Origin of the sequence: Streptomyces sp. NPDC005438 (genome assembly GCF_040606315.1) — a bacterium.
In the GTDB taxonomy this organism is placed as follows: Bacteria; Actinomycetota; Actinomycetes; order Streptomycetales; family Streptomycetaceae; genus Streptomyces.
Genome location: NZ_JBEXEP010000010.1, coordinates 115,344 through 173,014, shown reverse-complemented (window position 1 = coordinate 173,014; position 57,671 = coordinate 115,344). Strand labels below are relative to the sequence as shown.

At 69.8% G+C, this 57,671-nt stretch carries 51 protein-coding genes and 1 CRISPR repeat array (2 of these 52 cut by a window edge); of the genes, 26 read left to right on the top strand and 25 right to left on the bottom strand.

Translation table 11 applies throughout. The features are described 5' to 3' along the window. Both ABZT14_RS21105 and ABZT14_RS21100 read right to left on the bottom strand, forming a co-directional pair. Positions 1-298: the beginning of a hypothetical protein gene (locus ABZT14_RS21105; RefSeq protein ID WP_356305016.1), read on the bottom strand. The gene continues 683 nt to the left of window position 1, outside the view; 298 of the gene's 981 nt are visible here — the first part of the coding sequence; it begins with the start codon at positions 296-298; its stop codon lies beyond the left edge, outside the window. A 245-nt stretch (positions 299-543) separates the two neighbouring features. Continuing rightward, on the bottom strand, positions 544-1,251 hold the full coding sequence (locus tag ABZT14_RS21100) for an SDR family NAD(P)-dependent oxidoreductase (protein WP_356305014.1): 708 nt from the start codon (positions 1,249-1,251) through the stop codon (positions 544-546). A gap of 313 nt (positions 1,252-1,564) precedes the next feature. Here ABZT14_RS21100 and ABZT14_RS21095 point away from each other — a divergent pair, with 313 nt between their 5' ends. Next, a complete protein-coding gene (locus ABZT14_RS21095) occupies positions 1,565-3,313 on the top strand; it encodes an ABC transporter ATP-binding protein (protein ID WP_356305012.1) in 1,749 nt (582 codons plus the stop codon). After that, the gene (locus ABZT14_RS21090) at positions 3,310-5,148 is read left to right on the top strand and encodes an ABC transporter ATP-binding protein/permease (RefSeq protein WP_356305010.1); all 1,839 of its coding nucleotides are present in this window, start codon (positions 3,310-3,312) and stop codon (positions 5,146-5,148) included. The genes ABZT14_RS21095 and ABZT14_RS21090 overlap by 4 nt, the downstream gene beginning before the upstream one ends. A gap of 6 nt (positions 5,149-5,154) precedes the next feature. Here the strand turns inward: ABZT14_RS21090 and ABZT14_RS21085 are convergent, their stop codons facing one another. After that, entirely contained in the window at positions 5,155-5,601 is a 447-nt protein-coding gene (locus ABZT14_RS21085) for a VOC family protein (protein WP_356305008.1), read from the bottom strand. Positions 5,602-5,893: 292 nt separating this feature from the next. Here ABZT14_RS21085 and ABZT14_RS21080 point away from each other — a divergent pair, with 292 nt between their 5' ends. From ABZT14_RS21080 to ABZT14_RS21060, 5 genes are all read left to right on the top strand, one after another. Then, the gene (locus ABZT14_RS21080; protein ID WP_356305006.1) at positions 5,894-7,252 is read left to right on the top strand and encodes a condensation domain-containing protein; all 1,359 of its coding nucleotides are present in this window, start codon (positions 5,894-5,896) and stop codon (positions 7,250-7,252) included. A gap of 499 nt (positions 7,253-7,751) precedes the next feature. Next, positions 7,752-17,768 (top strand): amino acid adenylation domain-containing protein, encoded by a 10,017-nt coding sequence (locus ABZT14_RS21075; RefSeq protein ID WP_356305004.1) that lies wholly within the window; start codon positions 7,752-7,754, stop codon positions 17,766-17,768. A gap of 79 nt (positions 17,769-17,847) precedes the next feature. Then, on the top strand, positions 17,848-18,882 hold the full coding sequence (locus ABZT14_RS21070) for a 3-oxoacyl-[acyl-carrier-protein] synthase III C-terminal domain-containing protein (RefSeq protein ID WP_356305003.1): 1,035 nt from the start codon (positions 17,848-17,850) through the stop codon (positions 18,880-18,882). A 22-nt stretch (positions 18,883-18,904) separates the two neighbouring features. After that, positions 18,905-20,797 carry an HAD-IIIC family phosphatase gene (locus ABZT14_RS21065; RefSeq protein WP_356305001.1) on the top strand — a complete coding sequence of 631 codons (1,893 nt, stop codon included), beginning with the start codon at positions 18,905-18,907 and terminating at the stop codon, positions 20,795-20,797. Beyond that, complete coding sequence (locus ABZT14_RS21060; protein ID WP_356304999.1) at positions 20,797-21,063, top strand: phosphopantetheine-binding protein; 267 nt, start codon at positions 20,797-20,799, stop codon at positions 21,061-21,063. Before ABZT14_RS21065 ends, ABZT14_RS21060 begins: the two co-directional genes overlap by 1 nt. 81 nt (positions 21,064-21,144) lie before the next feature. Here ABZT14_RS21060 and ABZT14_RS21055 read toward each other — a convergent pair whose 3' ends face one another. The 6 genes from ABZT14_RS21055 to ABZT14_RS21030 form a co-directional block, all read right to left on the bottom strand. Continuing rightward, positions 21,145-21,570 (bottom strand): ribonuclease, encoded by a 426-nt coding sequence (locus tag ABZT14_RS21055; protein WP_356304997.1) that lies wholly within the window; start codon positions 21,568-21,570, stop codon positions 21,145-21,147. Between the two features lie 86 nt (positions 21,571-21,656). Further along, entirely contained in the window at positions 21,657-22,832 is a 1,176-nt protein-coding gene (gene alc, locus ABZT14_RS21050; protein WP_356304995.1) for an allantoicase, read from the bottom strand. Beyond that, entirely contained in the window at positions 22,832-24,184 is a 1,353-nt protein-coding gene (allB, locus tag ABZT14_RS21045) for an allantoinase AllB (protein WP_356304993.1), read from the bottom strand. Before allB ends, alc begins: the two co-directional genes overlap by 1 nt. Before the next feature lie 89 nt (positions 24,185-24,273). Then, positions 24,274-24,609, bottom strand: coding sequence for a DUF5955 family protein (locus tag ABZT14_RS21040; protein ID WP_356304991.1), 336 nt, complete (start codon positions 24,607-24,609; stop codon positions 24,274-24,276). 225 nt (positions 24,610-24,834) lie between these two features. Beyond that, positions 24,835-25,431 (bottom strand): hypothetical protein, encoded by a 597-nt coding sequence (locus tag ABZT14_RS21035; RefSeq protein ID WP_356304989.1) that lies wholly within the window; start codon positions 25,429-25,431, stop codon positions 24,835-24,837. A gap of 248 nt (positions 25,432-25,679) precedes the next feature. Next, positions 25,680-26,768, bottom strand: coding sequence for a serine/threonine-protein kinase (locus ABZT14_RS21030; protein WP_356304987.1), 1,089 nt, complete (start codon positions 26,766-26,768; stop codon positions 25,680-25,682). Between the two features lie 331 nt (positions 26,769-27,099). Continuing rightward, positions 27,100-27,588: a CRISPR direct-repeat array (repeat unit 29 nt; unit sequence GTCGTCATCAACCCTGGTGGGTTCGCAAC). A gap of 191 nt (positions 27,589-27,779) precedes the next feature. Between ABZT14_RS21030 and ABZT14_RS21025 the strand changes: the two genes are divergently transcribed. Then, positions 27,780-28,379, top strand: a complete 600-nt coding sequence (locus tag ABZT14_RS21025; protein ID WP_356304985.1) for a nucleotidyltransferase family protein — start codon at positions 27,780-27,782, stop codon at positions 28,377-28,379. 388 nt (positions 28,380-28,767) lie between these two features. Next, positions 28,768-30,393, top strand: coding sequence for a malate synthase A (gene aceB, locus ABZT14_RS21020; RefSeq protein ID WP_356304983.1), 1,626 nt, complete (start codon positions 28,768-28,770; stop codon positions 30,391-30,393). Positions 30,394-31,061: 668 nt separating this feature from the next. Here the strand turns inward: aceB and ABZT14_RS21015 are convergent. From ABZT14_RS21015 to ABZT14_RS20985, 7 genes are all read right to left on the bottom strand, one after another. Next, positions 31,062-31,766 (bottom strand): hypothetical protein, encoded by a 705-nt coding sequence (locus tag ABZT14_RS21015; RefSeq protein ID WP_356304981.1) that lies wholly within the window; start codon positions 31,764-31,766, stop codon positions 31,062-31,064. A gap of 646 nt (positions 31,767-32,412) precedes the next feature. After that, positions 32,413-33,783 (bottom strand): 8-oxoguanine deaminase, encoded by a 1,371-nt coding sequence (locus ABZT14_RS21010; protein ID WP_356304979.1) that lies wholly within the window; start codon positions 33,781-33,783, stop codon positions 32,413-32,415. A gap of 46 nt (positions 33,784-33,829) precedes the next feature. After that, positions 33,830-34,771: a factor-independent urate hydroxylase gene (pucL, locus tag ABZT14_RS21005; protein ID WP_356304977.1), complete on the bottom strand. Its 942-nt coding sequence runs from the start codon at positions 34,769-34,771 to the stop codon at positions 33,830-33,832. 2 nt (positions 34,772-34,773) lie between these two features. Further along, entirely contained in the window at positions 34,774-35,133 is a 360-nt protein-coding gene (uraH, locus tag ABZT14_RS21000) for a hydroxyisourate hydrolase (protein ID WP_356304975.1), read from the bottom strand. Beyond that, positions 35,130-35,636 (bottom strand): 2-oxo-4-hydroxy-4-carboxy-5-ureidoimidazoline decarboxylase, encoded by a 507-nt coding sequence (gene uraD / locus ABZT14_RS20995; RefSeq protein ID WP_356304973.1) that lies wholly within the window; start codon positions 35,634-35,636, stop codon positions 35,130-35,132. Before uraD ends, uraH begins: the two co-directional genes overlap by 4 nt. Before the next feature lie 85 nt (positions 35,637-35,721). Beyond that, positions 35,722-36,042 (bottom strand): helix-turn-helix domain-containing protein, encoded by a 321-nt coding sequence (locus tag ABZT14_RS20990; RefSeq protein WP_356305176.1) that lies wholly within the window; start codon positions 36,040-36,042, stop codon positions 35,722-35,724. 50 nt (positions 36,043-36,092) lie between these two features. Then, the gene (locus ABZT14_RS20985) at positions 36,093-36,353 is read right to left on the bottom strand and encodes a hypothetical protein (protein WP_356304971.1); all 261 of its coding nucleotides are present in this window, start codon (positions 36,351-36,353) and stop codon (positions 36,093-36,095) included. A gap of 251 nt (positions 36,354-36,604) precedes the next feature. Here ABZT14_RS20985 and ABZT14_RS20980 point away from each other — a divergent pair, with 251 nt between their 5' ends. Next, positions 36,605-37,318, top strand: coding sequence for a hypothetical protein (locus ABZT14_RS20980; protein ID WP_356304969.1), 714 nt, complete (start codon positions 36,605-36,607; stop codon positions 37,316-37,318). A 56-nt stretch (positions 37,319-37,374) separates the two neighbouring features. Here the strand turns inward: ABZT14_RS20980 and ABZT14_RS20975 are convergent, their stop codons facing one another. Further along, on the bottom strand, positions 37,375-37,896 hold the full coding sequence (locus tag ABZT14_RS20975; protein ID WP_356304967.1) for an NUDIX hydrolase: 522 nt from the start codon (positions 37,894-37,896) through the stop codon (positions 37,375-37,377). Between the two features lie 10 nt (positions 37,897-37,906). Continuing rightward, a complete protein-coding gene (locus ABZT14_RS20970; RefSeq protein WP_356304964.1) occupies positions 37,907-39,130 on the bottom strand; it encodes a helix-turn-helix transcriptional regulator in 1,224 nt (407 codons plus the stop codon). 593 nt (positions 39,131-39,723) lie between these two features. On the opposite strand from ABZT14_RS20970, the gene ABZT14_RS20965 reads away from it, so the two are divergent. From ABZT14_RS20965 to ABZT14_RS20955, 3 genes are all read left to right on the top strand, one after another. Then, positions 39,724-39,891: a hypothetical protein gene (locus ABZT14_RS20965; RefSeq protein WP_356304962.1), complete on the top strand. Its 168-nt coding sequence runs from the start codon at positions 39,724-39,726 to the stop codon at positions 39,889-39,891. An 89-nt stretch (positions 39,892-39,980) separates the two neighbouring features. After that, on the top strand, positions 39,981-41,177 hold the full coding sequence (locus ABZT14_RS20960) for a cupin domain-containing protein (RefSeq protein WP_356304960.1): 1,197 nt from the start codon (positions 39,981-39,983) through the stop codon (positions 41,175-41,177). Continuing rightward, positions 41,111-41,959: an aldo/keto reductase gene (locus ABZT14_RS20955; protein ID WP_356304957.1), complete on the top strand. Its 849-nt coding sequence runs from the start codon at positions 41,111-41,113 to the stop codon at positions 41,957-41,959. Before ABZT14_RS20960 ends, ABZT14_RS20955 begins: the two co-directional genes overlap by 67 nt. On the opposite strand, the gene ABZT14_RS20950 is transcribed toward ABZT14_RS20955, so the two are convergent. Continuing rightward, a complete protein-coding gene (locus ABZT14_RS20950; RefSeq protein WP_356304955.1) occupies positions 41,947-42,804 on the bottom strand; it encodes a hypothetical protein in 858 nt (285 codons plus the stop codon). The two genes, ABZT14_RS20955 and ABZT14_RS20950, sit on opposite strands and share 13 nt — an antisense overlap. 348 nt (positions 42,805-43,152) lie before the next feature. Next, complete coding sequence (locus ABZT14_RS20945) at positions 43,153-43,926, bottom strand: glycosyltransferase family 2 protein (RefSeq protein ID WP_356305174.1); 774 nt, start codon at positions 43,924-43,926, stop codon at positions 43,153-43,155. A 566-nt stretch (positions 43,927-44,492) separates the two neighbouring features. Between ABZT14_RS20945 and ABZT14_RS20940 the strand changes: the two genes are divergently transcribed. The 3 genes from ABZT14_RS20940 (at position 44,493) to ABZT14_RS20930 (ending at position 47,119) form a co-directional block, all read left to right on the top strand. After that, positions 44,493-44,999: a hypothetical protein gene (locus ABZT14_RS20940; protein ID WP_356304953.1), complete on the top strand. Its 507-nt coding sequence runs from the start codon at positions 44,493-44,495 to the stop codon at positions 44,997-44,999. Positions 45,000-45,257: 258 nt separating this feature from the next. Next, a complete protein-coding gene (locus ABZT14_RS20935; protein ID WP_356304951.1) occupies positions 45,258-45,677 on the top strand; it encodes a hypothetical protein in 420 nt (139 codons plus the stop codon). Positions 45,678-46,315: 638 nt separating this feature from the next. Continuing rightward, positions 46,316-47,119 (top strand): hypothetical protein, encoded by an 804-nt coding sequence (locus tag ABZT14_RS20930; RefSeq protein ID WP_356304949.1) that lies wholly within the window; start codon positions 46,316-46,318, stop codon positions 47,117-47,119. A 154-nt stretch (positions 47,120-47,273) separates the two neighbouring features. Here the strand turns inward: ABZT14_RS20930 and ABZT14_RS20925 are convergent, their stop codons facing one another. Both ABZT14_RS20925 and ABZT14_RS20920 read right to left on the bottom strand, forming a co-directional pair. After that, a complete protein-coding gene (locus ABZT14_RS20925) occupies positions 47,274-47,900 on the bottom strand; it encodes a hypothetical protein (RefSeq protein WP_356304947.1) in 627 nt (208 codons plus the stop codon). 818 nt (positions 47,901-48,718) lie between these two features. Beyond that, positions 48,719-49,393, bottom strand: coding sequence for a hypothetical protein (locus tag ABZT14_RS20920; protein WP_356304945.1), 675 nt, complete (start codon positions 49,391-49,393; stop codon positions 48,719-48,721). 839 nt (positions 49,394-50,232) lie between these two features. On the opposite strand from ABZT14_RS20920, the gene ABZT14_RS20915 reads away from it, so the two are divergent. The 8 genes from ABZT14_RS20915 (at position 50,233) to ABZT14_RS20880 (ending at position 53,298) form a co-directional block, all read left to right on the top strand. Next, positions 50,233-51,072: a helix-turn-helix transcriptional regulator gene (locus ABZT14_RS20915; RefSeq protein WP_356304943.1), complete on the top strand. Its 840-nt coding sequence runs from the start codon at positions 50,233-50,235 to the stop codon at positions 51,070-51,072. Next, positions 51,069-51,281, top strand: a complete 213-nt coding sequence (locus ABZT14_RS20910) for a DUF397 domain-containing protein (protein ID WP_356304942.1) — start codon at positions 51,069-51,071, stop codon at positions 51,279-51,281. Before ABZT14_RS20915 ends, ABZT14_RS20910 begins: the two co-directional genes overlap by 4 nt. A 157-nt stretch (positions 51,282-51,438) precedes the next feature. After that, positions 51,439-51,651 (top strand): DUF397 domain-containing protein, encoded by a 213-nt coding sequence (locus ABZT14_RS20905; protein WP_356304940.1) that lies wholly within the window; start codon positions 51,439-51,441, stop codon positions 51,649-51,651. Between the two features lie 32 nt (positions 51,652-51,683). Continuing rightward, positions 51,684-51,896 (top strand): DUF397 domain-containing protein, encoded by a 213-nt coding sequence (locus ABZT14_RS20900; protein ID WP_356304938.1) that lies wholly within the window; start codon positions 51,684-51,686, stop codon positions 51,894-51,896. 37 nt (positions 51,897-51,933) lie between these two features. Further along, entirely contained in the window at positions 51,934-52,146 is a 213-nt protein-coding gene (locus tag ABZT14_RS20895; protein ID WP_356304936.1) for a DUF397 domain-containing protein, read from the top strand. Positions 52,147-52,181: 35 nt separating this feature from the next. Beyond that, positions 52,182-52,394 carry a DUF397 domain-containing protein gene (locus ABZT14_RS20890; RefSeq protein WP_356304934.1) on the top strand — a complete coding sequence of 71 codons (213 nt, stop codon included), beginning with the start codon at positions 52,182-52,184 and terminating at the stop codon, positions 52,392-52,394. A 37-nt stretch (positions 52,395-52,431) separates the two neighbouring features. Then, positions 52,432-52,644, top strand: coding sequence for a DUF397 domain-containing protein (locus ABZT14_RS20885; RefSeq protein ID WP_356304932.1), 213 nt, complete (start codon positions 52,432-52,434; stop codon positions 52,642-52,644). A gap of 141 nt (positions 52,645-52,785) precedes the next feature. Continuing rightward, the gene (locus ABZT14_RS20880) at positions 52,786-53,298 is read left to right on the top strand and encodes a cupin domain-containing protein (protein WP_356304930.1); all 513 of its coding nucleotides are present in this window, start codon (positions 52,786-52,788) and stop codon (positions 53,296-53,298) included. A 226-nt stretch (positions 53,299-53,524) separates the two neighbouring features. Here the strand turns inward: ABZT14_RS20880 and ABZT14_RS20875 are convergent, their stop codons facing one another. Together ABZT14_RS20875 and ABZT14_RS20870 are read right to left on the bottom strand one after the other, a co-directional pair. Continuing rightward, complete coding sequence (locus tag ABZT14_RS20875) at positions 53,525-54,142, bottom strand: hypothetical protein (protein ID WP_356304929.1); 618 nt, start codon at positions 54,140-54,142, stop codon at positions 53,525-53,527. A 168-nt stretch (positions 54,143-54,310) separates the two neighbouring features. Continuing rightward, positions 54,311-55,198: a hypothetical protein gene (locus ABZT14_RS20870; protein ID WP_356304927.1), complete on the bottom strand. Its 888-nt coding sequence runs from the start codon at positions 55,196-55,198 to the stop codon at positions 54,311-54,313. A 128-nt stretch (positions 55,199-55,326) separates the two neighbouring features. Between ABZT14_RS20870 and ABZT14_RS20865 the strand changes: the two genes are divergently transcribed. Both ABZT14_RS20865 and ABZT14_RS20860 read left to right on the top strand, forming a co-directional pair. Further along, positions 55,327-55,830, top strand: coding sequence for a hypothetical protein (locus ABZT14_RS20865; protein ID WP_356304925.1), 504 nt, complete (start codon positions 55,327-55,329; stop codon positions 55,828-55,830). Positions 55,831-56,111: 281 nt separating this feature from the next. Continuing rightward, positions 56,112-56,786, top strand: a complete 675-nt coding sequence (locus ABZT14_RS20860) for a hypothetical protein (RefSeq protein WP_356304923.1) — start codon at positions 56,112-56,114, stop codon at positions 56,784-56,786. A gap of 468 nt (positions 56,787-57,254) precedes the next feature. On the opposite strand, the gene ABZT14_RS20855 is transcribed toward ABZT14_RS20860, so the two are convergent. Beyond that, positions 57,255-57,671, bottom strand: partial view of a BtrH N-terminal domain-containing protein gene (locus tag ABZT14_RS20855; RefSeq protein ID WP_356304921.1) — the 3' end only. It continues 621 nt past the right edge of the window; only the last 417 of its 1,038 coding nucleotides appear in the window; its start codon lies beyond the right edge, outside the window; the stop codon is at positions 57,255-57,257.

Below are 57,671 nucleotides of genomic sequence, written 5' to 3'. Positions count from 1 at the left end.
CGCGCCGGCTCGCGGTGGAGCGGTGGATCGCCCTTGTCGCTCGCAGAAGGGACTGGGTCACCCATGCCTCACCTCGCGGAGCGAGGTGGTAGAGCCTCCGGTCAGCGTGGTCGACGGCGTAGTCCACGGACACCTCGCCCTGTGCGGTGACCGACTCCCGCACCGCGTCGTCAGGAGGCGTGCCGTGAGTGCGGTCCGTTACCTCCCATTCGGCCGTGTCGACGGCCCCCTCCTGGAGGGTGAAGTACGGGGCGACGAGTTGCTCGACCCGTTTGGCCACCGACTCGTCGCACGTCAAGCCGGTACGGGTCGACTCCGAACGAACGGTGTACCTCCGTTCGGAGCCACTCACACCTACCGGTACCGCCATGTCGTGTCCCCGCTCCCGTGCGCACTCGTCACCGTCGCTGCCTGCGTCCAGCCCGACGGCGCCACTACCGGCTCCAACGTACCCACGAGCAAGGCGCGTTGACGCGGGTGGGGCCGGCCCGTTCCCACCACGACCGCTGGCTCCCTGCTGGTGAGGCGCCCTCAACTTTGCAGTCACCCACTGAAGTCCGGGTCGACCAACGGACCAGTGGTGTCCCATCCGAGCTCGCCGAGGCCACGGAAGAACCGGCCGTTGGTCCGGCCCGCGGGGAACGACAGCAGGCGCACCAGGTCGGCCGCGGCGGGTGCGGGATCGTTCGGCGCGTGGTCGGTCCCCATGCCGGTGCGGATCCAACCGGGGCAGAAGGCGAAGCTGGCCAGGTCGCCACCGCTGTCCGCGAAGTGCCGTGCCACGGTCAGGCTCAGGGAGTTGAGTGCCAACTTCGACGAACGGTAGGCGAAGGAGGCCCCGTCAGCGTCCTGGAGACGCCCCATCCCCGAGGAGACGCAAACGACGCGGCCGTGGGCTCGCGCGATCATGTCGGGGGCGTAGCTCAGGGTGAGGTGCGTGGCACCGAAGACGTTGGCCTCGAAGGTGTCCCTCAGGTCGTCGACGGAGAGGGAGAAGAGGTCCCCGTATCCGCGCCTGGGATCGTCGAGGTAGACACCCGCGTTGTTGACGAGCACCTCAACGTCCTCGAAGGGGAACAGGTCCCCGGCGATGGGCTTGGTCAGGTCGACGACCTGGTAGTCGTCGAGAGCGTCGTTGTCGGGTGACGGGGAGAGCCCCACCCCGAGTACGCGGTATCCGACCGTCCTGAGTCGCTGACAGATGTGCCACCCGAGGCCACGGGAAACTCCGGTCACCAGTGCACTGGGCATGTACGTGAGGCTACTCGGTCTCCTGCCACGGTTCTCCGTTCCCCAGCCCCCACCGAATCCCCAACTCGTCGTCTAACGCCGGGTGTTCAGCGTGAGGCCGGGTCCGGTGGACGAGTGCCGGGTCAGGGACGCCACCGCCGGAGGCCTCTCGGACACCGCCCTCACGAGCCCTGATCAGGTTCAGTAGCATGAGCCCACGATGAGCACCCGGGCCGACGATTCCACACGTTCCACCACCCGCCCTACGATCCTCGCGGACCGTCTCCTCCTCCTGAGGGAGTTGCGACAGGCTGGTCGGTTGGCGGTGGGGGCCTTGGCCCTCGCTCAACTGATCACCAGCTTCGTACCGGCACTGACCGCCCTGGCGATCGAGAACCTGGTGAGCAGGTTGCTCGACCACCAGCCAACAACCCTGGCCCTGGGCCTCCTTGGAGGAGTTCTCCTGGTCGGCCGGTTGGCGCAGGTCGCCGCGACGCCTCTGACCTATCTGGTCGCACAGCGCGTCGACGCGGCCCGACGGGCCGCGCTGACCTCACTCGCATCCGGCGTGCCAGTCGAAGTACTGGAACGCCCCCGGACACGTGAACTGTTCCGATATGCGCGGGCGGATCCCGAGTTCTGGGCCGAGCGCCCACCAGGAACAGGCGCGACGGCACAACTCGACCTCCTGATCCGCTGGGTCGGTGTCCTCGCTTCCACCGCGGTCCTGGCGTCCTTCGCCTGGTGGCTTCCTCCACTGGTGATCATTCCGGCCATGATCAGCCGCTCACTGTGGCGCCGGCAGTTCATGGAGCACATCGAAATCGAACGCGCCGGAGTCCTCGCGGGAGTCGAGGCCGACCACTGGCGGCGGCTGGCGATCGACTGGACGGACGGCAAGGAGAGCCGCACCTTCGGCCTCCAGGAGTGGTCAGTGGACCGCTGGCGGGACAAGCTGTCGGCAATGCTGTCCCCCAAGTGGCGTGCCGGCCAGGGCAGCGTGCTGGACCAGTGGCAGATCGGCGCGGTTCTCGGCCCGCCGCTCATCCTGGGGTTCGGGTTGATCGTCTGGCAGGCGGGCGAGCCCGGTGGAAGCGTGGCCGCTGCCGCCGCCGTACTGGGAGCGAGCTGGTCGATCCTCAACCTGCTGGGTTTCGCCGACGCTCTGGACATCGAGGGCGCGATCCCCGGTTGCCGGGCGTTCGAGGAGTTGCGCGCCGAGATGGTCTCCCCGAACCAGGACGACCTGCGTCCGCCACTCGATCAACAGCAGGGCTCTGGGGCACCGTTGGTGCGGTTCGAGGAGGTCTCGTTCGCCTACGGCGACTCCCCCTCCATGGTGTTGGACGGGCTGGACCTCGAGATCCGGCCTGGAGAGTTGCTGGCGATCGTGGGGCTCAACGGTGCCGGCAAGTCGACACTGATCAAGCTGCTGGGCGGTCTGTACTCCCCCACCAAGGGCCGGGTAACAGTCGACGGCGTCGACATGGATCAGGTGGACCCGCGGAGTTGGCGTGAACGGATCGCCATCGTTTTCCAGGACTTCGTCCGCTATCACCTCTCGGTCCTGGACAACGTGACGATGGGGTACGCCTCCGTGCCGGTGGACCGGGAGCGGGTCGAGCGGGCGGCGGCCGAGTCTGGACTGGACCGCCTGGTGGCCGACCTGCCGAGAAAGTGGGAGACGCCGCTCGCTCGCGCCCGTGAGGGAGGGGTCGACTTGTCCGGTGGCCAGTGGCAGAAGGTGGTGCTCACCCGGGCGATGTACGCCCTGCAGAGCGGTGCCCGGCTGCTGGTTCTCGACGAGCCGACCGCCCACCTGGACATCAAGTCGGAGTTCGAGGTGTTCCAGCAGCTCGCCAAGCACAAGCAGCACGCGGGCGTCGTGCTCATCTCGCACCGGCTTTCCACCGTCCGCCTGGCCGACAGGATCGTTCTCCTCGACGGGGGGCGGATCGTGGAGTCCGGTACCCATGACGAGTTGATGTCCTTCGACAGCACGTACGCCAAGCTTTTCATCACGCAGGCTGAACGCTTCAACCAGGGCTTCGACGACCGATTTGACGAGGAGAACGTACTGTGACCGGGTACCTGCGGCTCTGGGGTGAGGTGCTCGGCCTGTCCTGGCGTCATGCCCGTGGGCTCACCGCCACGGTGTTCGGAATCGAGTCCGGGCTCGTCATCGCCAACATCGGTATCGCCCTGGCGATGCGCGCCACCGTGGACGAGTTGGTGGCCGACCACGTGCCGAACGCGATCGTGGCAGCGGTACTCGCGGCCCTGGCCTGCACCACGGTGCTGGTCCTCAACCGGTTGCACGGTCTGGTCGGGCTCTTCCTCATCGTGGAGAAGGTCGGCGTGGTCATCGAGGACCAGATGATGCGCGACATCGCCACCCTGGAGAAGATCGAGCACCTCGAACGGAGCGACTACCTCGACCGGATCACCGTGCTCAGGGGCGCGCCCAAACGGATCGTCGGCGGCATGTGGAACGCCGTACGCGCCTGCTTCACCGTCCTCCAACTCACCTTGACCCTGGTGATCCTGGGAACCGTCAGCCTCTGGTTGCTGGCCCTGCTCGCTCTCGCCGTGGCGCCACTGTGGTGCGACCGCCGGGGGCGGACCGTGGAAAACCGTGCCGAGGTCAGGACCGCCGGATCGTTCCGGCTCCAGCGGCACCTGTTCGACGTGGCGACCGACGCGGCGGCGGGCAAGGAGATCCGCACCGGCCAGGCTGGCGGACAGATCGCCCGACTTCAGGCCGAGGCCATGGCGGAGGTCACCGCCGGTCGTTACGCGGCTCGGCTGCGCGCGGCGTGGCTGCGGGCACTGGGCTGGACCGTGTTCGTGGTGGGGTTCGTCGGACTGCTCGGAGTCGTGGCACGGCAGGCGGAGACCGGCGCGGCCACCACCGGCGACGTCGTCCTGGTGGTCACGCTCACCCTGACCCTCCAGCAGACGGTGCAGGCGGCCGTGGGGCAACTCACGAGCACGATGAACGCCGGCATGTACCTGGACCCCTACCTGTGGCTCAGGTCGTACCTGGCCAAGACACGTGCCACCCAGACCGGCGACAAGGCTCCTCCCGAGCGGCTGGCCACTGGTATCCACGTCGACCATGTGAGCTTCACCTACCCCGGCACCGAGAAGCGGGTACTCGACGACGTCAGCATGGTGCTGCCCGCTGGCAGCGTGGTCGCCCTCGTGGGCGAGTTCGGGTCGGGCAAGTCAACCTTGGTGAAGCTGTTGAGCGGCTTCTACCACCCCGACGCGGGCAGGATCACCGTGGACGGTGATGACCTGCGCGGGTTGGACATCGAGGAGTGGCGACGGCGTTCCAGTGCCGCGTACCAGGACTTCGGCCGCTACCCACAGATGACGCTCGCCGAGGCCGTCGGGCTGGGAGACCTCGACCGTATCGATGACGAGGAGACGGTCTCCGAGGCGATCGACGCGGCCGACGCCACCGGGTTCGTGGAGCGCCTCCCCGACGGGAAGGACACCCGTCTGTCTCCCGTCTACGGTGGCGTGGACCTCTCGGAGGGACAGTGGCAGAAGACAGCTCTGGCCCGTGCCAGTGTGCGGGGGAACCCTCTGCTGTTCATGCTCGACGAACCGACCGCGTCTCTGGACGCCCCCAGCGAGCACGCCATCTTCCAGCGCTACATGGAACGGGCACGGCGACTGGGCTCCCACAGCGGTGCGATCACCCTGGTGGTGTCCCACCGACTGTCGACCGTGGCCGGTGCCGACCTGGTGCTGGTTCTGGACCATGGGCAGTTGGTGGAGCGCGGCACCCACGAGGAACTCCTCGCCGCGGGGGGCCGTTACAGCGACCTCTACCGTCTGCAGGCCGACGCGTACCGGCTGCGCCCTGGATCGGACCTGATTCCAGAGGTCTCCGAAATCTCCAGGTGACCCGGGTCAGACGCACTGAGGTGGAAGGGGTTCGGTGGAGTCGGGGGATGTGTACTCCACCAACTCCACCAGGAAGCCCGCCTCATGACCTGGATAGAGGAAGGCCACCCGCATACCGGGCTTCGCGCCCGCTCGCGGTTCGGGATCCAACGGCACCATCCCGACCTCCCGCAGGCGTGACAACTCCTCATTCAGGTCGTCAACTTCGAAAGCGATGTGGTAGATCCCCGGCCCCTGTCGGTCCAGGTGTTTCTGGATGACGGAGTCCTGGTGCCGCGGCTCCACCAGTTCCACCACCCCAGAGGAGGACGGCGCGTTCCAGAATCGGCAGTGCACTCCGTAATCCTGGGCCTCACCGACGTGTCCCAGGGTGAGCCCCAGTGCGGCCAGCACCTCGCCCACCACTGCGGGGCTCTCCACCGCGACGCCGACGTGGTCTATTCCTCGAATCATGTTCCCGTGTTTCCTGTTGGACCGGCGAAGTCCCGAGCCTACACGGAGTGTGTCCGGGACAGGTTTGCCGCTTTTACCTGCATGACGTCGCGGTGCCATCCGTTCCTTCCTGCCGGATCCCACGTCCCGCATACGGCCAAGGAAATACGCAGGACCTTCGAGAATTTTGACAGGAAAGAGGAGCAGGTGATAGCGTCCCGGCGCTACCCCGACATTCCGCATTCCGCTGGCATCCCACCGATGGCAGAGTAGACCTTCACCGTCTTGTTCGGATGATTTCATAAGGTTCCCCGTGCTGAGGTATAGCGAATTCTCCGGCTCCCGATCCGCCTGCCACCAAGCCACTCGGGCACAGGAACGCATGTGGCAGATCATCAGGTCAGCGCGCCAGAACGAGCACACCCTTCACCTCAAGTGGCACAGGGATGTTCCCGAAGGATATTCCCTTGATGACGTGCTGCTGGCTCTGGGAGGGGTCCTCTCACGCCATGAGGCCCTTCGCACCTTTTACCGTGAAGAGCAGGGGACTCTCATCCAGGAGGTACTGGCCGAGGGGCGGCTTCCGGTTTTCGTGTACGAGGATCCGAGCACGGAGAAGATGCCGTCCGCGTTGCCTGGAATAATCACCATGGCACCCTTCAACCACGATCAGGAACTACCGATCAGGGTGCTCGTCCTCACCTCCGGTGGAATTCCCGTATCGATCTCCTTCACCCTCTCCCACCTATCTTGTGACGGCGAGTCGATGAGGATCATCGATGACGAATTCATCGACCAGCTCACTTCACGAGATTCCGAAACGAACGATCACGGGAAGTTGCGCCAGCCGCTCGATGTCGCGATCCACGAGCGTTCCGAACAGGGGCGCAGGAGGCTGTCGGCCACCCTGGACTACTGCCGCGGGCTGCTTGAGGAAGCCGCGCCCACCTTCTTCCCGGACGGAGACGCGACGACTCCCGCCCGTTACTGGATCGGCGAGGTCGAGTCGGAGAGGCTGGCCTATGCCCTGCGTGAACTGACCACTCGTGATCGAGTCAACCGTGCGGCGGTGCTCGCCTCGGCGGTCGCGACCGCGCTCTCCTGGCGCGCCGGAGACCAGGCCGCCCTCATGCAGGTCGCGTTTAGCAACCGGAGCGCGGCGCGTGGAAAACCAGTGGGCAACTACGCCCACACCGGGCTGGCACTGATACGGCCGGCGGATTCGTTGCGGAATACGCTCTCATCAGGTGCTCCCTCGCTGCTGCGGGCCTACCGTCACGCCGACTGGAATCTCGACGGGCTGCTTGGGGTCAAGCAGGAAGTGGAGCGGGCACGCCAGGCCGACATCGACATGTCCTGCTACTTCAACTACATGCAACGCGGGCCCTCCTCCCGGACAAACCCGTGGACCGCCGCCGAAAAGGAGAGCCCACCGTCCGCCACCACGAGGACGTTCCGTTGGCTGGTTGAGAACCAGGAACAGCGGGAGGGGCGCGGCTCCCCCTACACGGGCCTGTGCCGATACTCCTTCTCGTTCTCCGCCAGGGACACCGGGAGGACGGTGATGCTCAGGGCGGGCGGGGACACGAGGAAAATGTCACCGGAGCAGTTGAGTACGGTCCTTCACCACATCGAGGAGATCGTGGTCGAGGGGCACCAGAACTGGCGTTGAACTGTGGTCCGACGGCAGGTCAGTGAATCACGGCACGGCTGCCCGAATCCATCATTCCGCATTCCCCATTGACCGGCGGCTCCCTGCCGTAGGAGAGCGAACTCCACGGCGCCGCAGGTTAGTTGTGCCCTTCCGAACGACTCTGTTAGCGTCCATTCGCCGATCTTGAGGGGAAGGGACGCACATGTCGCCTGGCTCAGTAGCCGTCGTCCACCACCACTCCACGGTGGCCCGGCGAAGAGCCCGAGGTTCCGAGGAGCGGGGCCCCTCTCACGCGGTCACGTCAGGCGCGGCCCCCCGAACACATCGAGGCGGGTACGGCGACTCATCCCCCCGGCGGGACACGACACCCCGTCGTCGGACGAGAACGTGGAACACCGGTGTGCGATCAGGGGGCGGCGTCCTCGGAAAAGCCTCCTCCCCACTCGGCGGTCGCCCAGTCAACCCGGTGACTGACCACTGGTCGGTCACGTCGTGCCGTATGTGGGGGTAGCCGTCCATGGAACTGACCGGTGCTCAACTCGGCGTCTGGAACGCCCAGTTGCTGGACCCCAGCTCCCGTGCCTTCCTGGTGGGGGACGTGCTGGAGATCTCCGGTGCAGTGAACGTCGCAGCGCTGACGGACGCCTTCCGGGCCACGGTCGAGGAGGCGGAGACCCTACGACTGCGGTTCACCGACAGCCCGGACGGGCCCCGACAGTGGGTGGACGAGGCACCGGCCATCGCACCGGAGGTCATCGACCTGCGCGCCGAAGCCGACCCGGTGTACGCCGCCCACGCCCTGGTCCGCTCCATACGAGCCGGGGAGTCCGAGCGGTGTCGGGGGATGGTCGACCGGTCGCTGTACTCCCACCAGTTGCTACGCCTCGCCGACGACCAGGTGTGGTGTGTGCAGCTCTATCACCACCTGATCGTGGACGCCTACAGCACGGTGATGCTCTCCCAACGTGTCGCGGCGCACTACACCGCACTGTGCCGTGGGGTCCGGCCTCCCGAGCACGGCTTCGGCACCATCGCCGACCTGGTGGCCGACGACTTGGAGTACCGAACCGGTGAACGGTTCGTGCGGGACCGGGACTACTGGCGTGGCCAGCTCACTCCGCTGCCCGAGCCCGTGGAGACCACCGCGGGATCGGGCAGCATCGAGAACACCGTGCTGGTGCGCGATGTCCTCACCTCTCAAGTGACAGACCGGCTCCGCGCGGTGGCGGAAGAGTCCCGCACCACTTGGGCCGAGGTGCTGATGGGCTGTTACGCGGTTTTCCTCCACCGCCTGTTGGGACGCTCCGACCTGGTCATTGCCATGCCTCTCATGGCCCGCGTCGGGCGGGTGGCATTGCGCACCCCCTCCATGGCCGTCAACATCCTTCCGCTACGCCTGTCCATCTCCAGCGGTGACCGACTCCCCGACGTCGCCCGGCGGGTCGCCCTAGCGATGCGTGCCATGCGCTCCCACCAGCGCTACCGGGGCGAGAACCTGCCACGGGACCTCGGCACGACGGAGGCCGGCGCGTTGCTGCACGGGGCAGGAGTCAACCTCAAGGCGTTCGACTACACGTTTGACTTCGACGGCGCGCCCGGCACGCTTCGTAACGTCGCCGGAGGCCCCACGGAAGAACTCGGCCTGAGCGTCACGCCAGGTCGGGCCGAAGAGCTGGTGCTGTCGTTCGAGGTGGATCGCTCAGTACACGACGAGGCGACGGCACGTCGTCGGATGGCGGCCCTGGTACGGGTGATCACCGAGCTGACTTCCACCAGTGCGCCGCAGGTGGGTGCCGTACGGCTGATGGAGGAATCCGAGGCCCTCGCCCTACGCCAGGCCCAGAGCGTCCCCGCCCCGCCCGGAACCCCAGAGCCCCTACCCACGGTGCTTGCCCGCCTGGCGGAAGAACAGCCGGACGATGTCGCCCTGGTTTACGGCGACAACCGGCTGACCTTCGCCGAACTGGCGTCGAGGGTGCGACGGCTGGCTCACGGACTCCGGGCTCGTGGCGTCGGCCGTGACGACGTGGTGGCTCTGGCACTGCCCCGGTCGCCGGAGTTGGTCATCGCCCTGTTGGCGGTGCTGGAGTCGGGGGGCGCCTATCTGGCGCTGGAACCGGAGCATCCGGCCGCCCGTCTCCGGGCGGTGCTGGCCGACGCCCGGCCGGCGTTGGTGCTGGGCACCGAGCAGCAGACGAAGGCAGTTCCGGGTGCCGTTTCCGTGGAATCCGTCTTGGCCCGGTCCGACGAGCCGCCGCTCGGGGTGGTGGACCACCACCCCGAGCAACTCGCCTACCTGCTCTACACCTCCGGTTCCAGCGGTACCCCCAAGGGGGTGCAGGTGCGTGCGAGTGCCCTTGCCGCCCTGCTGCACCATCACCGCGGCACCCTCTTCCGGCGAGTGAGTGCCACTCACGCCCGGGTCGCCCACACCTACTCCTTCGCGTCGGACTCCTCGGTCGACTCCCTGCTGTGGCTTCTGGGCGGTCACCAACTGCACCTCTACTCGACCGATCTGACCAGGGACGCCGAAGCGTTGGTTCACCGGATACGGCGGGACCGTGTCGATGTGCTCGACGTGACGCCCTCGCTGGCCGCCCAGTTGATCGACCACGGTCTGCTGGACGGGCCGCATCGACCGGCCCTCTGCCTCCTCGGTGGTGAGGCGGTCCCGCCCACACTGTGGCGTCGCTTCGCCGACTCCCGGACACCGGCGTTCAACATGTACGGCCCGACCGAGAGCACCGTGGACGCGGTCTGGGGGTCAGTGGAGGGCGACACTCCCCGGATCGGTCATCCCCTGGCGGGCACCCGCGCCTACCTGCTCGACGCAGCGCTCCACCCGGTTCCCGAGGGGGTGGTCGGGGAGCTCTACCTCGCCGGCCCGCACCTGGCACGCGGATACCACGGGCAGCCTGGTGCCACCGCGTCCGGTTTCGTCGCCGACCCGTACGGTCCGCCCGGTACGCGCATGTACCGCACCGGTGACCGCGCCCGTTGGGTGGCCGGGCAGGGGTTCGAGTACCTGGGAAGAACAGACGACCAGGTGAAGATCCGGGGCCACCGCGTGGAGTTGGGCGAGGTAGAGCGCGCCCTGTCCGACGTCGAAGGGGTCACGGACTCCGCGGCCGTCATTCGTACCGACACCGGGGTCTCCCGGCTCGTCGGCTACGTGACCGGGACGGCGACGCCTCAGTCGATCCGCGAAATAGTGGCGGCACGCGTACCCCAGCACATGGTGCCGGCTGTGGTGGTCGTCATGCCACGGCTTCCGATCACCGCCAGCGGGAAGCTTGACCGGGGCGCTTTGCCCGCCCCGTCCACCGACCTGTCGGGACGGTCCGCTGGCACGCCGGCAGAACGGGCGCTGGGCGAGAGCGTGGCGGAGGTGCTCGGTCTCGAACGCGTGGGTATGGACCACGACTTCTTCGGCCTGGGCGGGGACAGCATCGCCGCGATCAGCATCAGCGGGCGCCTGCGCAGACGAGGCTACGAGGCGCGGCCCCGCGAACTGTTCGTACGACAGAGCCTGGGGGCCCTGGCGGCGACCCTTCGGCCGGCGCCCACCGAACCGGCCCCGGTCCCGGACGAGCCCACGGGCCCGGTTCCGGCCCCGCCGATCGTGCGCTCCCTATTCGAGCTGAACGGCTCCCCTGACTGTCTGGTCGGCTACGCGCAGTGGACCCGGATTCGGCTGGACAAACCCCTGGACCGCTCCGCTCTGGTCACCGGGCTTCAACGGATCCTGGACCAACACGACACGCTACGCCTTCGGCTGACCCCGGAGGGAGAGTTGGCCGTCCGAGGCCCGGGGAGCGTACGCGCGGTGGACCACGTGGTGGTGGCCGACACTGACGAACGGATGGACGAGCGGCTGGCCGCCCAACTCGACCCCCGGCGCGGCGATCTGGTACGCGTGGCACTCGCCGAGGAGCGATTGGTGATCGCCGTGCACCACCTGGCCATGGACGGGGTGTCCTGGCGGGTGCTGCTGTCCGATCTGCACACCGCCTGTCACGACGGAGAGTTGCGACCAGCCGGCCACTCCTGGCGGCGGCACGCGCTCACACTCGTAGAGGAAGGCACCACCGGCGCGCGACGCGGCGAACTCCCCCACTGGCGGGGGCTCGTCGGGAGGCCTACCGCACCGCTCGGCTCACGCCCCCTGGACCCACGCGTCGACACCACGGCGACCGCCATCCGCCGGCGTACCCTGGTATCCGCCCAGGTCACCCGGTTGCTGCTGGAGACCCTACCGGCCGCCTACCACACCGGGCCCGACACGGTCCTGCTCACCGCACTCGCCCTCACCCTCGCCTCCTGGCGCCCCTCCACCCCGGACGCGCCCACGGTCACCGTCGAGGGTCACGGCCGCGACCACTCCGCTCTGGACCTGTCACGCACCGTCGGCTGGTTCACCAGCGAGCACCCGGTACGCCTCCCGGTGTCCACGCTCAGCTCGGTTTCGGATCTCGCCCAGGCCCTGGCCGGAGGCGCCACCCTCGGCAGGCTCCTGCGAGCGGTGAAGGAAACCCTGCGCGCAACCCCGGACCAGGGGATCGGCTTCGGTGTGCTCCGCCATCTGGACCCCGAGACGACGGACGAACTCGCCTACTGGCCTGAGGTCGTTCTCAACTACCTCGGACGCTTCCAGACCGAACCGGGCCCCGGCTGGCACATGCCCGGCCAGGACGCCTTCCACGTGGTGGAGCCGTCCCGGATGGCTCTCGCCCAGGTGCTCGCGGTCAACGCGTTCGTCCACGAGGAGGGCGCGCCCCAGCTGGCCGTGGAGTGGACGGCCGCTGGTCTGGTCCTCGACGAGGTCCGACTGGGCGAGCTGTGCGACCACTGGTCGCTCGCCTGCGAGGCACTGGCCGCTCACGCCAGCCGAGGTGGCGGCGGGTTGACCCCCTCCGACTGCCCGGACGCGGGGGTGGACCAGCACGCCATCGACGCGCTGGAGCGCCGTCACGGCCCCCTGGCGGAGATCCTTCCTCTGTCCCCCCTCCAAGAGGGACTGCTGATCCACGCGGTACGGGACTCGGTTGAGGATGTCTACACCCTCCAAGCCCGTTGCGAACTGGAAGGGACGGTCGAGCCCGCGAGGCTGGAGGACGCTCTCGCCGGACTGGTACGACGCCACCCCAACCTGCGGGCGGCCTTCCACTACTCCGAACTCCCCCAGCCGGTACAGGCCGTTCCAGCACTGGCGACGGTGCCACTGCGGACCGTAGACCTGCGCGCACTGCCGGAACGCACGGCGCTGCGGGCGGCCGACGACCTGGAGGACGAGGCCGCCCGACACCGCTTCGACCTGACCCACCCACCGCTCCTGCGCGCGCTGTTGGTGCTGCTGCCCACCGGTCGGCACCGCCTGGTCCTCAACACCCACCACATCCTGGTGGACGGCTGGTCCACCCCCGTAGTGCTCCGTGAACTGATGCGGCTCTACCACGGGGACGGCGACAGCCTGCCCACACCCACGCCCTACCACCGCTACCTTCGGCTGCTGTCCCAACAGGACGTCACGCTCCAGCACGCGGCCTGGCGCGAACGGCTCGCCGGACTGTCCGGGCCCAGCCTGCTGGTGCCGTCATCAACACCGGGTCAGGGACCGCGCGAGGAGGCCCCCAGGATCACCGTTGCGCTGACGGCGGGAGACACCGGTGCGCTGACGGAAGTGGGCCGCCGGCGGGGGGTGACCCTCAACACGATGGTCCAGACCGCCTGGGGCTCGGTGATCGCCGGGGAGGTCGGCTCACCGGATGTGGTGTTTGGTACCCCGGTGTCCGCACGCCCGTCCACTCTCGACGGTGTCGAGCAGATGGTGGGTCTGTTCAGCAACACCGTGCCGGTACGAGTGACGTCACGTCCCGGCGAACCCCTGCTGGAGGCGGCGGCCCGGCTCCAGCAGGAGCAGACCGCCGTCAGCGACCACGAGCACACCGGGCTCGCCGACATCGAGCGACTGGTTGGTCTCGGGCCGCTGTTCGACACCCTGCTGGTGTTCCAGAACTTCCCCGACGACGGCAGTCGACAGCCCGTCACCGATACGGTGCGCCTGATCGGTGTTACCAACAGGGACGTCACCCACTATCCACTGACCGTCTTCGTCCAGCCCGGCGACCAGCTGTCGCTGGTATGCGACCACGACCCGCGTCTGATCCCCCAGGAGCGCGCGGAGGAACTGGTCCGCCGACTCGCCTCCCTGCTGGTCAGCCTGGCGTCCGACGAGCTGTGGCCAGTGCCCTCGCCGTCGACCTCAGTGTCCGCAACCGCCAGCGAGGGATTCGTATCCGCGGGCGAACAGGCCGTTCCGCCGGTCGCCGGGGACGTGCCGGAGCAGTTGCTAGCCACGATCTGCGCCTCGGCCGCCGAGGTACTGGAACGCCCGAGGGTCGCCCCGGACGAACGGTTCTTCGCGCTGGGCGGCCACTCGTTGACCGCGATCCGACTGGTCGGCAGACTCCAACGGGACGGCGTACCGGTTCAGGTTCCCGAGATCTTCGAGGGCGGTACGCTCCGCCAACTCGCCGCCCGTATCGCGTCACGACTCGACGGGCCCCGTACTCCGGCATCCGGGGAGCCCCGGCGGACACCCGCAGCGCCAGAAGCGGCGGCGAATCCCCGGTCGGCCGACTCCCGCCCCGACGAGATCGCGATGGCTCTCACCACCGACCAGCGCCGCCGTCTGGACAGGCTGTGCCCGACCTGGACCTCGGTACTGCCGCTGGGACCGCTCCAGGAGGGTGTCTACTACCAGTCCCTGGTGAGTTCGGATCAGATCGACGCCTACATGGTGCAGCAACGGTTCGAGTTCGGTCGGCCAGAGGACGTGGATGTCGCCGCGCTCCGTACGGCCGCGGACACCATGCTGCGCCGCTACCCGAACCTGCGCGTCGGCTTCACCCACGAGGGATTCGACCAACCCGTGCAGTTCGTGCCCGAGACAGCGACGATGCCGTTCCGGGAGGTGAACCTGCGCGGGACGTCGGAGCGGGACGTGTCCGCTGTGGTGACCGAACTGAGTGAGCGGGAGTTCGGTGCCGGGTTCGATCTCAGCGCGGCTCCGTTGGCGCGGATGGTGCTCGCCTGGTTGCCCGAGGGCCGGGCGACCCTCGTGGTCACTCAGCACCATCTCCTCGTCGACGGCTGGTCGTTGACGGTGTTCTTCGCCGAACTCTTCGATCTCTACGCGCGGGCCCGCGACGGCGATCTCGAACCGGAGGCCGTACTGCCGCCGCCGGCGGACTTCGGCGCATACCTGCGCTGGATCGACGGCCTGGACCGCCAAGCGGCCGAGGCCGCCTGGCGCGGCTACCTGGCCGAGCTCACGGCCCCCACCCTGGTCTCCGAGCTGTCCACCGGAACAGCCAGCGGTGGCGGGCGGGTGCTGCCCACCTACCAGCGGCACCGGCTGGACCCGGACACCAGTGCCGCGCTGGCACGACTGGCCGCCGACCTGGAGGTCACCCTCTCCACCGTGGTCGCCACGGCCTGGGGCCTGACCCTGCGGGCGATGACCGGTGCGGACGACGTGGTGTTCGGCTCCGCGGTGTCTGGACGTCCAGGCGAACTGCCAGGAGCGGACCGCATGGTGGGCCTGCTGCTCAACACCGTACCCACCCGGATTCACGCCCGGGCGAACCGGTCTCTGACCGAACTGGTCCGTTCAGTCTTCGTCGACCAGGGCACACTGAGCGCCCACCACCACCTTGGGCTGGGGCGAGTGCAGCGGGCCGCCGGGCACCCCACCCCGTTCGACTCCGTGTACGTGTTCAACCGGACCCTGTGGAGCAGTCAGGAGCGCAAGGACGCCCTGGCCCGTGCCGGGGTCAGCGCCCGGCACGTCACTGACAGCACCCACTACGCGCTGACTCTGGACATCCACGCCGGTGACGCGGACGCGCCCTTGAAGATCACCCTGGAGAACCGGCCGGACCTGGTGGACGACCAATCGGCCGCGAGGTACCTGGAGCGGTTCGTCGGGATCCTCACCCACCTCGCGACGAAGCCTGAGGGCACCGTGGCCACCACCTCGGGCTTCGATCAGCCTGCCTGGCTCGCCCCGGCGAGGGTCGGGGTACCGGCGCCAGGCCGTCCCGGAGGCAGCGTCGACGCGCTGTTGCGGGAGCGGGTCGCGGCTGCTCCCCGTCAGGTGGCGCTGGTGAGTGGGGAAACCCGGCTGACTTTCGCGCAGTTGGGACAACGTGTGGACGCGCTGTCCCGGGTGCTCGCCCATCACGGTGCGGCGCCCGGCAGGGTAGTGGCGTTGGCCCTCCCTCGTACGGTGGACCACGTGGTGAGCATCTTCGCGGTGTTGCGTACTGGCGCGGCCTATCTCCCGCTGGATCTCGCCAACCCGCCGTCGCGTTCCGCCGAGTTGCTGGACGACAGTGCCGCCAGTCTGTTGGTCACCCACGGGTCTCTCCCGTCGACGGGGAACGTACCGACTGTGCGGCTCGACGACCGGAGGGTGGCTGAGGTGCTGGAGGGGCGGAGCGCGCCCCCACCGGTCCCTGAGGATGCCGTGGCCGGTCCCCTGTCGGCCGACGTACCCGCCTACGTGATCTACACCTCCGGTTCCACCGGTCGGCCCAAGGGTGTGGTGGTGGGGCACCGGGGGCTGACCGCGATGTACCACAACCACCTTCGGGAGATCTTCGAGCCGACGGTTCGGCGGTCCGGCCTCGACCGTCTCCGGGTCGCTCACACCGTCTCGTTCTCCTTCGACATGTCCTGGGAGGAACTGCTGTGGATGCTGGCCGGCCACGAGGTCCACGTCATTGACGAGGAAGCCCGCCGCGACCCAGTCGGCTTGGTGGACCACTACCGGCGCACCGGCGTGGACGTGGTGAACGTGACGCCCTCCTACCTCCAAGAGTTGCTGGCCGCCGGCCTGTTGGACGGGGAGGTTCACCCCCTGCTGGTGATGCTTGGCGGCGAGGCCGTGCCCCCGGCCTTGTGGACCCTGCTGCGCGAACAGAAGGGAGTGGAGGGTTACGACCTCTACGGGCCGACCGAGTTCACCATCAACGCCCTGGGTTCGGCCACCGCACGCGCCCAGCTGCCCTGTCTGGGCCGCCCGGTGCGCAACGCCCGGCTGCGGATCCTGGACTCGGGACTGCGGCCGGTTCCCCCGGGTGCCGTCGGCGAGTTGTACCTGTCGGGTGACGGGATCGCCCACGGATACCTGGGCCGCCCGGGACTGACGGCCGCCCACTTCCTCGCGGATCCCTTCGACGGTTCCGGTGGCCGGATGTACCGCACGGGCGATCTGGTGCGGCTGCGCCACGACGGTGAACTGGAGTACCGGGGACGGGCCGACGGTCAGGTCAAAGTGCGGGGAGTCCGGGTGGAGTTGGGCGAGGTGGAGTCCGCGCTGACCCGCTGCGCGGCGGGGCGCCAGACCGCTGCGGACGTACGCGGCGGCCGGTTGGTCGGATACGTGGTGGGCCGGGAGATCGACTCCGACGGGTTGCGATCCCGGCTGCGCGAACACCTTCCATCCCACCTGGTGCCTGCCGCCGTGGTCTCCCTGGCCAGGATGCCCCTCACCGCGAACGGCAAGCTGGACCGGGGCGCGTTGCCCGACCCGCCGCACCAGTCCCGGGGTGGGAAACCACGCTCCGAGCAGGAGGCAGCGGTGTGCCATACCTTCGCCGGGGTGCTCGGCCTGTCCGAGGCCGGGCCGGACGACGGATTCCTCGACCTGGGCGGTGACTCGCTCACCGCCATGCGGCTGGCGACGGCGCTGGTACGGGACCTCGGCCTCGCCGTACCGGTGCGGGCTCTGATGGCCAACTCGACGCCGCGCGAGGTAGAGCGGGGAGCCCACGGCCTCGAGGGGACCGAGCGGCTGCTGTGGCTACGGCGCGAGGGTGAGGGGGAACCGTTGTTCTGCCTCCTTCCGGTGGATGACGTTTCCCCAACGGATGACCTGGCCTCCCGGTTGTCGGCCCTCACTGACGCCCTGCGTTCCCCCCGACCGGTGGTCGTGCTGCGTCCTCCGTCACGAGGTGGGGAACCATCAGCCGTGGCCTGCGGGGACAACGTGACCGAGTGGTGTCTCGGAGCCATCCGGGAGGTCCAACCGGATGGCCCCTACTACCTGTTGGGCTACGCCTCCGGCGGAAACCTCGCCCATGCTCTAGCCGCCCGGCTTGAGGACAAGGTCGCCTTCCTGGGAGTGGTCGACGCGCCGCCGCTTCCGGGACCTCACGACACCTCGGGCCCCGGACAGCCCGCCGACCGGACTTCACACCTGGCGGTGGAACACCGTTGTGCCCTGTGTACACCTGCGGGGAAGCCCTCCCGTGGTCCTGTTCCCGCTCGACGAGTGGTGGTGTTCGTGGCCTCCGCCGAGCCCGGCGCGGCACGGCTGGCTGACGCCTGGCGGTCCACCCACGAGGACGTGGCGGTCCACCGGGTCGCCCTGGACCACGACGGCATGGTCTCCCCGGAGGGATTCGCGGCCGTCGCACCCCTCGTTGACGTCGAACTCGGCACGGGGCCACCGGAGTCGATTCGATGAGCGAAACGGCACGGTCGGTGCGGGTCGGTGGCGCGGCGTGACCCATCCCATGCGCGCACCGAGGAGAGGAACGCTCTGAATGACCGCCGAGCACGGCACGGTGCCCATGGGCATCGTCGAACTCGCCCACACCCTGGGGCGCCCACTGGACGCGGTGGCCCACGCCCCGGACCACCTGGTGGACGCGGAGCGGATACGCGCCGCCGGCTACCGCACCTTCCACCGTGCCGACGCGCGGGTGGGGGCCACCGATCTGGCGGCGGAGGCCGGCAGGTCGGTGCTGGACAAGGCGGGAGTGGCTCCGGGGGACGTGGACCTGTTGGTACTGGCGCTCTCCGACGTGCCGGAGTACCTCTACTGGGAGGCGGCCGCCGCGACCCAGGCCAAGGTCGGCGCCGAGCGGGCGGAGGCGTCACTGGTCTCGCCGACCTGTGGCGGTGGGGTAACGGCGTTCGACCTCGTCGCCGGCAAGTTCGCCACCCATCCCGGCTACCAGAACGCGCTGGTCATCGGGGCGAACCGAGTCTGTGAGCCCTACTGGAACCGGATGGACACCACCTCCAGCGTGTACTCCGACGGTGCGGCGGCAGCCCTGGTACGTCGCGGGCACCCCGCGCGGCGGTGGCTGGCCACCGAGGTCATCAGCGACGGACGATACGCGGACTTCACCAGAATGGACATCGGCGGCACCGCGCACCCGTTCGCCCCGGGTGTCGACGCCCCCTCGGTCCAGAGCGCCTCAGCCCGTCTCCAGGAGTTCTTCGACGGGGATGTCACCAGCATCCTCGACTTCCTGGACACCGTGCGGGACCGCAACCGCGAGGTGGTGCGACGTGCGTGTGACCGGACGGGGCTGAAGGTGGGTGACCTGGCGAGGATCATCCACTTCAACGACAGTGCCCAGGTCCTCACCCAGTTGGCTGGCGATCTGGAAGTGCCTGCGGAGCGCTTCAACCTGGACATGCTCGGCGACTACGCGCACTCCGGTTGCGCCGACCAACTCATCTCTCTGGAGCGGTACTTGGCGCTCGGAGCGGTGCGCTCGGGTGATGTGGTCGCGCTCACGGCCACGGGGATCGGTATGCACTGGATGTGCACCCTGCTGAGGATCTGACCCTGTGGAGAGGGGCCGGGAAGTGACTGGAGGACCTCCGTTGGAGACCAGGGAACTGTTGGAGCGGACGCGCACCGTCGCCGACGACGCCACGGCTGTGGACCCGACGTTGTTGCGTGATCTGGTGGGCGGTGACATCCCGGTGACGACCCTGGTCGAGGTCGGACGTCGGTTGGAGGGCGTGTCCCCCGAGCGGCTGGGGTTCGCCCAGGAGCCCCGCCCGGTACGAGTGGCCATCACCGCCTCGTTCACCACGTCCGGCCTGGTGCCCTTGCTGAGGGTTCTGGCCCTGCACCAAGGAATCGAGCCGCAGTTCCACCTCTCCGGTTTCGGACAGTTCGAGGCCGACCTCCAGGTCCCCGGTTCCGCGCTGAGGGAGTTCGGCCCCGACCTGACCCTGTGTCTGCTGCATGACGGCTGGTTCGTGCCCCGAGGCTGGAGTACCACTCAACTGGCCGCCCTGGCTTCCGCGTTGGAGGAAAGGCGGCAACGGCTGGAGGAGTTGGTGGAGAGCCATGTCAACAGCTCTCGGGGGTGGACCGTGCTGCATACCGTCCCCCTCTCACCGAACGAGTATCGGGCGGTGATCTCGTTCGAGGGGCGGGCCAGGCTGGCCCGGACATGGCGCCAGCTCAACATCGACCTGATCGACCTCGCCGAACGGCTGGAGCGCACCTGCCTTCTGGACGTGGAGTCGGTCTTCGCCACGGGTACGAACAGCCAACGTGACGAGCGGCTCTACCGTTTCGGCGGTATCGCCTGGACGCTCTCCCAGGAACTCGCGTACGCCCGTGAGGCCGTCAACGTACTCCGCGCCCAACTGGGACTGTCCAGGAAGGCTCTGGTGGTCGACCTGGACAACACCGTGTGGGGTGGGGTCCTGGGCGACGACGGGCCTGCTGGCATCCAGATCGGCGGGCTCTACCCGGGCAACTGTTACGAGGACCTGCAGCATCGGATCGCGGGGCTGGCCGACCAGGGTGTGGTGGTGGCGCTCTGTAGCAAGAACGAGGAGACCGCTGTTCACGAGGTCCTCTCCGACCACCCCGACATGGTCCTCGGCACACGGCACGTGGCCGCGCAGGCGGTCAACTGGTGCCCCAAGGACCAGAACATCCGTGAGCTGGCGGACGAACTCAACCTGGGGCGTGACAGTCTGGTCTTCCTCGACGACAGCCCCTTCGAGGTGGGGTTGGTGCGCAGGACGCTACCGGAGGTGGAGGTCGTCGACCTGGTGACCGACCCGGCGGACCGGCCTTCCGCACTGCTGTCGGGTGGCCTGTTCGACGTGTTGGGTACGACGGCTGACGATCAGCACCGAACCGAGAGGTACCAGGCCGCTACCCGGAGGAACCGGTCCAGCCGGGAGTTCGACTCCTACGATGAGTACCTACGTCACCTCGAAGTGACGGTCACCGTCCGCGAGGCAGACGCCTTCAGCCTGCCGCGGCTAGAGCAACTGGAGCGACGCACCAACCAGTTCACCATGACCGGTCGCTCGCGAGGTCCGTCACGCCCCGACGTACACGGGGAGGCGTGGGGCCCCCTCGTCCTGGGCTTCTCGGTCGCGGACCGTTACGCGGACGAGGGGATCGTGGGAGGCGTGTGGGTGGCCAGGTTTCCCGACCACTGGCTGCTGGAGAACTTCGTCATGAGCTGTCGGGTGTTCTCCCGCGGTGTCGAGACCACGGTGCTCCAGCACGTGGTCGACAGCGCGCTCGATGCGGGGGTGCGCCGGCTTGACGCGGTGTTCCGAGACACCGGGAGAAACGGTCCGGCCGCTGCCCTGTACCCCTCGGCCGGCTTCGCGCGGAAGTCGGCCGGCGACGAGGGCGAGGTGCTCTACTCCCTGCCGCTGACCTCGCGCCCCGCCTTCGCCCCGTACTGGACACGACTGAGGATCGAGGACTCGTAATGGTTGACGCGGCTCACACGGAGGAAGTGGACGCCGTTCTGGCGACGTTGGGAGGACTGATAGAGCAGATCACCGATGTCGCGGCGACCCAGATCACCTCTGAGACGCGGTTCGACTCCTTCTCCGACTGGACGAGTCACAGCGCTCTGCGGCTGATGGTGGCCATCGAGGGGGAGTTCACGGTCCGCCTGGACCTGCGGGAGTACCTGGAGGTCCAACAGCTGGGTCAACTGGCCGAGTTGGTGTCCTCGGCCCGCGAGGGATAGGAGGCCACCGCTGCCCGGGGGGTGAGCCCACACGGCGAAGGCGCCGGCGAGGGGGTGCCGGCGCCTTCGGACGGTGGGGGGTCAGCAGTCGTGGTCGACCAGGTCGAACGACTCGTAGTGGTCGTCGGTGTAGTAGTCCTCCGGGTCGCCCTCTCCGGTGACGATCCGTCGGGCACCACGGTCGTCGGACCCGGGGGTCTCGACGGTGTACTCGTGGTAGTAGCCCTCGTCCTGGTCGGGCAGGAGACCCTCACGGTTCTGGAAGACCGTGCCGTCCTGGGGGTACGGGTAGGGCCCGCCCTTCTCGATCAGCTCAAGCGTGTCGTTGGCCTCGGGCGGCAGGTCCGAGAGGCAGATGTCGCCGACCTCGGCCGGCTTCACCTGGGTCACGGCGGGTGCGTCGGTGTGGGGGGTGGCGGCCTGCGCGAGCCCCGGGGCGCCGACGAGCAGGGCGGCGGCCAGGGCACCGGCGGCGCCGATGCTGGAGATTCGTGGGGGAATACGCATGTACTCCATTGACCCGCGTAGACCGATCCGTGTCAACGACAACCACCGGACCTTTCCCGGGTGTTCAAGCTCTCCGACCGGCTTTGTCACCGTTCCCCCGATGACAGCAGCCGGCTTCGCTGGTACAGGCGCTCCAGCCCGTCCTCGGTGAACGTGCCGTGCGCCCGCACCCGGGCCAGCCCCCCGTCGGGGAAGATGTGGACGCGCAGATGGGTGGCCGTGACCTCCTCGGGCAGCAGCAGCCGGTGGTTGCTGTCGGGCAGCAGAGCGGTACGGTCCCACACCCGTCGCCAGGCGTCGTCCTGGTGGTCGGCGGGGTCGGCCTCGGGGTGGGCGGAGGTGTCCAGGGCGTACACCTCGGCCCAGCCGGCCGCGTTGCCCTTGAGGTAGGCGGTGTCCAGTTCCATGGCCCGCACCCGGGCGCGCTCCCCCAGCGCGTAACGGATCCAGTCGTGGCCGTCGTCCCGTCGGCGCCGGGTCTCCCAGCCCTCGTTCATCCGGCGTGACCGGCCGGGGGCGAGGGTGTGCCAGGCCGGGGAGTAGAAGCGGTCCGAGGCGTCCTCCACCCGACCCCCGGCCTCCAGGGCCAGCACGTCACAACTCCCCAGCGCGGCCAGCCAGTCGGGGTCGGGCACCGGTTCGCCGTGCACCCGGACACGGGCGATGCCGCCGTCCGGGAACTGGCGCAGCCTCAGATGGGTGAAGCGCTGGGCCACCCGTACCGCGAAGGCGTTGGCGGCATGCCCGCCGACCTCGGTGCGCGGCACCAGTGCGGTCCAGCGCACCTCGGGGTCGGTGAGCCGCTCGGGGCCCGGGGTGCCGGGCAGGGCGGTCGCCTCCAGGGCCACCGACCGGGGGGCGTTGCCCCGGAAGTGGGCGGTGTCGACGACCACTCCGTGGATCACCCCGGGCAGGCCCAGCCGGATCAGGGCCCAGTCGTGGTCGTCCGGTTCGGGGTGTGGGTGGTCGGCGTCCCGACCGCGCCGGCGCCGGGTCTCCCAACCGTCCATCACCTTGCCCTTGTGGCCGAAGGTGCCCGGGTCGAACCGGGGCTGTTCGGGCAGCAGGAGGTTCTCCCGTTCGGCGAAGAACTCGTCGTTGGCGGCCAGCACGGAGCCGCCCAGCCGGCGGTCGGCCAGATCGACCAGCGAGGCGAAGGGCAGCGGGGCGCTGCGGTAGTCGGCGAAGGGGTCGCCGCCCGTGTAGGGCGCGGCGTCCCCGGTGAACCGGGGCAGGGCGTCGCCGGTGTGCTGCGTCGTCATCAGGGTCTCCGTTCCACGAAGCGTCCACGGGGTGGCGCCCACCGGCCGTCCTGGTAGACCGGGTGGCCACGGAGCCAGGTGGTGCGCACCGTGCCGTGCAGTCGGCGGCCCGCGTAGGCGCTGACCGGGTTGAGGTGGGCGAGTTCCTCGGGTCGTACGGTGAACGCCGCCTCGGGGTCCCACGCCACGAGGTCGGCGTCCCGGCCCTCCTCGATGGCGCCCTTGTGGTCCAGGCCCAGCAGGGCGGCCGGGCCGGTGGCCATCCAGTGGGCCAGCCGTTCCAGGGGGTGGCCGCGCTCGCGGGCCTCGGTCCACATCGCCGACAGCCCCAGCTGGAGGGAGGACACCCCGCCCCAGGCCCGCTGGAAGTCCTCGACCTTGAGGTCGGGCGTACAGGGTGAGTGGTCGGAGACCACGGCGTCGATCAGTCCGTCGGCCAGGCCCCGCCACAGTCGTTCGCGGTTGTCCGCGTCCCTGATGGGTGGACAGCTCTTGAAGGAGGTGGCGCCGTCGGGGACCTCCTCGGCGGTGAGGGTGAGGAAGTGCGGGCAGCTCTCCACGGTCACGGCCACCCCCCGGGCTCGGGCCCGGGCGATCAGGGGCAGGACCTCGGCGGAGGAGAGGTGGAGTACGTGGACCCGGGCCGCGTGTCGTTCGGCCAGTTCCAACAGCCGGGCCACCGCGCGGAGTTCGGCCTCCGGGGGGCGGGAGTCGAGGAAGGAACGGTACCGCTCGCCGTGGGCGGGCGGGGCGGCACTGAGGGTGTCGGGGTCCTCGGCGTGGACGATCAGCAGGGCGCCCAGTTCGGCGGTCTGGCGGACCGCCCGCTCCAGGGCCGCCAGGTCCAGCTCGGGGAACTCCTCGACCCCGGAGGGGGACAGGAAGGCCTTGAACCCCCACACTCCGGCCCGGTGCAGGGCGGGACGGTCCGCCTCGTTGTCGGGTACGGCGCCGCCCCAGAACCCCACGTCCACCGCGATACGGTCACGGGCGGTGCGCCGTTTGACGTCCAGGTGCTCGACGGTGGTGGTCGGCGGCAGGCTGTTGAGCGGCATGTCCACCAGGGTGGTCACGCCTCCGGCCGCGGCGGCCCGGGTGGCGTGGGCGAAGGTCTCCCAGTGGGAGCGGCCCGGGTCGTTCACGTGGACATGGGTGTCCACCAGTCCGGGCGTCAGCGCCAGGGCGCCCAGGTCCTCCAGGGGCACGCCCTCGGGGGGCGTGGCGTCGGGCGGGAGGAGGGCCGTGATCCGACCCTCCTCCACCGCGACGGTGGCGGGGCGGGTCCCCTCGGGGGTGACCACCCGTTCTGAGCGCAGCCACCGTCGCGGCTGGTCCGCTGGTCCACTGGGCACCGGTGACTCCCGTACGGCAGATCGACTTCAACATCCTGTTGAAGTCTCACCGGCCACCCACGGCGCGTCAACAAGGGGTCAGTGGTGCCTCAACCCCTTCCCGAGCCGACCTTGGAGTCCTCCGGCTCGCCGAACAGCTCCACCGCCACCCGCACCTCCGTGAGAGCGGGCGCCAGGGCGCTGACCGACCCCAGGGCCGCCGCCAGGACCAGCAGCGAGCGGCGCAGCTGGTCGGGCGGGGGCACCCCCTGGAGGGCGGTACGCTCCAGTACGGCCAGTTCCTCGTCGGCCAGTTCGCGGTCCCTCAACCGGGCCGGGTACTGGGCCAGTTGGGCCCGCAGTCCGACCACGGACCGCAGCAGTGTCGCGTTCCGGGGGTCCTCCCCGCCGTCGGATGTCTTCGGCTCACTCAACCTCTTACGCACGCAGTTCTCCCCAGGGGTTCCTGCTCGTCGTCCCGACCGTTTGGCCACGCCCCACGCATGGCCCAAGCTCCCCCGCTCGCGCCGGCCGCCGCGCGAGTGCAGGACAGTAAACGCCACTCTCCGCTTATCGCGCCACACGGAGCGCGAAATTTCGGCCGTGGAACGGGGGTTGGCTACGGAGGGTTGACTCGTTCCGGCCCCTGTCCCCCGATCCCTGACGGAACGTCACCAGCCGTCGTCGTCGGACTCCTGCGCCTCCAGGGCGTTGCGCCAGACCCGTACGTCGAGGCTGACGTAGTCGCTGGGGTCGGACCTGGGGGCGAAGCCCTTCACCGTCACCAGGGCCAGGTGGCCGGAGTAGGTACGGACGCAGATCTGGGAGCCCTTGGAGATCCGCTCGAAGTCGATGGCGGTGGTGAAGCGGGTCTCCGAGCGGCAGGTGTCCAACGAACCCTTCTGCGCGTTGTTCAGCAGCACCATCTTGCCCTCGCTGGTGGTGAGGGACTTGTCCCCGAAGCTGTTGCTGTAGCCCAGGTCGGGGTTGGAGCTGTCCCGGTCGTCCTCGGCCGGCTCCACCGGGTCGGAGGCGAAGTTGAGGTGGTAGTCGTCGGCCAGGTTGATGCCCTTGTAGTCGACCGGGGTCGGGTTGGGCACCGGCTGCCCCTCCTCACTCTCCTCGACGCTGTCGGGGCTCGCGGGGCTGGAGTCGTCCACGCCGGCCCTGTCCTCGGCGCTGTTCCCGGCCCGGGAGGAGTCGTCGTCCCTCATCACGTAGGCCGCCGCCGTCACGCCGGCGGCGAACACCACCAGTGCCGCCGCCACCGCGAGGGCGACCTTCCCACCCCGACTGGGCCGTGCCGCCGGACCGTGACGGGGGAAGGTGCCGCCCGGGCCGGCGGGAGGGCGACCGCCTCCGGCGGGGCGCCCGACCGTGGAGGCGCCATCGGCGCTCTCGGCGTTCTCACTGCCATCAGCGCTCTCGGTGCTGCCCGCGCTGTCAGCCCTGTCGGTGGCCGGCGTTCCGGCGGTGGGTTCCGCCTGGGCTGCCGGGGCGGCCGAGCTGGGACCGGCTACGGGTGGGGGCGGCGGCGGGCCGAACCCGGGCGACGGGGTGGCGGGGCGTACCGGTTCTCGGTGGCGGGGTGGGTGAGCGCCTGCGGGGAGGCGGCCGGGGGCGGAGGAGTGGGAGCGGTGACCGGAGGTGGAGGGGCCGGGGCCGCGCTCGGGGGCGGGGGCGCGGCGGGAGCGGGCGGGGCCGCGGCGGCGACGCGTCCGGTGATGTCGGAGGCGACGGCGGCCGGCACCCAGTCCTCGGGGCGGCGGAGTTCGGTCTCGTCACCCTGCTGGCACAGCCGGATGATCTCGTCCAGGGATGGCCGTTCGGCGGGCTCCTTGACCAGGCACCGGGTCACCAGCTCGTCCAACTCTTCGGGCAGTCCGTCGAGTTGGGGTTGTTCGTGCACGATCCGGTACAGCACCCCGTGCGCGGTGCCCTCCCCGAAGGCCGGTACGCCCCTGGCGGCGAAGGCGGCCACCTGCCCCAGGGCGAAGACATCGGTGGCGTGAGTGATCTCGGTACCCGCCGCCTGCTCCGGCGCCATGAAACTGGGGGTACCCACGGTGATGCCGCTCGCGGTCAACGACGTGGCGTCGGCCGCCCGGGCGATACCGAAGTCGATCACCCTCGGCCCGTCGGAGGCCAGCAGGACGTTGGACGGCTTCAGGTCGCGGTGCACGATGCCCGCCCGGAGGATCACCTGGAGCGCCTCGGCGATGCCGGCCACCAGCAACAGCACGGTGTTGACCGGGAGTTTGCCGTAGGCGTTCACGGCGGCGGCGAGGGAGGGACCGGGTACGTAGGCGGTCGCCAGCCAGGGCCGCTCGCCCTCGGTGTCGGCGTCGATCACCGGCGCGGTGTAGAGGCCCTGCACCCGCTGGGCGGACACCACCTCCTGCTGGAAGCGGCGACGGAACTCCGGGTCGGTACCGAACTCGGAGCGGATGAGCTTGATCGCCACCGGGCGTCCGCCGGGGGTGTAGGAGAGGTAGACACGGCCCATACCGCCGACGCCCAGTTTGGCCCGCAGCCGGTAGCCCGCCACGTGGCGTGGGTCGTCTCCCTCCAACGGCTTGAACATCTCCGTGCCGCTCTGCCCCATGGAATACCGCCCCCGGCTGTTGAGTTGGGCCAGCCGTCCGCGCGCTGGCAGGGCAAGAGACTAGCCGAGACCGAACGTTCGGGAAGCCCTCCCGACGGTACGGCGGAACGACGCCTGATGGCCTGTCAGGTACGCCGTCGCCGGACCGTGCGCCGTGTGGTGAGACGACGTCAGATCCGGTGACGCGTGGGAACGTCAACTAGCCTGGAACCCCTCACCCGCCCCACCCGGCAACGCTGTGACCTGCGCACCTGCACTACCGGCGGTCCGCTGCAAAATTGCCACCCCAGAGGCCGCCTACACAGCCTCCCAACAGCGGCTTTACCCTGGCGTCGTCATCAACCCTGGTGGGTTCGCAACGCGCCGCTGGTCGTGGATCTCCTCAACGCCGCTGGCGACGGGTCGTCATCAACCCTGGTGGGTTCGCAACGGCCGGCGATCTCCACGTTCGTTGCGGTGGCGGCGGGTCGTCATCAACCCTGGTGGGTTCGCAACAAGTCCTCGTCGGGGCCCACCCCGGTACACCCCCCCCGTCGCCATCAACCCTGGTGGGTTCGCAACGGACCATGGCCGACCTTCCGCCCGACGCACCCCGCGTCGTCATCAACCCTGGTGGGTTCGCAACACGGCTAGGACGCGCCATGGGGCGTTCTCGTAGACGTCGTCATGAACCCTGGTGGGTTCGCAACCCCACACCCCCGCACAGGCGCAGCGCGCGGCGCGGAGGCATCATCAACCCTGGTGGGTTCGCCACATGACGATCAAGTCGTAACGGTGCGCGATGGGGGCGAGTCCTCATCAACCCTGGTGGGTTCGCAAGCGTCAGCTCCAGGAGAGCCGCTTGCCTGGGCCCCTGCCTAGGTCAACGTGACGCGCGCCCGTTCTCGACCGCCGTACCGCACACCCCGGCCGGGGGCGGCAGGATGGGGGGATGCGTAGCTGTTCCCGTTGTCCGAACCGGTTCTCCCCTTCCACGCGGCGTGGCTCGCGCGGTGCCGTCGGGGGTGGGTGGTGAGCGGGGCGCCGGTGGCCGGGCTGGTCCTGGCGGCGGGGGCTGGCCGGCGTCTGGGTGGGCGTCCCAAGGCTCTGTTGTCCAGCGGTGGCCGCCCGCTGGTGGAGCGGGCGGTGGACGCGCTGTCCGAGGGGGGCTGTTCCCCGGTGTACGTGGTGCTGGGGGCGGAGGCCGCCATGGTGCGCGCCCGGGTCGCGTGGGGTGCGGCCCGGGTGGTGGTGAACCCGCGTTGGGCGGAGGGGATGGGTGGCTCGCTGGCCAGGGGGTTGACGGCGGTGGCGGACGGTTCCCCCGGGGCCCGGGCGGTCGTCGTCCTGTTGGTAGACCAGCCTCGGGTGGGCGCGCGGGCGGTGTCCCGGGTGGTGGACGCCCTGGAGGGGCCGGAGTCGCTGGTGACGGCGGCCTACGGGGGGCGTGGTGGTCATCCGGTACTGCTGGGGGCCGGGCACTGGGGGCCGCTGCGGGAGGAGTTGGGTGGTGACGTGGGTGCCCGGCACTACCTGGCGCGGCACGGGGAGTCGGTGCGCCGGGTGGAGTGCGGGGACGTGGGTGGGCCGGAGGACGTGGACACCGTCGGGGACCTGTGGCTGCTGGACTGACGGGCGCGGGTGCCGGGCGGTACGGGCCGGCTGTGGCAGGCTGCCGGGGCGGGTGGCGGTTCGGACCGGTGAGGCAACAGAATGTTGATGTTCCCTGATCGGGGAACCGGGGATGCCGTCGGACCATGGTGGACCGGCGGGCGCCCCGGGCCGTACGCCGGGACACGGGAGGGAGTCGAGACGGCACCCCGGTGACCGCGACGAGGCGGCCGTACGTGGGCCCCGCCCACGGGCCGGGGACCGCACCGGCGCCGGTCCGTCACCGTGACCCCGCCCGCCTGCCGCCCACGGTGGGGCGGTTCCCGTACGGCCCACGAGCAGAGCCTGGCCGCCGACCCACCGGTGGGTGGCCCGTCAGCGCACCGTCCCGCCCAAGGAGTGAACGTTCATGTCCACACCAGCGCCCTCGCCTCTGGCCGTCGTCGACGTCTCCCCCGAGACGGCGCCCGAGCGGCAGGAGGAGGTGCTCACCCCGGAGGCGTTGGAGTTCCTGGCCGCGCTGCACCAGCGCTTCACGCCGCGACGTGACGAATTGCTGGCGCTGCGCGCCGAGCGTCGGGAGGGCATCGCCCGTACCGGCACCCTCACCTTCCTGACCGACACCCGCCACGTCCGCGAGGACCCGGACTGGCGGGTGGCCCCGACGCCCGAGGCTCTCCAGGACCGCAGGGTGGAGATCACCGGGCCCACGGACCGCAAGATGACCATCAACGCGCTGAACTCCGGCGCCCGGGTGTGGCTGGCGGACTTCGAGGACGCCTCCTCCCCCACCTGGGAGAACGTGGTGGGCGGTCAGCGCAACCTGATCGACGCGGCGGCCCGGCGACTGGACTTCACCGACGAGCGCGGCCGGCGTTACGCGCTGCGTCCGCCCGAGGAGTTGGCCACCGTGGTGGTGCGGCCCCGGGGCTGGCACCTGGACGAGAAGCACCTGCGGGACCGGGAGCGGCCGGTGCCCGGGGCCCTGGTGGACTTCGGCCTGTACTTCTTCCACAACGCCCGCCGACTGGCCGCTGACGGCACGGGCCCCTTCTTCTACCTGCCGAAGCTGGAGTCCCACCTGGAGGCCCGGCTGTGGAACGAGGTCTTCGTCTTCGCGCAGGACTACCTGGGTGTGCCGCAGGGGACGGTGCGGGCCACGGTGCTGATCGAGACCATCACCGCCGCGTTCGAGATGGAGGAGATCCTCTACGAACTGCGGGAGCACGCCGCGGGGTTGAACGCCGGACGCTGGGACTACCTGTTCTCCCTGATCAAGAACTTCCGGGACGGGGGCCAGCGCTACGTCCTCCCGGACCGTAACGCGGTCACCATGACCGCGCCCTTCATGCGCGCCTACACCGAACTGCTGGTGCGCACCTGCCACAAGCGGGGCGCCCACGCCATCGGCGGTATGGCGGCGTTCATCCCCAACCGCCGTGACCCGGAGGTCAACGCCCGGGCCCTGGAGAAGGTGCGGGCCGACAAGGACCGGGAGGCCACGGACGGCTTCGACGGTTCCTGGGTGGCCCACCCAGACCTGGTGCCGGTGGCGCGGGAGTCCTTCGACGCGGTACTGGGTGACCGGCCGCACCAGAAGGAGCGGCTGCGCGAGGACGTGGCCGTCGAGGCGGGGGACCTGCTGGGGGTGGACACCCTGGAGGCCAAGCCCACCCTGGAGGGGCTGCGCAACGCCGTACAGGTCGGCACCCGTTACATCGAGTCCTGGCTGCGGGGCGTGGGCGCGGTGGCCATCTTCGGGCTGATGGAGGACGCGGCCACGGCCGAGATCTCCCGTTCCCAGATCTGGCAGTGGGTGCACACCGGGGTGGTCCTGGACGACGGCCAGCGGGTGACCCCGCAGCTGGTACGGCGGATCGCGGAGGAGGACCTCGCCGACATCCGGGCGGAGTTGGGGCCGGAGGCGTTCGCGGCGGGCCGTTGGAACAGCGCGCACGAACTGCTGCTGCGGGTGGCGTTGGACGAGGACTACACCGAGTTCCTCACCCTGCCCGCCTACGTGTTGCTCCCCTGAGCCTCCGGTGGGTCCGCCGGGCGTACCGGACCGGCGGACCCACCGCACCGCGCGGACCCCAGCCCTCGCGAGCACCGGTACGAGGCCGCCACCCCCAAGTCGTTGCGTGCTGTCCTCGCGGCGTCGGGGTCGGCCTCGTCGAGTCTGGCCAGCCAGATCCAGAACGCGGTGAGAATCCGCGCGGCCTGTGCGTCCGATGTCCCCGCGTCGATCGCGACGCAGGTTGCTGTGCAGCCAGCCTCGGCCTGGGTGTGGGGCGAGGTCGTGCGCGGCTCGCAGAGCGCCATGCGCACCGGCGGAGACCTCCCATGGAGATCGTTCTCGTTGCCTCCGCTTCCTGAACACTTCCCCTGTCCACAGCGCCGCGGCCCCGATCAGCAGCACGATCCCGCCGGCCCACCGCACCGATTCCTTGGTCGCACCCGGCCCCGACAACGGAAGAACGCCGAGGAGGAGACCGCCGACGAGGATCGCGCCCCCTGCGGCGAACCCGATCGCGAACATCGGCGGCAGCGACCGTTGGTCCTCGGTCCAGTCCGCGATCGACTCGATGGAGGCCGAGTCGATCGCGGGAGGATCACTCAGTCGCGCGGTGCGGTCCGGTGACCGCACGGCCTCCGCCCATGCAGATCGAGGATCGGCGGGCCACGGGGAGGGAGGGGTAGGTCTCAGGAGCGTCGCTGGTCGTCCTCTTCCCCTCCACGTTTTCCCTCACGCAGCGCGTCGCGGCGCGTGAGGCAGAAGCAGCCGACGAGCGCTCCCGCCGGGATCACACCGATGCTGATGGCGAGGGCGATGGCCGGGTGGATCCCGACAAGGAACTCGGCGCTCGTTCCCAGCCCGATAAGCAAGTCGAAGATCAGGATGCTCAGCAGGGGCGGGGTGAACATGACCCCGGCGTACGCGATGACGAAGAAGCAGCCCGAGAGGATGCCCCAGATGCGGGCCCGTAGGGCTCCCGGGCCTTTGTAGCGGACAGGCTTCAGAGCTTGCTGGACTACCCACGGCCATCGCGTCACGAGGACGTCGTTCTCGTAGTCCGGGTCGAGCGTGGTGTGACGGACGACGACCGTCGCCCCGATGAGCTTGCGGCCCGCGGGCAGCGGGGACATGACCTTCCGCTCCAGCATCAGGGGCTGGCCGTCGTCGCTCACGTCGATGTGGATGACGAGGTCGTCGTTCCACTGCCCGCCTTCGGGAGGCTCGTTCGATATCGCGTAGCGGATGATGCCGACGGCTTCCCGCCCCTCGGCGAACTCCTTCTTGCTGGGAGTCGGGCGCGGTTCCGGCGGCGGACCGAACTCGTCGAGTGCCTTCCAGATACGTCGGAGCAGGGATGGTTTCTCCTGACCGGCGGTCTCCTCAGTGCTCATGTCGCGAACCTCAACTTCGACTCCCTCCCGAGTAACGGTGAGCCCGGTCCGGGTTCCTCACGGGCCGGCTTTGCCTCCGGGGGGCGCACCGTCGGGCTTGTCGCCCTTGCGTCAGGGTATGCGGCCTGCTCCGCCATCCGACGGCGTGATGGCCATTGCCGGTCACCAGCCGTTCCCGCACGGGCCCGGCCAAGGAATGTCTCCGCGGTCTCCGACGACGGTGGACAGCAGCCCGTCCCGGCTGGCGATGACGACGACGCCTTTGCCGTTGCTGTTGTCCATGAGCACCACGACTGTCCATGGAGCCCCACGACGCGTCCCGGTGGTGCGGCGAGCACCTGTCGCGGGTGCGTCATCTCCTTGAGTTCAGCCACCGTCCGCTCGTCGGCGAGGGCGCCCTGACCCTCCTCGGCACAGGCATCGAGGTCATCGGCCGGTCCTTCGCAGTCGAGGTCGCCGTACTCCAGGTCGAGGCCGAACATCCCCTGTTCGGTGCGCATCTTGGCCTCCCTGTCCCGAACGTCGGAGGAACCGAACGAGGTGACGACCACCGGGTGGCCCTCCCGGGGATCAAAATCGAGCTTCCTGAGAAGGGGCGCGCCGCGACCATCCGGCCGGGCCCCGCCGCCCTCCTCGGCGGCCGGGTTCAGCCCCGGGCGATGCGGGCCAGTCGCCGCGCCTCGTGGCGGGCGCCCCGGGCCACGGCCTCCTCCTCCACCGTCACCAGTCGTCCGTCCTCGACCACCGGCCGGCCTCCCACCAGGGAGAGGGTGACCGGGGCGGGTGGGCCGAGCACCAGGGCGGCCACCGGGTCCTCGATGGTGGAGTGCCCCAGTCCGTCCAGCCGCCACAGCACCACGTCGGCCAGCTTGCCGACCTCCAGGGAGCCGATCTCCCGTTCCCGGCCCAGGGCGCGGGCGCCGCCGAAGGTGCCCAGGCGCAGTGCCTGTCGGGTGGTGAGGGCCTTCTCCCGGTGCGGTCCCAGGCGGTTGACCAGCAGGGTGTTGCGTAGTTCGGTGTGCAGTTCCCCGGTCTCGTTGGAGGCGGTGCCGTCCACTCCGAGGCCGACGTCGATGCCGGCGGCCAGCATGTCCGGTACGCGGGCGATACCGGCGGCCAGTCGGGCGTTGGAGGAGGGGCAGTGGGCGACCTTGGTGCCGCTGTCGGCGAAGGCGGCCAGGTCGGAGTCGTTCATGTGGACGCAGTGGGCCATCCACACGTCCTCGCCCAGCCAGCCGGTGGTGCGGAAGTAGTCGGTGGGGCCCATGCCGTGGCGCTCGTGGCAGTACCGCTCCTCCTCCACGGTCTCCGAGCCGTGGGTGTGCAGACGTACGCCCTTGCGTCGGGCCAACTCCGCGCCCTGGCGCAGCAGTTCGGTGCTGACCGAGAACGGTGAACAGGGGGCGACGGCGATGTGCAGCATGGAGCCGAAGGAGGGGTCGTGGTACCGGTCGACGGCCTCCTCGGTGGCGGTCAGGGCCTCCTCGGTGCCCTCCACCGCGAAGTCCGGGGGCAGTCCGCCCTGGGAGGTCCCCAGGTCCATCGAGCCCCGGGCGGCGGTGAAGCGTACGCCGGTCTCGGCGGCGGCGCGGATCTCGGCGGCCAGCAGGTCGCCGGCTCCCCGGGGGAAGACGTAGTGGTGGTCCATGGCGGTGGTGACCCCGCCCCGGGCCATCATCGCCAGGGAGCCCCGGGCGGCGGCGTACACCATGGCCTCGTCGATCTGGGACCAGGTCGGATAGAGGGCGACCAGCCAGTCGAAGAGGTTGTGGTCGGTGGCCAGGCCCCGGGTGAGCCACTGGTAGAAGTGGTGGTGGGTGTTGACCAGCCCGGGGGTGGCCAGGTGGTCGGTGCCGTCCACCCGCCACACCACGTCCGGCAGGTCCCGGGGGGCGGGCCCCTCCCCCACGGCCTCGATACGGTCCCCGGCGAGGACCAGGTGTCCCCGGGCGTACTCGGTGTCCCGCTCGTCCACGGTGGCGAGGGCACAGTTGTCGATCACGATGCGGTCTGGCATGAACGTCCCCTGGGCTGGCGGGAGTTGATCAAGGGCGCGGGCGGGGTCAGGGGCTGGTGAGTTCCTCGGGGATGCGGGCGGTGGCGCCGTCCCGGAGCACGGTGGCCTCGATCAGCCCGTAGGGGCGGTCGGCGGCGAAGTAGACGCCGCCGTCCTCGGGGTCGTTGCTGAGGCCGAAGGGTTCCAGGTCGACCAGGAAGTGGTGCTTGTTGGGCAGCGAGAAGCGGATCTCGTCGATCTCGTGCCGTTTGGCGAGCACCCGGGAGCCCATCTGGAAGAGGGTCTGCTGGAGGGAGCGGGAGTAGGTCTCGGCGAAGGAGCGCAGCATGTGTCCCCGGGCCTGCTGGTGGCTGCGGTCCCAGTGGGGCCGGGGGCGCTCGTCGCCGCTCCAGGAGTGGCGCCACACGGCGGTCACCGAGGTGGCCAGCACCCGGTCGTCGGTCTCCGCCAGGGTGGTGTACTCGTCCTTGGCGTAACCCCGGAACTCCGAGGCGGTGGAGTTGAGCACGGTCAACTCCCGCAGCCCGGACAGCACTTCGAAGTCCTGGCCGTCGTAGGTGACCTGGGCGGTGCGGATCTCCTGCCCCCGGCGGACGAAGGAGTGCCCTATCTCCTCGGCACCGATGAAGCGGCGCTGGTCGGGCCCGGGCTCTATCCGGTCCCAGGCGTACTCCTCGATGCGGACGCGGGCGGTGTGGATGGCCTCCTGGGTCTCCACGAAGTGGCGCGCCAGCAGGATGCCGAAGTCCTCGGGGGTGTCGATCCCGTACTTGCGGGCGAAGGCGAAGACGGTGTTCTTGGTGGTGTCGGTGGGCAGCACGTGGGCGTTGTCGCCCGCGTGGTGGACCCGCTCCATCGCGCCGCTGAGCGCGATGGAGACGTTCAGGTCGCGCAGGTGGTGGGTGCGGCCCTCGCGGGTCACCTTGACCACGCGGGTCTCGGCCTTGCCGTACTGGTTCTGGCCCAGGACGGATGGTGGCGGGGTCATCCTCAGCTCCCTCGGTACACGGAGTAGCCGTACGGGTTGAGCAGCAGCGGTACGTGGTAGTGCTCGCCGGGGTCGACCGCGAAGGCCACGGTGACCTCGGGGAAGAAGGGAGTGCCGGCGCCGGACAGGTGCGTCGCGGTCTCGAAGCTCAGCCGGGCGTGGGTGGTGCCCGCCGGCAGGGGCGGCAGCCCGGCGCAGCGGCCGTCCTGGTTGGTCTCCCCGCTGGCCAGCCGGCTCCAGGGCTGGTCGGGGTCGGGCCGGGTCTCCAGTCGGACGGTCACCCCGGCCGCCGGACGGCCCCGGCTGGTGTCCAGGATGTGGGTGGAGACGGTGGTCGGCTCCCCGGTGGGTTCCTCGCTCATGCCTCGGCTCCCTCGTGCAGCAGCCGCTCCAGGCGCAGCCGGTTGATACGGGTCAGCTCCTCGCGGGTGCGGCGCCGCTCGACCTCGGGGGTGTGGGCGAGCCGTTCGGTCAGGGCGTCGTGGAGCTGTCGGGCGGTGAGGCCGCTGGCGCAGATCAGGAACACGTGCCCGAAACGGTCCTGGTAGTGCTGGTTCAACTCGGCGACGCGCTCGCGGAGTTCGTCGGTGGCGTCCGCCATGCCGCGCTGTTCTCCGGCCGACTTCGCGTCCCGGGGGCGCCCGATGGGCGGGTGGCCGGCGAGGGCCTGGTCCAGCTCCGTTTCGGTGAGCCGTTCCATGGCCTCGGTGTTGGCCGCGTGGAGGGCCTCGGGGGTGGCGTAGGGCCGGCCGGCGAGTACGTCCCGCACCCAGGCGTCGGCGGAGCACACCGCGCGCAGTGCCTCGGCGGCGGCCTCGGGGTCCTGTTCGTTCAGCCAGCGCAGTCCGGCGGGGGACGCGGTCACCAACACCTCCGTGGTCCCGGTACGGTCTGTGCCTCAGCTAAGCGGCCCCCGTCGATCACGTCAACACTTTGTTGAACCGGCCGGCTCAGTCGGTGGAACGGGCCCCGTCACGGTTGAGGTAGTTGTAGATGGTGAAGCGGCTGACCCCCAGGGCGCTGGCGACCGTCTCCACCCCGTGGCGTACCGAGAAGGCGCCCCTCGACTCCAACTGCCGTACCAGGGACTGCTTGGCGCGCCGGTCCAGCTCCGGCAGCGGGCACCCGTACCGGCGCTCCCACTCGGCGAGGATGTGGCTGAGGGAGTCCGACAGGTGGGGCAGCCGTACGGCCACCACCTCGGCACCCTCCCAGGACAGCACCACGTCGTCCTCGACGGCCTCGGCCACGGGTATCAGCCGGCCGCCCATGGCGTCCACCAGGGGACGCACCGCCTCCCGCAGGGGGTGCTCGGGCTCGTTCACCGCTCACCCCCCGCCTCGGGCGGCAGGACGTTCAGCTGGAGGGAGACCCTGGTGGCGCCGGCGTCCAGGCACCGCCGCAACACCGCGTCCACGGCCGTCAGCACCTCCTCGCGGTTCCCCTCGGCGGAGTTCCCGAAGGGGCCGACGTCCACCGAGTCCAGCGACGCCGCCCGTACCGCCTCCCGGGCGGCGACCGCGTGGGCCGGGGGCTCCTCCAGGTCGAACGGTTCGGTGGTGAACTCGATTCTCAGGCGCACCCCGCCAACCTAACCGCCGCTCCCTCAGCGCAGCCATCCCCGTACGGGGCCGGAGCCTCGGGCGGTGGTCGGGTGCTGGACCGGGTCGAGGGCACTGATCGCCGAGGGCACTGATTCCGGCCAGCTCGGGCTTTCCGGGAAACCGGCGCTGAACATGGGCGGGCGATCGTGGACGATAGAGGTAGTGGCCACCGAACAGCGGTGGCCCGCCGGCCGAACCGTCCCGTACCAGATCCCCGGGAGCACCAGAGATGGCCCTGAGCGTCCTCGCACGCTGTCCCGTCTGCCGCCGCGAGCACCAGTACACCCCGCCGACCTACCCCTGCGGCTGTGGGGCACCGGTCTCGCTGCCGCTGGTGAAGGGAGGCGTACCGGTGCGTATCGAGAAGCGCACCTGGGCCGGTTCCTGGGTGAAGGTGCGGTGCGGTTCCTGTCAGCGGGTGGACGAGTGGCCGCAGCCGGAGTTCGGCTGCCCCTGTGGGGCCACGTTGCGGCTGCCGGTCGACCGCTCCCGGATGGAGGCGGAGGAGCCGCCCACCAGCCCCGCCCCGCAGACACCCCGGACCCCACTGGGAGAGCGGTCACAGCGGCCCTCCTTCGAACCGTTGACCATCCGTACCGCCCAGGACGCCCGGGCGGCTGCCGCCCGCTACCTGCGCTGGATGGGCTTCGAGGACGTCACGGCGGCCGAGAACCGGCCGGCCTCCGGGGTCGACCTACGCGGCCGGGGCGTGATCGCGCACGTGGACCCGACGACCTCGCCGGTGTCCGCCCGAGCGGTGGAGACCCTGTGGCTCAACGGCCTCAACGAATCAGCCACCGCCGTCTGCTTCGGCCTGGCCGGTTACGTTCCCCCCGCCCGCACCCGCGCGGACGAACTGGGCCTGCCCCTGTTCGTGATCGACCTGACCGGCACACCCCAACCCGTCAACGACGCCGCCTCCGAACTGCTCGACAAGAGGTGAGGGGACGGCGGGTCGGGGAACCCACTCACCACCGCTAGCCCCGCCAGAACCCTGGGTCACGAGGCATTCGGCGGGAACGTACCCACCTCGGTCGTCAGCGCGTCCGCTACCGGTCGCTCGCCGTGCTCCAGGTACACGCACCTGCCATGACCACGGGCCTCAACGCCCGCCGTGATGCGGCGTACTAGGCGGGGGATGGTGAGTTTCGTCAACTCGCCGACCCCGTGAAAGGCATACCCACGGAGCTCGTCAGCTGGGAGCTCGATGCGCCGGCACTCATCTGCGGTGAGGCAGCCCCCGTCGAAGAGGTACAGGACCTTGTCCCCTTCTCCTGGGTTCGGTGCCCAGTCCACAACCAGCAGCCGGCCGATGGCGGGCTTGATGCCGAGCTCCTCGTGAACCTCGCGCACGCAGGCCTGCATGGGTGACTCGCCGTCCTCGACGTAACCGCCGGGGATATCCCAGTAGTCCTTGTACGTGGGCTCGACGAGCAAGACCCGGTCAGCCTCGTCGAAGAACAGCGCGCCGGCTGCCATGCGCGGGTGGGCCATCTTCGCCTCGTACTCGTTCTCGGTCACGGACCGGACTCTAACCGCCGCCGACGACGCCGAGCCTTCCAGCCAGGTCCGCCACGGCGCGGGACGGGCGGCCCCGGGTGCCGCGGATCCAGCCGATGACCAGCTGGCGGCTCAGGTAGTGGTGGCGGACCTGTTCGGGACCGATCCGCTCGGCGTCGAGCAGGGTGACCAGGGCCTCGTCAGTCCGGTTCCAGGAGCTGAGCGCACGGGCGACCTCCAGACCGTGGCGGACGCGTCGTTCGACCGGTAGGCGGCTGGCGTCGACGCGCTGTCCGAGGTCCGCGGCGATCTGGATGTCCCCGAGCTCCCCGGCGGTGGCGACGCGGTGGATGGCCACGTTGGTCGGGCCGAAGGCGGTCCAGAGGTGGTTGGCGTCGGCACCCAGGCGCCGCGCGGTCTCGTCGGCTTCGCGGAGGAAGGTCTGTGTCGTCATCCGGTCCTCCGCCCTCGCCGCTGCCATGGCGCCGGCAAGGAAGAGCGTGCCGTAGACGGACAGGTACTCGTCGCTCGCGGCGCCCAGGTCAGGTTGCATGACGGCCGCCGCGTCGTTGACCAGTTGGATCGCCGCGGCGAAGCGGCCGGTGGCCATCAGGCACTGCGTGACGGCCCGGAAAAGTGAGCCCGTCACCGTGCTCCGGCCACTCCGCTGAGCCGCCGCCAGACCGCGGTCGGCCGCGATCCACGCGAGCTCCGACTCGCCCACCTTGCCCAGGACCATGGCCGCACTGTGATAAGCGAGAGCGAGCTCGGCGTACGCCTCCTCGCCCTCGCGGCCCGAATACGAGCGGGAGGCGGCGAGAGCGTCGGCCAGGACGAGGGGAAGTCGTCGGGTGGCGCGGCCGTACCGGGACACCTGGTAGGCGTCGAGGACTTCCTTCACCTTGGCCCGCAGGTCCTCCAGGGCAGGTGGTTCGTCATCGGGCGGGGATCCCAGTAGAGGGGTGAGCTGCTTGTAGTCCATGAGGGCTTCGCGCAACGCGGGGACGGTACGACCGCCGGCGTCGGACGACGATTCGAGCAGAGTCGGTTCGGCGAGCAGGTCTCCCAGGGATACGTCGAGCGCGCTCGCGAGTGACGTGATCACCGACAGGCGGTCGAGCTCGATCCTGTTGTTCTCCGCTTTGCTCAGCCAGTCCGTGGTCCGCCCGACGAGGCCGGCCAAGACCTCCTGGGACAGGCCGCGCCGGCGTCGGTACCAGGCGACGCGTTCGCCGGTCGTCAGGTGCTCCGTCATCCCTCGCATGTCCTGAGCATCACCTCGTGACCGAAAGGGACCCCGGAAGGATTTTCCGGGGTACCGCGGGGCTTCTTCCCTACTGTCGCAGCAGATCGAGAAAACCGCCGGATTGTGAGAGCAACTCCTGTTACTCCGACGGGTTTTGACAGCCACACCCGCTCCACGAGCGGAACGGGAGGCGACTTGTTCAACGGAGGTGCGGTGGGTTCGCGACGTGAAACCGCGCCCGGTCCTCCGCCCTCGGCCGACAGCCCAGTCCAGCGGCCCTCTGCACCGCCTCGGCGGCAGTGGGCCCGCTCCTACGGAGGCGCGTGCCATGCCCACACTCCACACTCGATTCACGCTGTCCGGCGCGCTCGGGCTGGGCGCGCTCCGTCGGCGGCAAGCGCGTCTGGGCGCAGGTCCCCCTTCCCGTACCGGCGCGTGTGCCCGTACCCATCGATCGCGGCAGCCGCTGGCCATCCACGTCTCGACGCGCAACCCAATGACCGCCGTCCTCGCGTAACCCCGCATCTCCTACGGCCGTGAGGGCGGGCCCAGCTCTCCCGCCGGATCCCCGGCGGGAGATCCCGAAGAGGAAGGAGCACGAGGTGGCAGAGCAGACGTCACCGCCTCCGGCCGAAAGTGGCCTCCTGGTGGCGGTCGAGGAGCTGACGGCAGTCCATGACCGCTACGACAGCCTCCGTTCCGACAACTCCGGAAGCTCCGGCGACGCGCCGTGGCCCGGTGGCGACGGGAATCTGAGCGACACCGAGTAACGCACCAAGCGGTGGGGGCCGTTCGGGTCGATCCGGCGGTCCCCCGCCGCATCCGCACAGACGTGTCCGGACTCATGAGGGAGCCAGTGATGGAACATCAGTTGATCAGGGCCGTGGAGGAAGCGCTCGGCTGGAAGGGGCCCGGCGCGCTGGGCCGGGCGTTCGCGCGGGGGACCATGCCGGACCCGTCGCTGACCTGGCGCGTCCTGACGCCGCAGCGTCTGCTCGACATCGCGATGCGCCGAAGCCTGAACCGCCCCCAGTTCAGGTGCTTCCAGAAGGGCGACGAGGTGCACCCGGCGGTGTACTACACCGACAGCGTCAGCCCTCGCGGGCAGAGCATCTCGATGGTCAACATGCGCGGCCTGGGCCGGCTCCTGGGCGAGGGAGCCACGCTCATCATGGACCAGGTCAACGTCTTCGACCCGAAGATGGAGGCCGCCTGCAGGGCCCTGCAGTGGTGGTCCCACGAGCGCGTCCAGGTCAACGCCTACCTCACGACGAACGACGCCTCCGGCTTTCCGCTCCACTGGGACGACCACGACGTCGTGATCGTCCAACTGGCCGGCGAGAAGGACTGGGAAGTGCGCGACACCACCCGAACCGCTCCCATGTACCGGGACACCGACCCCAACAGCGCCCCCAGCCAGGACATCATCTGGGCAGGCACGCTGAAGACCGGTGACGTCATGCACATCCCGCGCGGCCACTGGCACCAGGCCACCCGGAGCGGCAGCGGCACGGGCCACAGCCTGCATGTGACCTTCGGGATCACCAAGCGCACCGGGGCGAGCTGGCTCGCCTGGCTCGGCGACTGGTGCCGCGAACAGGAAGTCTTCCGGCACGACCTGGACCGTGAGCCCGGCAGCGGCACCACGGCCCTGGTCACGGCCGCCTCCCGACTGATCGGTGAGCGCTCCCCCGACGAGTTCCTTGCCGCGTACGAGCAGCGGGCCGCCCTGCCCCGGCATGTGCCGTTCCTCGAAGCCCTCGGACCGCTGGAGGCCGTGGTGTGCACCACTCACTTCCCACCCCTCATCGAGCCGCACGGCGAAACGGTCGAGGTGACCGCCTCGGGAAAGAAGCTCACCTTCGCGGCCAAGGCCGAGCCCGCATTGAGCGTCCTGCTGAGCGGCGCGCCCGTCCGCCTGGACGCGGTGACCGTGACAACCGACAGCGAAGTGTCCGAGGTCGCCAGGATCCTGGTGAAGGAGGAGCTGTGCGCGGTACTGACCCCCGAGTTGTCCTCGGGCTATACCGGTCTCGTCACCAGCGGCGCCACCTGACCGCAGCGCTGGACCGAGGTGTCACCGCGCTCGACACCGGCTCGAACTACCTCGGCTACCGGTCACATTCGACCCTGGCCCGGATCGCGGGCGACTTGCTGCCCCGGTTCGAGATCTCCACGAAGGTGGGCTACTTCTCTCAGGCCAGAAAGGCAGCGCACTCCCTGGAGCCGGCGCGGCTGTACGCGGCAGTGGAACGGGCTGCAAGGGAGCTGGGGCGCGAGCCTGACCTGGTGTTCCTGCACAACCCCGAACGCTCCCTCACCGCCAGGTCCCGGGAGGCCCTGGAGCGGGCGTGCGCGGCCCTCGCCGACGCTGCGGAGAAGGGACTGTGCGGAGACTGGGGCATCGCGTCCTGGAACCCGGCGCCGCTGCTTGAGCTGGTCACCCCGACCACGCCGAAGCCGTCGGTGTTGATGGTGCGCGCCGGTCTGCTGGTCGGCGCCCGAACCCTCGACGCCACGGACACGCTGAGGCGCCGCTGGGATCTGGACCGTGGTGCCGTACACGGTATGAGCCCCTTCGGTGGCAGCAGTCGGGATCCGATCTGGGAACGGTTCGACCCCCGCGTCTTCCTGCGCGACGGCGGTCAATACACCCGCGCCCAGGCGGCGTTTCGTACCGCGTACCGTCTGCCCCGGGTCGGCTCCATCGCGGTGGGCACCGGCGATCCGGTCCACCTGGACCAGCTGCTCGCGGTCTTGAACGCCGAGGTCGACGAAGAAGCGGTGCGCGGCTACCGGACACTGCTCCGCAACCGCACGCGTACTCAGTCCGCCTGAAGCTCGGCCACCAGCCGGCCCGCCATCCGGCGGGCCGGCTGGTGGCGTGGGTCCTGCGGGTGCGCATACGGGTCCAGGATCTTCGAGCACGCGAACAGCGTCATCAGCTTGCCGTCCCGGCTCTCGAAATCGGCTCGCCGCTCCGCCCGCACGCGCTCCGCGAGTCGCGGGACAGCCAGCGAACTGGCCCACAGGGAAGCAGAGTCCAGTCCACGCGGGGCCTTGCCCCAGTCCTCCCAGTCGAAGAGGCAGAACTCCGGGGCAGTCATGTTCGCCCAGTTCAGGTCCGCGTGGGCCGGCACCCACCGCTCCACGGTCGTATCGAAGCCGTCACCGAAGACGCCCTGGACGGACGCGCTGACCAGCTGTTGCGTGATCCGCTCGGTGTCCGGGGTGGCCACCCGCGTGGTCTGCTGGCCGGAGAGTGCGTCCAGCGTCGCGTTGAACGCCCGCCACCACTGCGGCTTCAAGCTCGGATCATCACTCAGGATCGCGGTGCCGATGGGAGGCGAGGGCAAGAGCGTGGTCTCGTCGGCCCGCCACAGCACCAGCCCGCCCGGCTCGATCCAGACCATGCAGCCCCTCCAGACGGGCTGGGCGATATCGCGCAGGCGGGCGGCGCACTCGGTGCCGTTCCAGCCCTGCTCGCCGATCTTGTCGAGGGAGCGGCGCTCTATACGGACCCAGGTACCGCGATCCGTGCACGCCCCGACGGACCGGCGTTTGCGGACCACTGTGTCCGGGTCGAAACGGACCTGGAGCGAGCGCTCGACGTGTTCCAGGATGTCGTCGACGGGCTGGACGCGGAGATCGGCGGCAGCGCCAGCGGGGACCGAGAGCGTCATGGCGACGACCGTAGCAGCGGGAAGGGTGCGGGATCACAGCCTTGCGGCTGGCGGGCCCTGCTGCCGCGCACCCTGCGCGAGCGGCCCCTTGGTGTCTGGCTCCACCGGCGGAGCGCCGTCCCGCCTCGGGACAGCGGAGTTGTACCTGCTCGGGATAAGGAGGGGTCAGCGCCCGTTGGGTACGTTCACGCTGGCTCACTCCCCCGCCGGTCCTCACGGCCCCGAACCGGCCTACCTCCAAGGAGCCCCACACCCGGTGCGTCTCCAACTGTTCCTGTGCGGCACGGGTTACCCACACACCGATCGCCTCATAAGCAACCGTCCGGGTGCGGTCAGTCTGGGGGATTCCTAGATCCGCGAGTTGTGGAGTGACTGCCACACGGCTCCGGCCAGCGCCCACGTCGCCCGGGGGACAGACAGACGCTCGTGCTCGCGGTACAGCTCCCAGTTGTACCGCACGAGGGACAGCTTGTTGGAGGACAGGGATCCCGCTTGGTGCGCCCTGTACACCGCAAGCGGCTCGGCCAGGCCGCGGGCGTCAGTGCCGTCACGCATGATCGACAGCCACAGGGCGTAGTCCTGCCTCTTCCGCATCTCCGGCATCAGCTTCGTGCCCAGGACGTTGCGGTCGTACATGGCGGTCAGAGCGCCGATGTGGTCCCGGACGAGCATCGCGCGGTAGTCGACGTGTTCCCGGGCGTGGACGACCCGCCCGTTGGGGGTGAAGTCGGTGCTCTCACCGTCGTAGTCGGCGTCCATCTTGAAATAGGAGGTGAACGTCAGCGGCGCGGTACCCTCCTCCGCGAATGCGACCTGCCGCTCGGCCTTCTCCGGCAGCCACATGTCGTCGCTGTCGAGGAAAGCCACATAGTCCCCCCGAGCCCGATTGATCGCGAGGTTGCGGGCTCGGCCGGCGCCTCCGCGTTCGGGTGCCGACTCGGGCAGGACGCGCTTGTCCTGCCGGGCGAACTCCATCAGCAGGTCCATCGAGCCATCGGTTGACTGGTCGTCGGTGATCAGCAGCTCAAGGTCTGCTTGAGTCTGTGTGAGCACCGACCGGATTGCTGCCCCAAGAGTCGTCGCCGAGTTGTACACGGGCATCACGACAGACACCAGGGACACAGCGATCTCCTTGCTCAGCCAGGGACGGTCGTCCATTCGAACACCGTGACCCACTAGACCTTTCACACATGTCGTTGTCGCTGGTCAGGGCCATGGAGGGCCACCACTGACCGTACGCGCCGCAGAAGCGGGCCACCATGTCACGGCCGTGGAGCGTAGGCGATGACTTGTGGGTGCTGATTGAGCCGCTACCGCCGCCCTGCCAGGGGCCACATCCCGCCCAACTCCCATTCCTCAGCGGGGATTTGGACGTTTACGCTCCTGACGTCGTGACGGTACGTTACGCGTCATCACACCACTCGGAACGGACGTACGCACGCCGCACCCCAGCCTGAGCAGCCAGAAAGTCGACCCATGTCCCAACACACCACCGCCCGGTGGGCGGGCCTACTCGAACAGGCCGACGAGAAACGCTCCGCAACCCGTCTCAACAGCCACATGGGAAACGGCGGGGGCGCTGAGGACCTCAAGAGCGAGCAGGGCGCGTGGACTCGGGCCGGCGACCAGGTCTCCCACTTCAAGGGGGCGTTCGCCCGTGCCCTCACAGAGCTTCGCAAAGGACACGTTTGCAGAACCATCCCCTCCCATGGATAACAGTCACCCTCTTCGCCCTCGTCATGTCCGGCGGCTGCTCGACCGACGACAGCGAACACATGGAGGTACACGGATACCGCTCGAAAGAAAAGGTAATCGAGCAGACCAAGAGAGTATCCAGTGAACTACTGGATGCGACAGGAATCAAGGGAACCACCACCAAAGCAGGGCCTGGAGAAACGACATGCGGTGACCAGGACGACGCTTTCCAGGTCCAGCATTCCTGGTCCATCTACGATGTCCCGCTCGACACCCTCAAGAAGGGTTTCTATCGCCTCCGTGAAAAACTCCCAGAATCTGGCTGGAAGGTCACCCACCGAGGCCGCGAGAGCTCCCAGGCCCGTGACAGATACGTGGTGTACGAGCACGACAAACACAAGTACGGAGTCCGGGTGGTCCTCTTCGACGACATCGGAGAACAATCAGACCCACCCGGCCTGGTCTTCGAGGTGGCCTCCGCCTGCTACTCCTCGGAGTAACCGCGCCCCCCTTAGAACCGCGGGCCAGGCCACCACAACCCCGGCTCCGACCCCGGCCACAGACCCCAGCCCCAGCCCCCAGCCCCCAACTGTCAGCCGGTGGCTGGGAGTTCGGTGAGGGCCTGACGCATCCCTCAGAAATCATTACCGGGCAATACGGAAGAGTCACCCTTGCCGACTAAGGGAATAGTACGGGCGACAGCTCTGGCGGCCATACTTCTCACGCTAAACGGATGCTCCACCGGCGAAAGTAATCACATGAAGAAATTCGGATACCGCCCAAAAGGAGAAGTCACGGAACAAACCAAGAGAGTATCCAGCAAGCTTTACGGCGCAGTGAACATCAAAGGGAAAACCACACGCCCCGGCCCCTATTCTGCGGCGTGCGATGATCCCGATGAAACATTTCAGATTCGACATTCCTGGTCCATCTACGGCGTACCGTTCGCCACGCTCGAGAAGGGCTTCTATCGGCTGCGCGATAAACTGCCGGAAGAAGGCTGGAAGATCGCCCGTCAAGGCCGCGAGAAAAGCAAGGCACACGACAGGTACGTGGAATACGAACACGACAACTACAAACACGGAGTTCGGGTCATCCTCTTCGAGAGGACCGAGGAAAGCCCTAACCCAGCCGGCCTGCATTTCGACGTAGCCTCCGCCTGCTACTCCTCGAAGTAGCCGCAACGGCGCCCCAGGTGGGGCCGGGCCACCACAACCCCGGCCCCGGCCACAGACCCCAGCTCGCCCCAAACCAGCCCTCGGCCCCCGAACCAGAACCCCCAGCCCCTCCCCCTCCCCCTCCCCCAACTGTCAGCCGGTGGCTCGGGGTTCGGTGAGGGCCTGACGCATCCCTTCGGGTACCGCACCGAGTGGGGACAGTACGGCGGGGGCGGCCGCAGCGGGGGCACCGAACCGGAACAGGGAGGCACTGGCCGGCGGAGGGAGGCACGGGCCGGCGGAGGGCCCTCACCCGGTGTCCGCCCGAGCGGTGGAGCCCCTGTGGCCCAACGGCCTCAACGAACCAGCCGCCGCCCTCTGCTTCGGCCTGGCCGGACACGTCCCCGCCGCCCGCACCCGCGCCGACGAACTGGGCCTGCCCCTGTTCGTGATCGACCGAACCGGCACACACCCCCACCCAACAACAACGCCGCCTTGGAACTGCTCGACAAGAGGTGAGGGACACCCGGGGCTCCCGCGTACTCCCCGGGGCCCACCAGCAGGCAGGCGTCTGAGCACGGTGAACGTGGTGCGAACGCTCCGCCCCCCACACACAGAGCCCCCACGGACGCGTGGGGCAGACACGTAAGGTCCTCCCCATGGGATGGATGGACCGGCTGCTCGGGCGCACCCCTCCACCGGAGCCTGTTGCCGCCCCCCTGTACGCCGACGTGGGGGTTCCTGACCTGGTCGAGCCTCTGTACGCGCGGGCTCTCGTGCTCGCTGTCGATCGCGGTACGGCGACTGTCGACGTCCAGCCGCCCGGCCGTGGGTCCTTCCGCACCGAGTTGCGTAGCGGCACCTCCCCCGACAGCTTCCGAGGACTGGTGCCGCGTTGGCACGTACCGGTGGTCCTCGACGCCTCGGACCCGGACACGGTGGTTCTGCTGGAGCCGCCGTGTGGACCGGACCTCCCACTCGTACCGGATGACCTCCAGCACGTCAGGGACGCCAGGGACCTGCGCACGAGCGAGCTGACGGAGCGGTACCCGCCGCCCTCGGCGGCGAGGCTCTCCGTGCTCATGGAGCCCACCGCGTCAGCGGTGCACCCGGCCTGGGACGCGCTCTGCTTCAGGCTGGGCCTGCTGACGACCCCTGAGGCGCGTACCGTGCTGGACCGTATCCGTGCCGACGGCAACGCGTGGCAGCGGGCCGAGGAGGAGCTGTACGCCTGGGGACCGTTCCTTCCCGACGATCCGCGCAAACAGGTCGGGACCTTCTTCGCTCACCTCGACTCCGTCGCGCCACGGGAACCGCGCATCGACAGTGCGCCGTTCTGGACCTTCGGGGTCGCGGCGTTGATGCGGGACTTCAAGCCCGAGGAGACCGGGCTCAAGGTGTTCGAGAGGGTGATGCGCCCGTTCGTCGAGGTCTGCGGGCCGTTGCCGGAGCAGTTGTTGTAGGGGGGTCACCGGGGCACGCAGCCCGTACCCCAAAGGCGTCTCCGCGCCGTTCCGCGACGGTCCGGGCCCGGGTCGTCCGCGTGGCTCACCGTCGACGCCCCGGCGACCCGTCGGGGCGGAGCAGTGCGACCGGGAGCGACGGGGTGTCCGAGGTTCATTCTCGGCCCCCGCCCGTCTCGTCCGGCCAGCCGTCGAACCTCACGTCGTGAAGGTCGTGGGGGTCGAGGGTGTTGTGACGGAAGCGGATGGGTCGGCCGACCCGGCACTCGCCGTCGTTCGACCACCAGTCGACGGAACGTCGGAGTACGACCTGTTGGGGAAGCTCCGCGCTGACGGTGAGCGTGAACCAGGGGTAGCTGTCCCCGTCGCTGCCCTGGGGTACCTCTACGGGCGTCACCGCGTCGATCACGCCCAGGGTGGTGTCGCCGTCCGCGAACTGCGCAGCGTGGAGTCGGGAACTGACGAGGGCTTCCGGGACAGCACCCACGAGGAGGACCCCCAGCGCTGTTCCGAACCCCCACAGGAAGACGTCGGAGCGGCTGGTCCCGGCGATCCAGAACCAGATCCCGAGCACGATGCTCACGAGGATCATGAGAACGAACAGTCCCATGCCCGTGAGCATGATTCCCATCGAGATGTTGTCGATCCGCGAAAGGCGGCGAATCCGGGCTCGGGTCTCCGGCGTCCTCGCTCGGCCGGCCCAGAACTCGGCGAAGTCATCGCCCGAGGGCTTGTCCCGCTCCTCGGCCTGTGTCCGTCTGAGCGGCCGTGGCCTGCTCATGCTCACCATCTCCCCCTGGTCTGACTCCCCGTCGCAGAGTACGGCGCACGGGTCGTCGTGGTAAGAGCGTGCTGGGTCGCGGGCGCACTCCGCCGACGGGGCTCGCCCCCGCGCGTACGTCCCCCACCGCATGGATCACCCGTCGGCAGCGCACCCGGAGGGCCCACCGTGCACCGTGCAGGGCACCATCCCCGTCGCGGCACGGGGGGGGCTGGGCACCCCGCGCTCAGCGTGGTCGACGGCTACAGCCCCACGCCCACCAGAGGTCAGGTCGACGCGATCAGGCGGATAGGGGCGGGACGGCGCCCGACGGATGCTCGCCGCCGTCCTCGGAGGCCCCGGGTGTACGAGGCCCGACGACGGCCCGTGACACGGTCGCCGTCCCCACAACGCGGGCGTGGGTCCGGCCCCGCACCGACGCACGGTGCCCGCAGTTGGTGGAGGCGTGCTCCCGCGCACAGGCCACGCACAGACCACGTGGTCATCAACTCGCTTGCCCGAACGCGGAGTTCACCGCACCTCGGGGTGCCCCTTCCGCACACGGGGCACCCGGTCCCCCACCCCGGCGTGCACCGCGACCCACCCGCGAACCGCCCCGCGCCACCCTGTTCCGGGCACCGCCCGACCCGCCCAGGACGCCACACCCGGAACCCCCACCACGCCCCACCCGGCGCCAGGGCCCCCAACGGCCATTGCCCCCACCGAGCCCCCTGGGGCCGGCGCCAGGTCGCCACCACCCCACCCCCGCCGAGGGCCGGGGGCCCACACCCCCGACCCCGGCCCCACAGCGCGCCACCCCGAACCAGAACCCCCAACTGTCAGCAGGTGGCTCGGAGTTCGGTGAGGGCCTGACGCATCCCTTCGGGTACCGCACCGAGTCGGGAGAGTACGGCGGGGGCGGCGCCGAACCGGAACAGGGAGGCACTGACCGTCTGGAAGACCAGCCGGTGCCCCGCGTACCGGCACAGCACCGACCAGAACTCCTGGCCCCCCTCGCACCCCGGCTCCCGGGTCCAGGGCACGTCCACCCCGCGTACCGTCGGGGTGGCGGGCGGCGGCACTTCCCCCGCTTCCCTCAGGGCCACGGTGCCCGACCAGACACGGTCGTCGAGGTGCAGCAACAGGGACTCCACGGACTCGTCGTCGGCGACCCGTGCCACCTCACGCCAGGTCTGGGCGGCCACGGCGAGGCGGGCGTAGAGGTACATCCGGGTCACCAGCCCCCATTCACGTTCCCGGAACGGCCCCTCGCCCTCGACCGAGGCGAGTACGGTCCCCCGCAGCCGATCGGTGCCGCGCGCCAGTTCCTCGGTGACCCACGCGACGCTCCGGTGCGTCTCGTCGTCCTCGATGGCGGAGGTGACCACCTCAAGGGTGAGCTGGGCGCGGGTGAACGAGCACAGCAGCTCGTCCACCAGGGGCGTCCCCGGCTGGCCCTGGTGCTCAACAACCCCGGCCGAACGGCGAGTTGACGCGTCTGTCGCAACTGTCATGCTGGACATACCTCTCTCTCAGGGATGGGTGCCGCCTCCGGCGGGGGTTTCCTGGCAGGGAGTGCGCCCCGCCGGAGGCGGCGGTTCAGCGGCGGCCCGTGGGGGTCGCCGTCGTGCTCACAGTGGTCGCCGTACTCACAGTGCTCACGGGCCGCCGTGCTCACCGTGGTCAGGCCCGCGGGGTGAGCGGTCACCGCAGCGCCCGGAGGCGCCGCCCGGACCGGTCCCCTCCCGGCGAGGGGTCCCGTGACCGTGGGGCCGCCGCCGTCGACCGGGTTCCGTGGGGCCGGCCGTCTTCCGACCGGTCGCCCCACAGGGCGGTGGCCGGGGGATGCTGAGCACCCCGGGCGGTACGACAGCCGTCCGGTGACCGGGACGGCTGGCCGGAGTGGGCGACGTATCCGGTGATCACCCGCGAGCCCGGCCGGGTTCGCCCCGGCGGGTTCGGGACAACACCCGCGCGCCCCGGGCCGAGCGACGGCGTCAGACGGCCGGCATCTCACCTGGCCCCGGCGCGTACGGGGCACCCGCGCGCCCCTCAACTGCGCCCCAGGCACCGGGACTTGCTCCGCAGGTGTTCCACGGGCACCTCCCATTCCCGGCCTCCTCCCACGGGGCGGAGCCATACGCGTACCGGCCCACGCTCCATCAACTCCCCGGTACGGCCCGTGCGTTCGTCGGTCGCGCACTCACGGGGCGATGCCTCGTGGGCTGACTCGTGGTAGACAGCAGGCATGGCCGCTCCTCTCCGTAGCGGTTTCGCTACCAAGGGGTCCTAGCGTGGCCTAGTGTGGAAAACCCTTCAACTAACCAGTTCCGAAGAAAGAGTTGGGTGCGGCATGGTCAACCGCAAGGAGCTGAACCCCGAGGCGAGCCCGCAGGCCGCGTTCGGTGCCCGTATGAGGCGCTTCCGAGAGGATCGTGGCTGGAACCAGGAGACGTTAGCCGAGCAGACGGAATATTCCAGTCAGCATATTTCGGCCGTGGAAACTGGTCGCAAACCGCCAACCCTGCCCTTCTCCCGTCGGGTTGATCGGGCTTTCGGCACCAGCGACGGCTCGGACTCCTTCGAGCAGGAGTGGCGCGACATCCGGCACGGCAGTCTGCTGGAAGGCTTCCCGGAGTACGTGGGGCGGGAGGGCCGGGCGGTCGAGGTCCGGCTGTACGAGATCGGGATCGTGCCCGGACTGCTCCAGACACCGGAGTACGCACGGGTGTTGGCGGAGAGCGCCGTACGCCGAGGGGCGATCACCCCGGACCAGGCGGCCGAACGCGTGTCCTTCCTGGCGGAGCGACAGGGGGCCCTGGTGCGCTCCCGTCCTCCCACCATGCTGGTGGTGATGGACGAGAGCTGCGTGCGCAGACAGGTGGGTGGGCCGGAGGTCATGAGCGCCCAGATGGACGCGCTGCTGGAGTTCGCCCAGCGCCCCAACACCGTGCTCCAGATCGCCCCGTTCGAGATGGGGGAGCTGCGCCCGTTCGATCTTCCGTTGTACTTGCTCACGATGTCGGACCTGTCGGTGGTCGCCTACTCGGAGTCCCAGATCCAGGGGTATCTGGAACGCGATACCGCTTCGGTACTTCCGCTGCTCTCGGATTACCATCAGCTACAGGCCGAAGCGCTCTCCCAAGCGGCCTCGGTAGCCATGATCGAAGAGGTACGAAAGGGCACCCCGTGACGCTCCCGACCGAGTCCCCCCGCTGGTTCACCTCCTCCTACAGCAACAACGGCGGTGCCTGCGTGGAGGTCGCCGCCAACCTCGCCAGCACCCAGGGCGTCGTACCGGTTCGCGACTCCAAGAACCCCGGCGGCCCCACCCTGAACCTGCCCACCGACACCTTCCGCACCTTCGTCGCGGGCGTCAGGACGGGCACCTTCACCGGCTGAACCGGCCCCAGCTCCCAGCTCCGCGAAGCCCCCTCCCCACCACCGGCGAGGGGGCTTCGTCATGCCCGCGCACGGTTCGCGGCGGCCCGTACACGTTTAACCACCCTCCGTACAGTCCAGCCTCCCCACAACCCAACTCCCCACGAGAGGCGGCCCGATGACGGTCCCGAACGAAGCTCCCCACTGGTTCACCTCCTCCTACAGCGACAACGGCGGCAACTGCGTGGAAGTCGCCACCAACCTCGCCCACACCCACGGCGTCGTCCCCGTACGCGACACCAAGAACCCGGGCGGCCCCACCCTGAACCTCCCCACCACCACCTACCGCACCTTCCTCACCAGCCTCAAGACAGGCACCCCCACCCCCTGACCAGCACCCAACCCCCCGTGGAAGGAGCCCAGATGACACACCCCACCGACACCCCCCACTGGTTCACCTCCTCCTACAGCGACAACGGGGGCGACTGCGTGGAAGTCGCCACCAACCTCGCCCACACCCACGGCACCATCCCCGTACGCGACACCAAGAACCCCGGCGGCCCCACCCTGAACCTCCCCACCACCACCTACCGCACCTTCCTCACCGGCGTCCGGGGAGGGACGTTCACCCCCTGACCAGCACCCAACCCAACTCCTCACGAAAGGCAGTCAGTTGACACTCCCCACCGACACCCCCCACTGGTTCACCTCCTCCCACAGTGACAACGGCGGCGCCTGCGTCGAGGTCGCCACCAACCTCGCCCACACCCACGGCACCATCCCCATCCGCGACACCAAAAACCCCCACGGCCCCACACTCCACCTCCCCACCACCACCTACCGCACCTTCCTCACCAGCCTCAAGACAGGCACCCCCACCCCCTGACCAGCACCCAACCCAACCCCTCACGAAAGGCAGAGTTGACGCTCCCCACCGACACCCCCCACTGGTTCACCTCCTCCCACAGCAACAACGGCGGCAACTGCGTCGAGGTCGCCACCAACCTCGCCACCACCCACGACGTCGTCCCCGTACGCGACACCAAAAACCCCCACGGCCCCACACTCCACCTCCCCACCACCACCTACCGCACCTTCCTCACCGGCGTCCGGGGAGGGACGTTCACCCCCTGACCAGCACCCAACCCAACTCCTCACGAAAGGCGCTCAGTTGACACTCCCCACCGAAACTCCCCGCTGGTTCACCTCCTCCTACAGCGACAACGGCGGCCAGTGCGTGGAAGTCGCCACCAACCTCGCCCACACCCACGGCACCATCCCCGTACGCGACACCAAGAACCCGGGCGGCCCCACCCTGAACCTCCCCACCACCGCCTACCGCTCCTTCCTCACCGGCGTCCGGGGAGGGACGTTCACCACCTGAACGGCCACCACGGCTGGCACCACGGTGCTAGGTCTCCGGCCCTCAGCCCCGAACCCGCCCCAGGTCGCCCGAAGGTCCGATGCGCCCCTCCCGACGTGAGGGCCACCATGCAGGTGGAGTCCGGCCAAGGAGGAGCGCACCATGTCGTACCCGCGAGACCGCTACCACGGAGACAAGGGCGAAGTGAACGCGGTCTTCCGCCCGGCCGACAGCCCACCGGACATCTCCGCGCCCGGCGCCACCACCCGTTACCTCGCCACCAACGAGTCAACCGGCGGCGAATTCGGCCTGTACAAGGTGGAGTTGGGCGCGAGGTCCGCTGGGGCCAAGACCCACTTCCACAAGGCGATGTCGGAATCCTTCTACGTCCTCTCCGGCGAACTGGAGCTGTACAACGGCGAGAAGTGGGTTACCGGCCGCGCGGGCGACTTCCTGTACGTACCGGTCGGGGGCCTGCACGCCTTCAGGAACGTCACCGACGAGCCCATGTCCATGCTCATGCTCTTCTCCCCGGGCGCCCCACGCGAGGAGTACTTCGAGCGGGTCGGTGAGATGGCGCGACAGGGCGGCGAAGACCTCAGGCAGTTCCGCATCCGCCATGACAGCTACTTCGTGGAGGACTTCGTGGAGGACACCGAGTCAGGACAGGAGTAGTGCGGGGCCGTCGCGGGACTGTCGCCCCCACCCCGCCCGCACCACCGGGGAGGGGCCGGCCAGGGCGCGGCCCCACCGGACCGGTGCAGCCGCCCGGGTGTGCCCCCACCGCGAGGGCCGGGTGGCGGCGGTGGCCGGTGACGCTTCCCCGTACGGGCCCGTGGGTCGCGGTACGGAAGCGTCAACCGGTCGACCGGGGAGGGGAGTCGGGCCACGTCGGAGGCGTTCAGTCAGTTCGGCCGCGTACCTGCCAGGACTCCACCTGGAGCATGTAGCGCGCGTCGAGTTGGCTCAGCGTTGTCGGCTCCCCGGCACCGCACCGTTCGCCGAGTTCGACCAGCGCCTCCGCCGATCCGTAGTGGGGCTCGGCCATCGCCGCCACGGTGCCGTCGCCGAAGGTCAGGCGCAGAACCACGTGGTCGACCGGGGAGCCGGTCGAGTCGCCCGGCTCGGTGTACGTGAAGAGCTGGGCGGCCACCGCCTCGTACCGCGCGGCACGCACCGCGCCCCGGGTACGTTCCAGCACGAACCCCCGCACGAACCGGTGCAGCAGACAGCGCCCGGACAGGGCGTACAACAGCCCGGCCCAGGCCATCGCGCACGCGATCCCGAAGAACGCCAGCCCCATCAACGCGAACACGATCCGGCCCGCCAAGGGCACCGCGTCGGTCCCCAACAGGAAGTAGCCGCCCACCACACAGATCACCACGAGCAGGAGACCCGGGACCAACAGGGCCGACTCACGACGCGAGTTGACCGCGAACGAGTCCGACCACTCCCCCAGCGCCTCCGCACGCGCCACCTCGGTCGCGCGGTCCGTCAGCGCGGACGTCGAAGAGAACACCCGTACCCCCTCCCCCTGGGCCAACCCCCGTCCGGGCCCCCACGGTCGGCCCCTCGGCCACCGACCAGCCTACGTACCCCGCCGCCGCCGGCATCCCGCCCGGCCCGAGTGCGGGTTCCCGGGCCCCCGGCCCTTCCCGGTCACCAGGCCGGAGCAGCCCCTGGGCCCTCAACTGGGCCGCGCGCCGCGTCGGCTGGCGATGTGCTCCTCCAACGCCCCCCACTTGGCCGCCTGGAACTCCTCCGCCGTGAGGTCCCCGCTCCGACGCCGTTCGCTCAGCCGGCGCAGCCGGGCGGAGAGGTCGATACCGGGGTCCCTGGAGTACAGGTCCTCCCACAACTCGTCGTCCCCGGGCGCGGGGAACTCGGTCTTGAGCTGACGCCACACCTCGAAACGCCTCTCGTCCGGTACGAAGAGGGCCCCCGCCCGCAACCGTGCCGGGTCGTCGGGGGTTCCCCGGTCGTACACGGCGACCAGCGGGCGGTACCGCAACTCGTACGGGAGCGGCGCCGGTACGTCGTGCCGGGTGCCGCTCCGGTCACGGAAGGCGATCACGGCCGTACCCCCACCGTCGGGCCCCCGCTCCCACCCGTACCCCCGGGCGACCGCGACCTCCCGGTCACGGCCACGACGCGGATGCCCGTAGAAACGGCGCAGGTCGACCAGGCTCCACCAGCACAGGACCAGCGCCCCGACCGCGACCACGCCGGCCACCAGGACCGCGCCGGCGACCTCGGGGAGCGGGATGTCGTAGTCACCCACGCTGCCGTACCACCCCCACGTGGCGCCCGTCGCCCCGCACGCGACCGTCACGTACACGGCGGTGCGGCGCAGCGCGCCCCAGGCCAGGCACGTGAACAGTCCCCCGACGATCACGGCGAGGGGAAGCAGGAGCAGCGCGCCGTCGTCGGAGGACCAACCCCCGTCGCTGGTCCGCGTCCACTCGATGGTCGGCATCAGCAGCGTGCCGTAGTAGCAGCACAACCCCACCGTGGCGAGGGCCAGCCCCCCGGTGAGAGACGTGCGCGCGACGTGCCGTCGATAGCGAGGAACCACCGTTCGACCCTCCCCCCCTGAAGCTCCGCGCACCCTCGGCACGCGGCAGCGTGATCGCGGTCTTCATCTTCGCCCACCACGGGGTTACCGTCATCCCCACACCAGAATTTCGGGGAGGCGTAACCGCCGTGGACAGTAGGCGAGTTCGGGAGAGTCCGTCGCTCAGATGGTTCTCGCGCGTCGGTCTGGGGCTGTTCGTCCTGTCCGCCGTGCTGACCGCGCTCCTCGCCCCGTACGCCCGCAACTACGCCTCGTCCTTCGTGTTCCTCACCCTCTGCCTGCCCTGGGTCTGGGTGTCGCTGAGAGCGGCGTTCTCCCAGGGGCCCGACGAGTGGACGCGGTACGGGCGGGACGGCATGGCGCGGATCGGGCCGCTGCGCGTGACCGACACGGACGAGGGCGGCACCCCCTACTACGCCACCACCGGCGCGCTCCGCCCGAACGGCGAGCGGCTGTCCCTGGAGAGGTTCAGCGAGCGGGAGGAGTGCGAGGAGGTGCTCGACGCCCTGGGTGTCGTCCCGGTCCGGTACCTGCCGGAGACCGGGCGCGCGCACTTCCGCGACGACCTGGTCCGCATGGTGCTCGACTGTGAGGACCCCCTCGCGCCCTCCCCCGAGCGGGCCACCTCCTGAGGCTCCGGGTTCCCGGGTGGCCGACTTCCGGGGTCCGGTTTCCGGGTGGCCGGTTTCCGGGGGCCCGCTCCTGGGGGTCCGGTTTCCGTGGGTCCGGTGACCAGGGGTCCGGTTCCTGAGGGGCGGTCACGGGCACCGAGGCGGCCGGCCCGGGCCCACCCCGGTCGAGCCCCCTGCCGTTGGCCCGGCGTCGGCGGTCCCCGACCCGCCCACGAAGGGCCGCGCCCCTGGACGACGCCGTCGCCGTCGCCATCGCCCGGTGGCGGACCTACGATGTCGCGATGCTTCCCGAGCACGGCGCCACCCTCGACGACGAACTCACCGCCCTCGACGCACTGCCGTTGGAGGAGCTGCGCCGACGGATGGCGATCGTGACCGAACTGACCGGTACGGCCGCGTCGTGCTCCCAGGTCACCCGCCGCTACCGGCTGCCCGGCGGAACCCGTTACGCCTGGAACGACAGCGGTGGCACCTCGCTGTACGTCTATGTCACCGACGACGGACGTGCCCTGCTGGTCACCTTCGAGGCCGACCACCAGCTCAACATCGGTTTCGGTGACGAGGACCACCCGTACCTGCGGGCCATGCTCCAGGGCGTGCCCTCGGACCTGTTGCGGATGACCGAGGTGCCGGGCCAGGACTCCGGCGACCGCTACCCCGACCTCACCCTGACCGACCCGGACACCGGCCGTCGCCTGCTCGCCGCGACCGGGGTGTTCTGGTACGACGGCCAGCGCTGGCGGCACGCCGCCGAGGGGGTGCTCGCGGCCTGTGCCTGGGAGGGGATCGAACCGACCGAGGAACCCACCGTCGCGGCGTCGGTGTACCTCCTGGGTGAGGAGTTCACCCCCGACACCTACTTCACGCGCTGGTGCGACGACCCCGCGCTGTCCCCGGAGCGACGGGACCACCTCCGCGACCTCGTCGCCACGGCGTTCCGACGGCACCCCCGCTGACCAGCGCCCACCGTGACCGTTCGCCCCGTCGGAGGCGCCCGGCCCCGACCCGACTCGACGGGCGGCCTGACCGGACGGCCTGCCCCGAGGGGACAGCGCCAACGGCCGGTCACCGCGGGGCCGTTCCCCCGTGCCCCGCTCGCTCTCGACAGGTCCGCTCGCCGGTCGGTTCGGCGTCGGTCGACCGGCGTCCGCCCACGGGCCGGTCACCGGACGGCGCGCTCACCCGCTCCTCGTCGCTCACGTGCTCCTCGTCGCTCGCTGTCGAGGGCCCCGCTCGCCCCTGGCCAGAGTCGGGACGCGAGCCAGGGCCCCGACAGCGAGCGACCAGATGAGGTGCCCGTCCTCCCCCGTCAGGGCGGACGCGTACGTATCGCGGCCACTCGGTGTCAGCCAGAGCCGGAAAGGCGGAGGCGCCCGCCTTGCCGACCCGCTCTCCCGGCACTGCCGGGGCCGACCTGACGTGGGCTACGCCAGCGAGCGCAGTACGGTCATCGCCGCCGTCTCCCGCTCCGCGATGTCCTCCAGCAGCTGGCTCGCCTCCGTCAGGTACTCCCGTCTCCCGGTGGCGCCCGCGTACTCGACGCGCTCGGCGACACTCGTCCACAACAGAGCGGACTCGGCGAAGAGGTCCCGGCCACGACCCACGAGCACCCCGCCCGGCCGCCCTTCGAGGAGCCCCTGACACTCGGTCAGGAAGTCCCGGTACAGGTTACGGAACAGCGCCCCGCCGGTGCCCGCGTGTTCCATCAACATGGCGATGAGGGCGAGATCGCGACCAGGGTCCTCGACCCGGTCGAACCAGGACGGTAGCCGCCGGGCGGCCGTACGGACCCCACGGTTGCCGAGGTTGGCGATCGGCGGGGTCAGAAAGGTCTCGGCGCA

Excerpts from the sequence above, each read along its gene's own strand:
- ABZT14_RS20905 (WP_356304940.1), top strand. The coding sequence starts at position 51,439 with ATGACGGTCCCGAACGAAGCTCCCCACTGGTTCACCTCCTCCTACAGC.
- ABZT14_RS20915 (WP_356304943.1), top strand. The coding sequence starts at position 50,233 with ATGGTCAACCGCAAGGAGCTGAACCCCGAGGCGAGCCCGCAGGCCGCG.
- ABZT14_RS20950 (WP_356304955.1), bottom strand. The coding sequence starts at position 42,804 with ATGACGCTCTCGGTCCCCGCTGGCGCTGCCGCCGATCTCCGCGTCCAG.
- ABZT14_RS20880 (WP_356304930.1), top strand. The coding sequence starts at position 52,786 with ATGTCGTACCCGCGAGACCGCTACCACGGAGACAAGGGCGAAGTGAAC.
- ABZT14_RS21070 (WP_356305003.1), top strand. The coding sequence starts at position 17,848 with ATGACCGCCGAGCACGGCACGGTGCCCATGGGCATCGTCGAACTCGCC.
- ABZT14_RS20930 (WP_356304949.1), top strand. The coding sequence starts at position 46,316 with ATGGGATGGATGGACCGGCTGCTCGGGCGCACCCCTCCACCGGAGCCT.
- ABZT14_RS21015 (WP_356304981.1), bottom strand. The coding sequence starts at position 31,766 with ATGAGCACTGAGGAGACCGCCGGTCAGGAGAAACCATCCCTGCTCCGA.
- ABZT14_RS21100 (WP_356305014.1), bottom strand. The coding sequence starts at position 1,251 with ATGCCCAGTGCACTGGTGACCGGAGTTTCCCGTGGCCTCGGGTGGCAC.
- pucL (WP_356304977.1), bottom strand. The coding sequence starts at position 34,771 with ATGACCCCGCCACCATCCGTCCTGGGCCAGAACCAGTACGGCAAGGCC.
- ABZT14_RS21060 (WP_356304999.1), top strand. The coding sequence starts at position 20,797 with ATGGTTGACGCGGCTCACACGGAGGAAGTGGACGCCGTTCTGGCGACG.
- ABZT14_RS20935 (WP_356304951.1), top strand. The coding sequence starts at position 45,258 with ATGAAGAAATTCGGATACCGCCCAAAAGGAGAAGTCACGGAACAAACC.
- ABZT14_RS20920 (WP_356304945.1), bottom strand. The coding sequence starts at position 49,393 with ATGACAGTTGCGACAGACGCGTCAACTCGCCGTTCGGCCGGGGTTGTT.
- ABZT14_RS20980 (WP_356304969.1), top strand. The coding sequence starts at position 36,605 with ATGGCCCTGAGCGTCCTCGCACGCTGTCCCGTCTGCCGCCGCGAGCAC.
- ABZT14_RS21030 (WP_356304987.1), bottom strand. The coding sequence starts at position 26,768 with ATGGGGCAGAGCGGCACGGAGATGTTCAAGCCGTTGGAGGGAGACGAC.
- ABZT14_RS20925 (WP_356304947.1), bottom strand. The coding sequence starts at position 47,900 with ATGAGCAGGCCACGGCCGCTCAGACGGACACAGGCCGAGGAGCGGGAC.
- uraH (WP_356304975.1), bottom strand. The coding sequence starts at position 35,133 with ATGAGCGAGGAACCCACCGGGGAGCCGACCACCGTCTCCACCCACATC.
- ABZT14_RS21055 (WP_356304997.1), bottom strand. The coding sequence starts at position 21,570 with ATGCGTATTCCCCCACGAATCTCCAGCATCGGCGCCGCCGGTGCCCTG.
- ABZT14_RS20900 (WP_356304938.1), top strand. The coding sequence starts at position 51,684 with ATGACACACCCCACCGACACCCCCCACTGGTTCACCTCCTCCTACAGC.
- aceB (WP_356304983.1), top strand. The coding sequence starts at position 28,768 with ATGTCCACACCAGCGCCCTCGCCTCTGGCCGTCGTCGACGTCTCCCCC.
- ABZT14_RS20860 (WP_356304923.1), top strand. The coding sequence starts at position 56,112 with ATGCTTCCCGAGCACGGCGCCACCCTCGACGACGAACTCACCGCCCTC.
- ABZT14_RS21010 (WP_356304979.1), bottom strand. The coding sequence starts at position 33,783 with ATGCCAGACCGCATCGTGATCGACAACTGTGCCCTCGCCACCGTGGAC.
- ABZT14_RS21075 (WP_356305004.1), top strand. The coding sequence starts at position 7,752 with ATGGAACTGACCGGTGCTCAACTCGGCGTCTGGAACGCCCAGTTGCTG.
- ABZT14_RS20990 (WP_356305176.1), bottom strand. The coding sequence starts at position 36,042 with ATGGGCGGCCGGCTGATACCCGTGGCCGAGGCCGTCGAGGACGACGTG.
- alc (WP_356304995.1), bottom strand. The coding sequence starts at position 22,832 with ATGACGACGCAGCACACCGGCGACGCCCTGCCCCGGTTCACCGGGGAC.
- ABZT14_RS21085 (WP_356305008.1), bottom strand. The coding sequence starts at position 5,601 with ATGATTCGAGGAATAGACCACGTCGGCGTCGCGGTGGAGAGCCCCGCA.
- ABZT14_RS20960 (WP_356304960.1), top strand. The coding sequence starts at position 39,981 with ATGGAACATCAGTTGATCAGGGCCGTGGAGGAAGCGCTCGGCTGGAAG.
- ABZT14_RS20970 (WP_356304964.1), bottom strand. The coding sequence starts at position 39,130 with ATGACGGAGCACCTGACGACCGGCGAACGCGTCGCCTGGTACCGACGC.